At 55.3% G+C, this 57671-nt stretch carries 52 protein-coding genes (2 of these 52 only partly in view); 10 read left to right on the top strand and 42 right to left on the bottom strand.

Annotated features, from left to right (window positions below; translation table 11 throughout):
* Positions 1–148, top strand: partial view of a SulP family inorganic anion transporter gene (locus tag Q354_RS0118435; RefSeq protein WP_027858888.1) — the final stretch only. Its footprint begins 1595 nt before the window's first position; only the last 148 of its 1743 coding nucleotides appear in the window; its start codon lies off the left edge, out of view; the stop codon is at positions 146–148.
* A 3-nt stretch (positions 149–151) separates the two neighbouring features.
* Here Q354_RS0118435 and Q354_RS0118440 read toward each other — a convergent pair whose 3' ends face one another.
* The 8 genes from Q354_RS0118440 to Q354_RS0118475 form a co-directional block, all read right to left on the bottom strand.
* On the bottom strand, positions 152–1957 hold the full coding sequence (locus tag Q354_RS0118440) for an EAL domain-containing protein (RefSeq protein WP_051560317.1): 1806 nt from the start codon (positions 1955–1957) through the stop codon (positions 152–154).
* A gap of 239 nt (positions 1958–2196) precedes the next feature.
* The gene (gene nfo, locus Q354_RS0118445) at positions 2197–3060 is read right to left on the bottom strand and encodes a deoxyribonuclease IV (RefSeq protein ID WP_027858890.1); all 864 of its coding nucleotides are present in this window, start codon (positions 3058–3060) and stop codon (positions 2197–2199) included.
* A complete protein-coding gene (locus Q354_RS0118450) occupies positions 3060–3239 on the bottom strand; it encodes a hypothetical protein (RefSeq protein ID WP_027858891.1) in 180 nt (59 codons plus the stop codon). The genes nfo and Q354_RS0118450 overlap by 1 nt, the downstream gene beginning before the upstream one ends.
* Before the next feature lie 36 nt (positions 3240–3275).
* Entirely contained in the window at positions 3276–5009 is a 1734-nt protein-coding gene (recJ, locus tag Q354_RS0118455) for a single-stranded-DNA-specific exonuclease RecJ (RefSeq protein WP_156948420.1), read from the bottom strand.
* The gene (locus Q354_RS0118460; RefSeq protein ID WP_027858893.1) at positions 5002–5793 is read right to left on the bottom strand and encodes a YdcF family protein; all 792 of its coding nucleotides are present in this window, start codon (positions 5791–5793) and stop codon (positions 5002–5004) included. Before Q354_RS0118460 ends, recJ begins: the two co-directional genes overlap by 8 nt.
* Positions 5794–5880: 87 nt before the next feature.
* Complete coding sequence (gene thrC, locus Q354_RS0118465; protein ID WP_027858894.1) at positions 5881–7272, bottom strand: threonine synthase; 1392 nt, start codon at positions 7270–7272, stop codon at positions 5881–5883.
* 11 nt (positions 7273–7283) lie between these two features.
* Entirely contained in the window at positions 7284–8585 is a 1302-nt protein-coding gene (locus Q354_RS0118470; RefSeq protein ID WP_027858895.1) for a homoserine dehydrogenase, read from the bottom strand.
* A gap of 257 nt (positions 8586–8842) precedes the next feature.
* Positions 8843–9970, bottom strand: a complete 1128-nt coding sequence (locus Q354_RS0118475) for a GGDEF domain-containing protein (RefSeq protein ID WP_027858896.1) — start codon at positions 9968–9970, stop codon at positions 8843–8845.
* A 434-nt stretch (positions 9971–10404) separates the two neighbouring features.
* Here Q354_RS0118475 and Q354_RS0118480 point away from each other — a divergent pair, with 434 nt between their 5' ends.
* A complete protein-coding gene (locus Q354_RS0118480; RefSeq protein ID WP_027858897.1) occupies positions 10405–12153 on the top strand; it encodes a DUF6035 family protein in 1749 nt (582 codons plus the stop codon).
* Between the two features lie 99 nt (positions 12154–12252).
* On the opposite strand, the gene Q354_RS0118485 is transcribed toward Q354_RS0118480, so the two are convergent.
* The 20 genes from Q354_RS0118485 to Q354_RS0118580 form a co-directional block, all read right to left on the bottom strand.
* Positions 12253–12969: a protein kinase domain-containing protein gene (locus Q354_RS0118485; RefSeq protein WP_027858898.1), complete on the bottom strand. Its 717-nt coding sequence runs from the start codon at positions 12967–12969 to the stop codon at positions 12253–12255.
* The gene (gene tssM, locus Q354_RS26450; RefSeq protein WP_051560319.1) at positions 12970–16449 is read right to left on the bottom strand and encodes a type VI secretion system membrane subunit TssM; all 3480 of its coding nucleotides are present in this window, start codon (positions 16447–16449) and stop codon (positions 12970–12972) included.
* Between the two features lie 14 nt (positions 16450–16463).
* Positions 16464–17699 (bottom strand): type IVB secretion system protein IcmH/DotU, encoded by a 1236-nt coding sequence (gene icmH, locus Q354_RS26455; protein WP_084332671.1) that lies wholly within the window; start codon positions 17697–17699, stop codon positions 16464–16466.
* Positions 17700–17705: 6 nt separating this feature from the next.
* Positions 17706–19037, bottom strand: coding sequence for a type VI secretion system baseplate subunit TssK (gene tssK / locus Q354_RS0118500; RefSeq protein ID WP_027858899.1), 1332 nt, complete (start codon positions 19035–19037; stop codon positions 17706–17708).
* A gap of 4 nt (positions 19038–19041) precedes the next feature.
* Positions 19042–19554, bottom strand: coding sequence for a type VI secretion system lipoprotein TssJ (gene tssJ, locus Q354_RS0118505; protein WP_036230630.1), 513 nt, complete (start codon positions 19552–19554; stop codon positions 19042–19044).
* Entirely contained in the window at positions 19551–20468 is a 918-nt protein-coding gene (locus Q354_RS0118510) for an FHA domain-containing protein (protein WP_027858901.1), read from the bottom strand. The genes tssJ and Q354_RS0118510 overlap by 4 nt, the downstream gene beginning before the upstream one ends.
* A 2-nt stretch (positions 20469–20470) precedes the next feature.
* Positions 20471–21190: a substrate-binding periplasmic protein gene (locus Q354_RS0118515; protein ID WP_036230633.1), complete on the bottom strand. Its 720-nt coding sequence runs from the start codon at positions 21188–21190 to the stop codon at positions 20471–20473.
* Positions 21191–21211: 21 nt separating this feature from the next.
* Positions 21212–23818 carry a type VI secretion system ATPase TssH gene (gene tssH / locus Q354_RS0118520; RefSeq protein ID WP_027858903.1) on the bottom strand — a complete coding sequence of 869 codons (2607 nt, stop codon included), beginning with the start codon at positions 23816–23818 and terminating at the stop codon, positions 21212–21214.
* 12 nt (positions 23819–23830) lie between these two features.
* Positions 23831–24787 (bottom strand): type VI secretion system baseplate subunit TssG, encoded by a 957-nt coding sequence (locus Q354_RS0118525; protein WP_027858904.1) that lies wholly within the window; start codon positions 24785–24787, stop codon positions 23831–23833.
* Positions 24778–26547: a type VI secretion system baseplate subunit TssF gene (gene tssF, locus Q354_RS0118530; protein WP_027858905.1), complete on the bottom strand. Its 1770-nt coding sequence runs from the start codon at positions 26545–26547 to the stop codon at positions 24778–24780. The genes Q354_RS0118525 and tssF overlap by 10 nt, the downstream gene beginning before the upstream one ends.
* Positions 26540–26968 (bottom strand): type VI secretion system baseplate subunit TssE, encoded by a 429-nt coding sequence (gene tssE, locus Q354_RS0118535; RefSeq protein WP_027858906.1) that lies wholly within the window; start codon positions 26966–26968, stop codon positions 26540–26542. Before tssE ends, tssF begins: the two co-directional genes overlap by 8 nt.
* Positions 26968–28395 (bottom strand): type VI secretion system contractile sheath domain-containing protein, encoded by a 1428-nt coding sequence (locus tag Q354_RS0118540; RefSeq protein ID WP_245601087.1) that lies wholly within the window; start codon positions 28393–28395, stop codon positions 26968–26970. Before Q354_RS0118540 ends, tssE begins: the two co-directional genes overlap by 1 nt.
* A gap of 34 nt (positions 28396–28429) precedes the next feature.
* Positions 28430–29911, bottom strand: a complete 1482-nt coding sequence (gene tssC / locus Q354_RS0118545) for a type VI secretion system contractile sheath large subunit (RefSeq protein WP_027858908.1) — start codon at positions 29909–29911, stop codon at positions 28430–28432.
* Positions 29908–30414 (bottom strand): type VI secretion system contractile sheath small subunit, encoded by a 507-nt coding sequence (tssB, locus tag Q354_RS0118550; RefSeq protein WP_027858909.1) that lies wholly within the window; start codon positions 30412–30414, stop codon positions 29908–29910. Before tssB ends, tssC begins: the two co-directional genes overlap by 4 nt.
* A gap of 27 nt (positions 30415–30441) precedes the next feature.
* Positions 30442–30969 (bottom strand): type VI secretion system tube protein Hcp, encoded by a 528-nt coding sequence (locus Q354_RS0118555; protein ID WP_027858910.1) that lies wholly within the window; start codon positions 30967–30969, stop codon positions 30442–30444.
* Positions 30970–31026: 57 nt separating this feature from the next.
* Positions 31027–32487, bottom strand: coding sequence for a type VI secretion system protein TssA (locus Q354_RS0118560; protein WP_051560330.1), 1461 nt, complete (start codon positions 32485–32487; stop codon positions 31027–31029).
* A 34-nt stretch (positions 32488–32521) separates the two neighbouring features.
* Complete coding sequence (locus Q354_RS0118565; RefSeq protein WP_156948421.1) at positions 32522–33406, bottom strand: class III extradiol ring-cleavage dioxygenase family protein; 885 nt, start codon at positions 33404–33406, stop codon at positions 32522–32524.
* A gap of 166 nt (positions 33407–33572) precedes the next feature.
* The gene (locus Q354_RS0118570; RefSeq protein ID WP_027858913.1) at positions 33573–33872 is read right to left on the bottom strand and encodes a PAAR domain-containing protein; all 300 of its coding nucleotides are present in this window, start codon (positions 33870–33872) and stop codon (positions 33573–33575) included.
* Positions 33872–34459 (bottom strand): DUF6931 family protein, encoded by a 588-nt coding sequence (locus Q354_RS0118575; RefSeq protein WP_027858914.1) that lies wholly within the window; start codon positions 34457–34459, stop codon positions 33872–33874. The genes Q354_RS0118570 and Q354_RS0118575 overlap by 1 nt, the downstream gene beginning before the upstream one ends.
* Complete coding sequence (locus Q354_RS0118580; RefSeq protein ID WP_027858915.1) at positions 34459–36480, bottom strand: type VI secretion system Vgr family protein; 2022 nt, start codon at positions 36478–36480, stop codon at positions 34459–34461. The genes Q354_RS0118575 and Q354_RS0118580 overlap by 1 nt, the downstream gene beginning before the upstream one ends.
* A gap of 661 nt (positions 36481–37141) precedes the next feature.
* On the opposite strand from Q354_RS0118580, the gene Q354_RS0118590 reads away from it, so the two are divergent.
* The 4 genes from Q354_RS0118590 to Q354_RS0118605 all read left to right on the top strand — a co-directional run bounded on the left by Q354_RS0118590 (position 37142) and on the right by Q354_RS0118605 (position 41764).
* The gene (locus Q354_RS0118590) at positions 37142–37972 is read left to right on the top strand and encodes a hypothetical protein (protein ID WP_027858916.1); all 831 of its coding nucleotides are present in this window, start codon (positions 37142–37144) and stop codon (positions 37970–37972) included.
* Positions 37965–40127, top strand: a complete 2163-nt coding sequence (locus Q354_RS0118595) for an MFS transporter (protein WP_027858917.1) — start codon at positions 37965–37967, stop codon at positions 40125–40127. The genes Q354_RS0118590 and Q354_RS0118595 overlap by 8 nt, the downstream gene beginning before the upstream one ends.
* Positions 40124–41137: an ABC transporter substrate-binding protein gene (locus Q354_RS0118600; protein ID WP_211252290.1), complete on the top strand. Its 1014-nt coding sequence runs from the start codon at positions 40124–40126 to the stop codon at positions 41135–41137. Before Q354_RS0118595 ends, Q354_RS0118600 begins: the two co-directional genes overlap by 4 nt.
* Before the next feature lie 147 nt (positions 41138–41284).
* Complete coding sequence (locus Q354_RS0118605; RefSeq protein ID WP_027858919.1) at positions 41285–41764, top strand: hypothetical protein; 480 nt, start codon at positions 41285–41287, stop codon at positions 41762–41764.
* Positions 41765–42420: 656 nt separating this feature from the next.
* Here Q354_RS0118605 and Q354_RS0118610 read toward each other — a convergent pair.
* The 4 genes from Q354_RS0118610 to xerD form a co-directional block, all read right to left on the bottom strand.
* On the bottom strand, positions 42421–43107 hold the full coding sequence (locus Q354_RS0118610; protein WP_156948423.1) for a hypothetical protein: 687 nt from the start codon (positions 43105–43107) through the stop codon (positions 42421–42423).
* Between the two features lie 139 nt (positions 43108–43246).
* Complete coding sequence (locus tag Q354_RS27600; RefSeq protein WP_051560333.1) at positions 43247–43843, bottom strand: pentapeptide repeat-containing protein; 597 nt, start codon at positions 43841–43843, stop codon at positions 43247–43249.
* Between the two features lie 575 nt (positions 43844–44418).
* Entirely contained in the window at positions 44419–45153 is a 735-nt protein-coding gene (locus Q354_RS0118620; RefSeq protein ID WP_027858921.1) for a thioredoxin fold domain-containing protein, read from the bottom strand.
* 113 nt (positions 45154–45266) lie between these two features.
* The gene (gene xerD / locus Q354_RS0118625) at positions 45267–46181 is read right to left on the bottom strand and encodes a site-specific tyrosine recombinase XerD (RefSeq protein WP_027858922.1); all 915 of its coding nucleotides are present in this window, start codon (positions 46179–46181) and stop codon (positions 45267–45269) included.
* 156 nt (positions 46182–46337) lie between these two features.
* Here xerD and Q354_RS26465 point away from each other — a divergent pair, with 156 nt between their 5' ends.
* Entirely contained in the window at positions 46338–47858 is a 1521-nt protein-coding gene (locus Q354_RS26465; RefSeq protein WP_051560335.1) for an HD domain-containing phosphohydrolase, read from the top strand.
* On the opposite strand, the gene Q354_RS0118635 is transcribed toward Q354_RS26465, so the two are convergent.
* The 6 genes from Q354_RS0118635 to ffh form a co-directional block, all read right to left on the bottom strand.
* The gene (locus tag Q354_RS0118635; protein ID WP_156948424.1) at positions 47833–49299 is read right to left on the bottom strand and encodes a hypothetical protein; all 1467 of its coding nucleotides are present in this window, start codon (positions 49297–49299) and stop codon (positions 47833–47835) included. The two genes, Q354_RS26465 and Q354_RS0118635, sit on opposite strands and share 26 nt — an antisense overlap.
* A gap of 176 nt (positions 49300–49475) precedes the next feature.
* Complete coding sequence (gene rplS / locus Q354_RS0118640) at positions 49476–49832, bottom strand: 50S ribosomal protein L19 (protein ID WP_027858924.1); 357 nt, start codon at positions 49830–49832, stop codon at positions 49476–49478.
* A 17-nt stretch (positions 49833–49849) separates the two neighbouring features.
* Positions 49850–50599, bottom strand: coding sequence for a tRNA (guanosine(37)-N1)-methyltransferase TrmD (gene trmD / locus Q354_RS0118645; protein ID WP_027858925.1), 750 nt, complete (start codon positions 50597–50599; stop codon positions 49850–49852).
* A gap of 3 nt (positions 50600–50602) precedes the next feature.
* Positions 50603–51136, bottom strand: coding sequence for a ribosome maturation factor RimM (rimM, locus tag Q354_RS0118650; protein ID WP_027858926.1), 534 nt, complete (start codon positions 51134–51136; stop codon positions 50603–50605).
* A gap of 27 nt (positions 51137–51163) precedes the next feature.
* A complete protein-coding gene (rpsP, locus tag Q354_RS0118655; RefSeq protein WP_027858927.1) occupies positions 51164–51415 on the bottom strand; it encodes a 30S ribosomal protein S16 in 252 nt (83 codons plus the stop codon).
* Between the two features lie 191 nt (positions 51416–51606).
* On the bottom strand, positions 51607–53034 hold the full coding sequence (gene ffh, locus Q354_RS0118660) for a signal recognition particle protein (protein WP_027858928.1): 1428 nt from the start codon (positions 53032–53034) through the stop codon (positions 51607–51609).
* A 321-nt stretch (positions 53035–53355) separates the two neighbouring features.
* Between ffh and Q354_RS0118665 the strand changes: the two genes are divergently transcribed.
* Both Q354_RS0118665 and Q354_RS0118670 read left to right on the top strand, forming a co-directional pair.
* Positions 53356–54144, top strand: coding sequence for a cytochrome C assembly family protein (locus Q354_RS0118665; protein ID WP_027858929.1), 789 nt, complete (start codon positions 53356–53358; stop codon positions 54142–54144).
* 80 nt (positions 54145–54224) lie between these two features.
* Positions 54225–55502 (top strand): HlyC/CorC family transporter, encoded by a 1278-nt coding sequence (locus tag Q354_RS0118670; RefSeq protein ID WP_027858930.1) that lies wholly within the window; start codon positions 54225–54227, stop codon positions 55500–55502.
* An 80-nt stretch (positions 55503–55582) separates the two neighbouring features.
* Here the strand turns inward: Q354_RS0118670 and Q354_RS0118675 are convergent, their stop codons facing one another.
* From Q354_RS0118675 to Q354_RS0118690, 4 genes are read right to left on the bottom strand one after another with little or no spacing between them, the layout of a single operon-like run.
* On the bottom strand, positions 55583–55888 hold the full coding sequence (locus Q354_RS0118675; RefSeq protein ID WP_027858931.1) for an MTH1187 family thiamine-binding protein: 306 nt from the start codon (positions 55886–55888) through the stop codon (positions 55583–55585).
* 24 nt (positions 55889–55912) lie between these two features.
* Positions 55913–56101 carry a DUF1289 domain-containing protein gene (locus tag Q354_RS0118680; RefSeq protein ID WP_027858932.1) on the bottom strand — a complete coding sequence of 63 codons (189 nt, stop codon included), beginning with the start codon at positions 56099–56101 and terminating at the stop codon, positions 55913–55915.
* Positions 56102–56110: 9 nt separating this feature from the next.
* Positions 56111–56635: a gamma carbonic anhydrase family protein gene (locus Q354_RS0118685; protein ID WP_027858933.1), complete on the bottom strand. Its 525-nt coding sequence runs from the start codon at positions 56633–56635 to the stop codon at positions 56111–56113.
* Positions 56636–56658: 23 nt separating this feature from the next.
* Positions 56659–57249: a CoA pyrophosphatase gene (locus Q354_RS0118690; RefSeq protein WP_027858934.1), complete on the bottom strand. Its 591-nt coding sequence runs from the start codon at positions 57247–57249 to the stop codon at positions 56659–56661.
* 131 nt (positions 57250–57380) lie between these two features.
* Between Q354_RS0118690 and Q354_RS0118695 the strand changes: the two genes are divergently transcribed.
* Positions 57381–57671, top strand: the 5' portion of a protein-coding gene (locus Q354_RS0118695) for an NUDIX hydrolase (RefSeq protein ID WP_027858935.1). The gene runs 246 nt beyond the window's last position; only the first 291 of its 537 coding nucleotides appear in the window; the start codon lies at positions 57381–57383; its stop codon lies off the right edge, out of view.

The raw sequence follows: 57671 nt of genomic DNA on the forward strand, positions 1-57671 counted from the left end.
GCACCTGGCGGAGGTGAAGGGGCCGGTGATGGACCAGCTGAAAAACACCGAACTGCTGCAGGAGCTGGCACCGGGACAGGTGTTTTTCACCACCGATGAGGCGATGCGCAGCCTGGCAGCCAATCCGCCAGCTGCCCATCCGGCCTGAAGCTCAGACGCGGTTATTCTGCTGCAGCAGCGACGCCACAATGCGGCGGCGACGGGAGATGAACAGGCAACTGCTGTGGCTTTTCTTCGCCTCTTTTTTCGCCATCGCCGCCAGTTCCGCCACCTCATGGTAGCTGGTGCATTTGTAGGGATCAGGATGAACCACCCCGACAGCCAGTCCCAGCAGCGGGAAGAAGGTACGCTCTCCCTTACGGTCTGAAGCCCAGATCCCTTCCTGTTCCAGATCCCGCGGGCTGTAGAAGTGACGTGCCTGCTCATCAAATGCCGCAATGATCGCCTCACACTGCTGGTGCCAGTCCCGGCTGCGGAACAGCACCACGAAGTCATCCCCGCCAACATGGCCGACAAAGTTTGTGTCACTGCCCGCCACCTGGCTGAGCAGGTCACCCAGCAGGCGAATCACCTCATCCCCCTTGGAATAGCCATAACAGTCGTTGAAGGGCTTGAACTGGTTGAGATCGAAGTAGGCCACCCGGAAATCCACCGTCTGGCGCAGCAACGCATCGATCTCGCGGTTGATCGGTACGTTCCCCGGCAGTAACGTCAGCGGATTGGAATAGCGTGCATTGCGGATCTTCAGGTCGGTGATCCGCTTCAGCAGGTCACGTACGTTGCCCATCCCCAAGTAACAGCCGTCCTGCACGATCACCATATCCTGCTGCAGGTTGAAGTCCTCCCGCTCGGTCAGCATCTGCGAAACCTTCTCCAGCGACAGATCGCTTTCCACAATCAGCACATCGCGGCTCAGCAGTTTATCGACCGGCTTGAACTCATAGAGGGCGCGGCCAAACTGGGTAGAAAACCGCTCAAACAACTCGGCCCGGCGCACCACGCCGACCGGCTTGCCATCTTTCAGTACCGGGATTGCCGACAATTCCGGGTGTTCATGCAGCAACTCGCTGACATCGGTCACCCGGCTGTCAGGCGCGACCGCCGGTGCCGGACGCAGTAGCGAGTAGGCGGTTTCACTCATGCTGATGCCTGCCGAGGGGGCACGCTCTTTGTATTCGAGGATAACGCGGGACTTATCGTAGGGAGTCTCTGGTTTTGGCTGTGGATAACCCAGATAGAAGCCCTGACCGATAGCGATCCCCAGCTTTTTCAGGGTTTTCAGCTCTTCGGCATGCTCGATCCCTTCGGCGATCACCTGGCATTGCATCGCCTGGCCGATATTACAGATAGAGCGGACAAACTCATGCTTCACCGGATCGCGGTCGATGCCGGAGACAAAGTGACGATCGATCTTAACGTAATCCGGCCGCAGCTCAGACCAGAGTTTCAGTCCCGAATAGCCGGTACCCAGATCATCAATAGCGATCTTGAAGCCCATATCCCGGTAATGCTCGACCGCCTCACGACTGAGACCATGATGATCGAACGGATGCTGCTCGGAGATCTCGATAACGATATTCTCCAGCGGGATCCCCAGCTGTTGCAGCAGCTCAGCGGTAAAACCTTCCTGATGCTCGGGCGTACCCAGCAGTGAAGCGCTGATATTCAGAAACAACTTATGGCCAATTTTCTGCTCGGCAAACTCCTCCAGCGAGCGCTTGCGGCAGAGCAGTTCCAGCGGATTCTGTAAGCCAGCTTCGATCGCCGCATTAAACAATGGCCCCGGCATCTCCAGCGGTGAGCCAACGGGCCCGCGAATCAGCGCTTCGTAGCCGATAATATCGCCACGCCGCAGATCAACGATCGGCTGGAAATGGGGTAGCAACGCCTCTGTTTGCAAGATCTCACGCAACTGCATTTCAAAATTACGCTCGATAGCACTCTGAGCAACAGACATTAGATTTTCTCTTCCAATTCCCTAATCGGATCAGACTAATTTCTGACTGTGACAAACAGGTGAACGATCAGTAATAAAATACGAGCTACGAGCTACGAGCTACGAGCTACGAGCTACGAGCTTAGAGCGGTAAGCGGTAAGCGGTAAGCGGTAAGCGGTAAGCGGTAAGCGGTAAGCGGTAAGCGGAAGGAAATGATCGGGAAAGCATTCAGGGTACCCGCTTGGACACCCTGAACAGGTCAGGCGACTTCGGCGCTGTAAGCGCGCAGCAGCTGGATCTCGTCGGCCCAGATCGATTCGTCGATGGTTTCCAGTACCAGCGGGATGCCGCGGAAGCGGTCGTCCTGCATGATAAAGCGGAATACCTCATAGCCGATCTCGCCTTCGCCAAGGGAGTGGTGGCGGTCCAGCTTGGAGCCGAGGCCGCCCTTGGAGTCGTTGAGGTGCATAGCGCGCAGGTACTGGAAGCCAACGATCTGCTCGAATTGCGCAAACACCTCACGGCAGCTTTCCTGGGTACGGATATCGTAACCGGCAGCGAACATATGGCAGGTATCGATGCAGACGCCAACGCGGGACTTATCGTTCACCTGGTCGATAATCGCTGCCAGCTGCTCGAAGCTGAAGCCGAGGTTGCTACCCTGCCCGGCGGTGTTTTCAATCACCGCACAGACGCCACTGGTCGCTGCCAATGCCAGGTTGATCGATTCGGCGATCTTTGCCAGGCATTCAGCTTCAGGGATCTTGCGCAGGTGGCTGCCGGGATGGAAGTTGAGCAGGCTCAGACCCAGCTGCTCACAACGCTGCATCTCGTCGATAAAGGCGTGACGCGATTTCTCCAGCGGCTCCGCTTCCGGATGACCCAGGTTAATCAGGTAGCTGTCGTGGGGCAGGATCTGCGCCGACTCAAAACCCAGCCGGGCGCAATTTTCCTTGAACGCCTTGATATTGCGGCTGGTCAGCGGCTTGGCTTCCCAGCGGCGCTGGTTCTTGGTGAACAGCGCAAAGGCATTAGCACCCAGGCGTTTCGCATTCAGCGGTGCATTCTCGACACCACCGGCGGCACTGACATGGGCACCGACGTAATAGGGCAGCTGACTCATTACAGCTTGCACGCTCCGCCCAGGCAGTCATCGAAGTCCATGCTTTCCAGCTCCTGACGCTCGGCGTGAGCCGCGGTAATACGCTTGAACAGATCCGCTTCTACCGCATCATCAGCGATCTGCGCACGTTCAAATACGTTTACCAGAGCAGTCAGTTCTTCCAGAGTAAAATCGTTCATGGTTTCTCCACTAAAGGTTCAGACGCCTTGCGGCGGTTAACGGGGCAGCAGCTGTTCGACCAGCAACTGAACGTTGCGCTGCCCGCGAAATTCATTGATATCCAGTCGATAGACGACCCGCACCCGGCTGATGCCTTCGTTCGGCCACAGCTGGGTGTCGCAGTTAAAGTAGATCGCATCCAGTGCCAGACCGGATGTGGGGTCCATCAGCACCATCTTCAAGTGGCGCTGACCGACAATTCTCTGTTGCAGCAGGGCGAACTCACCGTCGAACAGCGGTGCCGGGAACTGCTGTCCCCAGGGGCCGCCCTCGCGCAGCTCTTCCGCCAGACGGATATTGATCTGGTTGGCGTTGAGTTCACCATCCGTCAGAATCTGCTGCTGCAGGTCAGCCTCGCTGAGCTGGCGTTTCACTTCGTTGTCGAACGCCTCGCAGAAGGCCTTAAAGCTCTCCGCCGGAAACGAAAGACCCGCCGCCATGGCATGGCCACCGAACTTACTGATCAGACCGGGATGCTTTGCCGCCACGGCATCGAGGCCATCGCGCACGTGGAAACCGCTGATCGAGCGGGCCGAGCCCTTGATCTCGCCATTCTCACCCGGAGCGAAGGCAATCACTGGACGGTGTACCCGGTCCTTGATGCGCGAAGCGAGGATCCCGATCACCCCCTGGTGCCAGCCCTCGTCGAACAGGCACAGACCCCAGGGCAGCTGCTGTTCATCCAGCTGCAGCTGATCCAGCAACTGCAGCGCCTGCTGCTGCATCTCCTGCTCGATGGAGCGACGCTCCTTGTTCAGCTCATCCAGGGTATTGGCCAGATCGCGGGCGTAGTCGTAGTCCTCGCTCAGCAGGCACTCGATACCGATCGACATATCCTCCAACCGGCCCGCCGCATTGAGCCGGGGCGCCAGGGCAAAACCCAGGTCGGTGGAGACCAGTTTCTCCTTATGCCGCCCCGAGACTTCGATCAGTGCCAGAATGCCGGGCCGGGCCCGACCGGCGCGGATACGTTGCAGTCCCTGATAGACCAGGGTGCGGTTGTTCTGCTCCAGCGGCACCACATCAGCCACGGTGCCCAGTGCCACCAGATCGAGCAATTCAGCCAGATTAGGTACCGCCAGGCCCTGTTTTTCAAACCAGCCACGCTGACCCAGTGCCCGGCGCAGGGCGATCAGCACATAGAAGATCACACCCACGCCACAGGTGGACTTGGCGATAAACTCGCAGCCCGGCTGATTGGGATTGACGATGGCGCAGGCTTCGGGAATCTCCGAGCCCGCCAGGTGATGATCGGTCACGATCACATCCAGTCCCAGCGCATGGGCGCGCTCGACGCCGCTGATACTGGAGATGCCGTTATCCACCGTAATCAGCAGCTGCGGATTCTGGGTTGCCGCCACCTCGACAATCTCGGGACTGAGGCCATAACCGTATTCAAAGCGATTCGGCACCAGATAGTCCACCTGGGCCGCGCCCAGCATCCGCAGCCCCAGCATCGCCACCGCCGTGCTGGTGGCACCGTCACAGTCGAAGTCGCCGACGATCAGGATCGATTCGCGCTTTTCCAGCGCCACAATCAGGCGCTCGACAGCCGCATCCATCCCCTTCAGGCCAGAATCCGGCAGCAACTCTTTCAGGTTACGCCCCAGCTGTTCCAGATCGCTGATGCCGCGACTGGCATAGACCCGCGCCAGTACTTCGGATACCTGACTGAACACCGGCAGGCTGCTATCGGGTTGGGGACGACGATTTATGATCAGGTCAGACATCAGTAGTGTTTTCCACAGCCGGTAAAAGCTGGTTAGTTTTGCCTGTAAAGTAGTAGACCGTCAGTCCGATCCACTCCCTGACGGCGATATTCAGGTCACGGGCATTGCGCCAGTAGATCGGCCGGTAGCCACCCTCTGTGGAGTAATAATCCACAGGGTACGGGATCACCGGCCAGGCCTGTTGACGAAATATCCCCACCGAACGCGGCATATGAAACGCCGAGGTTATCAACAGCCAGGGTTTATCCAGATCCTCTGCCAGTGGCTTACTCAGCACCGCGTTCTCATGGGTATTGCGCGACTGACGCTCCAGCGTCAGCCGCTCGCCCAGCTGCAGCCCTCGCAACCACTGGCCTACACCATCTGCACCTTTAACATCCTGACGCAACACGCGGCCGGAACCACCACTGAAAATCACCTGCGCCTGTGGATACTTCTGCATCAGTTGCGGCAGCACCATCACCCGCTCAGCCGCAGCATTAAACTGAGGTTGTCCCCAGTTCTGACTCAGCTCCGGATTTTCTCCACCGCCCAGGACAATAATGCCGCCGATCTCGGTGGGTAACTCTGGCTGTGGAAAACGCTGTTCCAGTGGCCGCAGCAGATAATTACCCACAGGCAGCGCCGCAATCAGCAACTGGCAGCAGAGGCTAAACCCCAGCAACCAGCGTCCGATCACTGAGCCCCGCCAGAGCAGGCCAATCAACAACAGCAAAATCAGGAAATGCTCCGGGGCGATAAGGGCCCAGAACAATTTGGAGGCGATAAAGAACAGATCGGCCATGATACGGTCTCGGCTCGCGGCAAGGTTTCAAGGTTCTGATACAAAAAAGGCCCGAAGATTCGGGCCTTTTCGAGTTATGCGTCCTGCTTACTTATGCACGTGGCCGGCGATATAACTCTGCACGGTTGGCAGGTCGTTGGCCAGAACCTCGAGGCGCTCTTCGCGCTCAAACAGGTCGGTCATATGGCTTGGCAGCTGTGGGCTTTCCAGTCCGGCCTGAACCACCGGCTCAGGGAACTTCACCGGATGCGCAGTCGCCAGGGTGATCATCGGTACAGACGGGTCACGGTTACATTCGCGGCCAGCCTTAACACCAATCGCGGTATGTGGATCCAGCAGGTAACCGGTTTCGGCTTCAACCTGCTTGATCACGGCAACCGTCGTTTCATCGTCAACCGCCAGGCTGTCGAACAGCTCACGGACTTTCTCCCAACGCGGGCCATCCAGCTGTACGGACTCAGACTTGAAGCGATCCATCAGATCGGAGATCTCAGCACCGTTACGGCCGTAAACATCAAACAACAGACGCTCGAAGTTGGAGGAAACCATGATGTCCATGGATGGAGACAGCGTGTGCTCCAAAGTGCCCTTGGACATATCGTTGCCGCTGATCACCCGGTGCAGGATATCGTTGCGGTTCGTGGCAACCACCAGCTGTTTGATCGGCAGCCCCATCTGCTTGGCCAGGTAACCGGCGAAGATGTCGCCGAAGTTACCGGTCGGTACGGAGAAGCTCACTTCACGGTGCGGACCACCCAGCGCCAGGGACGCAGAGAAGTAGTAAACGATCTGGGACATGATACGTGCCCAGTTGATGCTGTTTACCGCACCCAGCTTCATGCCATTGAGGAATTCCTGGTTGGCGAAGCTGTCTTTAACCATCTGCTGGCAATCATCGAAGTTGCCTTCCAGCGCGATGTTGAAAACGTTGTCTTCCAGGATGGTCGTCATCTGGCGACGCTGAACTTCAGACACGCGGTTGTACGGATGCAGGATAAAGATATCCAGGTGATCGCTGTGACGGCAGCCTTCGATCGCGGCAGAACCGGTATCGCCGGAAGTCGCACCCATGATCACCAGACGCTCGTTGCGCTTGGCCAGGGCGTAGTCCATCAGGCGGCCCAGCAGCTGCAGGGCGAAATCCTTGAATGCCAGGGTCGGGCCGTGGAACAGCTCCAGTACCCACTCGTTGGTGCCCAGCTCTTTCAGCGGGGCAACCGCAGTGTGGTTAAAACCGGCATAGGTCTCGTCGATCATCTTCTTCAGATCATCGGCATCGACACAGTCAGATACGAACGGAGCGATGATCTTGTAAGCCAGCTCGTTGTATTCCAGGCCGGCCCAGGATGCGATCTCGTCCTTACTGAAAGTCGGCAGCTCTTCAGGAACATAGAGACCACCATCGCTGGCCAGACCGGCCAGCAGCACTTCTTCAAAATTCAGAACCGGGGCTTCGCCCCGGGTAGAAATATATTTCACGTCAGGACTCCTTAGCCGTCCAGGTGCTCAACACGGATACGGGTCACGCTGCCGGAGATGCCTTCAAAGGCTTCGATCTCGGCAATCGCTTCATTCATCTTCTGCTCCTGAACAGTCTGGGTCAGGATGATGACAGGAACCTGCTCTTCGCTGGTCTCTTTCTGGATGATCGCTTCGATGTTGATACCCTTCTCACCCAGGATGCTGGTGATCTTGGCCAGTACACCCGGCTGCTCCAGCGCCTGCATACGCAGGTAGTAAGCGGTTTCAGTCTGTTCAACCGGCAGTACCGGGTGATCGGACAGGCTGCCCGGCTGGAAGGCCAGGTGCGGTACACGGTTATCACGGTCAGCGGTCATCGTGCGCACCACGTCAACGATATCAGCCACCACGGCAGAAGCGGTCGGCTCAGCGCCAGCGCCGGCACCGTAGTACAGGGTCTGGCCAACAGCATCGCCATCAACCACAACGGCATTCATAACGCCGTTTACGTTCGCCAGCAGCGCCTTTTCAGGGATCAGGGTCGGGTGAACACGCAGCTCTACGCCCTGCTCTGTGCGACGGCTTACGCCCAGGTGCTTGATGCGGTAGCCCAGCTCTTCGGCGTACTGCACATCTTCAGTGGTGATCTTGCTGATCCCTTCGGTGTACGCCTTGTTGAACTGCAGCGGGATACCAAAAGCGATAGAAGACAGGATGGTCAGCTTGTGCGCCGCATCGATACCTTCAACATCGAAAGTCGGATCGGCTTCGGCGTAACCCAGTTCCTGGGCTTCTTTCAGCACATCATCGAAGTCACGGCCTTTCTCTTTCATCTCAGTCAGGATGAAGTTACCGGTACCATTAATGATGCCCGCCAGCCAGTTGATCTTGTTGGCAGACAGACCTTCACGGATCGCCTTGATGATAGGGATACCACCAGCCACACCCGCTTCGAACGCAACCATCACGTTCTTCTTCTGAGCCGCTTCAAAGATCTCGTTACCGTGCTCGGCGATCAGCGCCTTGTTGGCGGTAACCACGTGCTTGCCGTTCTCGATTGCAGTCAGAACCAGATCGCGTGCCACGTCGTAGCCACCGATCAGCTCGACAACAATGTCGATCTCAGGATTGGTTGCGACGGCAAAAATGTCGCGGGTAATCTGGGTGCCTTTTGTATCAATCGCCGGATTGTCACGGCGCGCACCGATCTCTTCCACAATAATATGGCGACCTGCGCGGCGGGTGATCTCATCCGCATTGCGTTTCAGGACATTAAAAGTACCGCCACCGACAGTACCGAGGCCACAGATACCAACTTTTACCGGTTTCAAACCAATACCTCGCTTGATAGTCAATCTCACAGACCAGCCCCCGAAACAGTCCCAGACCCTTTTCGATGGCCTGTAAACCCTACGCCCGGCGGGCTCAAATAAAATAGTCGGCCATTATAGCCCCAAGCCGCGGAAAGCCGCTATCTCTTTGGCGGTTTTCTGTGCAGCAGCAGTTGGCAAGGGTTGAGAGGGGGTAAAGGCAACAGCGACTGCATTAGCAACACGCTTCCGTTGATCAGGTGTATGTTCTCAGTTTCCTAATAATCAACAACCCGGTTCCGACCACTGTTTTTTGCGGTGTACAGACGCTGATCGACCCGTTTCATCAATTCACTGATATCCTGATGATTGGCCGGTTCTACAATCAGCTCACCGACAGATACCGTCATAAAGTCTGAAACGACGCTGTCCCTGTTCGGGACCTTCAGGCTCTCGATCTGCTGGCGGACCTGCTCACCCGAGATCAGTTCGGCTTTGCCCGGGGTAGCAACGGAAATCACCGCAAACTCCTCACCGCCAAGGCGAAAGGCATAATCACCTTCGTTGTGGCAGATAGCATTGAGCAACTGGCCTACCTTCTGCAGCGCATCATCGCCACAAGAGTGGCCATAGCAATCATTGAGCTTCTTAAAGAAATCGATATCGAACAGAATCAGATTGAGCGAGCTCTGGTAGATACAGATCTGTTTTAACTCATCACTGATCACGCTATCAAAATAGCGACGGTTATAGATCCCTGTCAGCTGATCGGTAATGGTGAGCTTTTCGAGGCTTCTATTCACCTCTCTCAACTGCGCTTCTACACGCTGGCGGGCATGTCTCTCGCGCATCAGACTTAAGGTACGAGAGGAGAGCCGATCATACATCATCATGATGGTGTCTATTAAAACCCGGACAGAATCGTTCATCTCCCCATTGGCGATAGCCTTTGCTTCCTCCAGACTACTACCAGAGGCCATCGCATCGATCGCAACGGCAAGGCGCTTATCATCATCGATAATATGAAACGCCAACCAGCGGATCAGAAACTTCAGGATATCTTCGACAACAACGTGAAACGGCTTGTGCTTGTCTTTCTTCTGCAGTTCCAGCACTTGCGGCAGGAAAGAGGAGTGGGCTGACTGATGGGAGACAAACCAGGGATCATCCTTAAAGCTCTCAGACCAGATCGCTTCCTCTGATGCAAAATGATAGTCCGCATATTGTGCCAGCTCTTCAAAGGCCTGATTAATTCCGCCTGGTTCCTCCTGGGTTAAGACATTTGCCAGATTATTCAGCAAATCGACCAGTTTTTTATGCTGCTCATCGATCTCGCGAACACCGGTTTCAAAGTTCTCACTCCAGGGGAAAACTTCAAAATCATCAAGGAAAGACTGACCTGACATAACGACCTTACAGTAGACAACCAAGACTAAAGGTCACGAATTGTACTACACACCACCAACACCAGAAAGGAAATAGTTAAGGCCCGCTCAACAACATTCCCCTTTGGTAATAGACTAAAGTCTTCTCGAGTAGTGAACTTGGTTTAAACCTTCACTCAAATATCCTGTTGGGATTCGTTCCTCATCCCAACCTGCACGCTAAAGGAAGTCCCATTACTTTTCACTGATGTCGTTTGACGATGAAAATCGTCGACTTTTTCGACGTGTATTTTCTATTCGTGTTTGAATTAGTTTCTCGTCACAAGCTAAGCTTTCAGTTGAGTTTTGTGTAGCGTCATGTAATGGAGCTTAGGACTTGCTTTCTACAGTTTCAGTGATATCGTGTATCGCCTAGAGCTGTTCGGATATAAACTGTAGATCACGGAAGATAAAACATGCTAATCCAAGCTATTGAGATATTCAACAATGGTATCTATCAACAGGATAGCGCGGAAATTTTTTTTGAAAGTCATTCTCAAAAAGAAATTCAACGTCTCCGGATGAAAATAACATCCTTACGTGAAGCTGGTGAACCAGCACTACTTAGATGCTCTCTTTGCAAAGGCTCTTTATACATAAAAGCAAAATCTCTTGAAAAAGAGAAAACCTACTTCCTTAGCCATTATAAAACCAACTCACATGAATCAGAAAGTTGTCCCCAGCGAAGTGGTTTAGGAATTCCGATAGAAGCACTAAGGGCACTTATATACAGAGGGGCACTTGAGAGCAAGAAACACTCAGAGCTAAAAAACCTTATTGCCAAACTTCTTAGAATTGACCTAAGCATACCTAGTGAAAGTATAAAAATAGAATCCCGTTTAAAAAATCACAATGAATGGCGGCAACCTGATGTCCAAGCCGAAGTAGGTGGATTTATAACTGCATTCGAGGTGCAAGTATCGACTGAAATGGCCTCTATGATTGCTGCAAGACAATATTTCTATGAACGTTTCGGCAGGATTCTTTGGATACTACCCTCTTTTGATCCCACCACTATAAAGCAAAGCCATATTGACATAGCTGTAACAAACCATGATCACCTCTTTGTTCTCAATGAGGAAATGGAAAACCTAAGTCGAGAAAAAGGCGAGATACATTTAATAGTCTGGATAAACTACCCTTTCATCGAAAACAACAGAATAAAGTATAGCTGGGTCAGTCAGGTTTCTACACTTTCAGATATAAAGTATCGAAATGGTCATGCTTTTGTCGTTGATTTAGAGAGAGAAGAAGAAAACCTTTCAAAAAACATAATAAAAAACACTCCGATAGTTTCACACATTAAAGAGCCTGACTCAGACAAAACCAGTTTAATGTCAAGGGAAGACTATCTTTGGAATCGTTGGAATCGCATCTGTGATTTTATTATTAAACCCGATGTAATACCAGTATTAGCTGAAAAGCTTGTTGATGAATACGGAGCAGGTCCCCAAACGTCCAAACTATCAGGGATCTTACTCAGAATGCACATGATCAACTGGCATTCCGAATTCGGAAACGACACTATTGTTAAACTTTTGCATAGCGCATACTCAGGGAAGTTATATTGGAAAACCCAAAACTGGAAATGGGCTTCCAACCTTCTATGTACGGAGTTTCCTAATTGGATAGGCCCATATCAATTACTGTTAAAAAAATCTGAAATTTGGAGTGAGGTTAAAAATTTAAAATCTATTAGACAAGCTGTAACACAAGCAAAATCCTCACCTTACTTTTTATCACAAAAAGAAAGAACTCTATTATCCATAATAGCACCAAATATCAGAAACAATTTAAGTAACGTTATTAGCCACTACTCACTAATTGACTACAAGTCTATGGGGTTCTGCTATGGTGTAGAGTTTGAAAATGGACCAAACAAACACTTACTTAGAGTTTCCTGCCCTGAGTTTCTAGGTTATGTTACATCCTGTCTTCGTGAAGAAGCTTCTGCCGAAAAGCTTTTTTATGATATTACAAGCAGTCTTAACAGATCTATTCACTCCGGAATTTGGTTATCAATGCCTAATTTACCAATCCTAGAGCCAATTTCTAAAAACACTATAAAAATCGACAGAAGCCTGCACAATAAATTTATTGATAAGCTTGAGATACAGATCACAAAACTTGAAAGCCAAATAACTGAGATTAAGAGTATTTTATAATAAATACGATCAGCCTCCCCTTAATAGGTGGTACAGTTAGCTCTCATGTTCAGAAGTATCATTACTCTATACCAAATTCACTCGATGCAAATGCTTTGTCTAATATAGACGCATCAACCACGCCTTATCACCAGTATCCAGCTTCGCACGCTCAATCCAGGGCATAAATACCCGCTCAATCCCCTGTCCTGAGTATTCCGCCACTCGCTGGCAGCCGCCGCCCATCAGGATGCGCAGGATAACCAGTAGGCTGAAACGGTCGAGGTCCGGGCTATAGTGGCCGCTGCCCTGTTGTAGGTCGGGGTGTGAATAACTGGGGCTGTAGCCACGGTAGGGGCGTTCAGCGATGGCGCTGCCGTTGCTGGCGGCGTTGGCGAGGTCGATCAGCCAGGGGCGGCCGTTGTGGATAATCAGGTTATTGGGTTTCAGGTCGGCGTGTATAACACCCTGCTGGTGCAGTTGCTGTATTAAGGCGATTAACTGGGCCATCAGTTGTGGATAGTTTGCAAAGGGCTGGGGGTTGTGCCGGATCAGCCTGGACAGGGTTTCCCCTGGCAGGGCGCGGTAGATCAGCAGGGCCTGCTGATCCTGCTGCTGATAGTCGATCAGCTCAGGCAGGGGCAGGCCCTCTAAGCGCTGTAGCCAGTGCGCTTCGTTGCTCAGGAAAAAACAGCTTTTGCCATCGGCAGCGGTTTTAGCGATATGGCTTTCGCCGCTGCGATGTTGCAGGCGCCAGATACCCGGCTGTAGCAGCAGCGGTTCAGTCGGGTACTCCGACTGTAGCCGCTGCCACAACAGCGGGTGTCCGGCGGACAATCAGATCTGCTCCGGCAACTGTAGCTGGGCGAAGTAGCCGCTGATAAACGGGTTGCTGTCGCCGTCGACCCGCAGCAGCAGGCGCGCCGACTCACCATCGCGGCTGGCTTCCAATGAGCTGGTAGTGGATTCCTGCAGACCGCTGCCATTGAGGGCTTCGGCCAGGCGGAACCAGTTCCAGATCCCCGGGAAGTCCTGGTGGATAAGTACCCGGTCGCTGCCTTTCACCTGCATCTCCAGTGCCTTGCTGTGCACTTCGGTATCAGGCCAGCTGAGGGTTTTCCACAGCGACGGGCCGTTACGGTAGCGGTAAAGCGGCATATCGTTGCGCAGCGCAAATTCTGTCAGGCCACTGCTGAGCGACTGGGCACGGATGGCAAACTTCAGCCCCAGCTTCTCGGCGGTGAAGAAGGTGGACTGGATCGACGAGGTCTGGGTCAGGCCACTCCAGAAGCGCTCATCCAGTGCCAGGAACTGGCCCGGCAGGAAGCTGTTCAGTACCGGGTCGCTGTTATCGCGGGCATTGAAGTAGACGATAAACTTATCCACAAAGGTGTTCATCCGCCCCTTAGGCCCGAAGAAGCCCTTAAAGGCCTTGAGGCTAACATCCTGATCGGAACTTGCCGTGAAGGGATAGAAGGCACCCAGCTGGTTGTCGTAGTAGCTGATCACATCCTCATGCCAGTGTTTATTCAGCAGCTCACGCACATCGGCCAACGCCAGCTGGTTGAGGTGCTCGGCGCTACCGCGCAGGAAGCTCTGCAGCAGGTGATCGTCATAGCTGTCCGCCAGGGTCGACAACTGGGCCAGCGGGTTTACCAGCTCCACTTCAGCCAGCTGGTCGAGGAAGAACTGCTCGCGGGACTTACCGCCATTGGCCAGTTTCAGCCAGGCCAGGGTCTGGGAAACCTGACGGGTCACCAGGTCCAACTGGCTCTGGCCGGTATCGTCCGGCTTCACCAGTTTGTGGTAGTTGCTGAACGGCAGTGCGATCGCATCGACCATCTTCTGCCGCGACTGCAGCTGTTCCAGCTTCTTGTGCTCTTCGCGTTCCGCCTGCTCGGCCTGCAACTGGCCCTGGGCCTTGGCGCCAACTTTGCCTTTCACCTTAGGCTGCTTCTTAGCTTTCTCCGGCTCGTCGACCGCGGTCAAAAGTTCAGCCAGCTCTGTGTGATAGCCGATCTGGCTATAGAGACGCTTCAGCGGCGAGAAGATCGGGTCCGCCACCAGCGCCAGCTGCTGGCCGGAATCGGCCCAGCCAGTTAACGTTACCCACTCAGTGTTGGCGGCGAAGCGTTGCCAGTAGCCGATATACTCCTCGGTATAGCGCTGGCGCAGCTTTCGGTTGATACGGTTCAGCTCCGCCTCGCCGCTGATGCGGTCGATCACGCCCTGGTAATCACGGATCGCGGTGCTGGCCAGGTCAAAACCAGTGTCGTTAAGCAGCTGCTGGAAACCCTCGCGGGTAAAGGCGTAAGGCACCAGATAGCCACCGAAACCGGGGCTGAAATCGAACAGCTGGCGGTAGCTCTGTCCCAGGCTGCCGCGCATATCTACCCGGCGGGCATACTGCGGCTGCTGCATGATGTGTTTGTAGAGCAGGTCACTGATGTCCTCTGCCGACAGTGAGGCCTTCACCAGCTGGATCAAGGCCTGGTCATCCTGCGGCGGCACGGCGCCGCTGCGGAACAGGTCAGTCAGCAGCAGGCGGAAGCGCTGCAACATCGCCACATCCCCCTCGCCCTCCGCCTTCAGCGACTCAACATAGTAGTCGGTCAGCGGTTGTGGATCCTTGCGTTTGCTGCTGTAGAGCAACTGCTGCAGGTTATACAGCTCCAGGGTTTTTACCTTGTCGTCCAGCTTGTTGTAGACGTAGAGATCCTTATAGAGGTAATCGCGCATGGTGATCAGCAGCAGATCCTGCAGCTCGCGCTGGTAAGCCACACGCGCCGCCTTGCCAACACCTGGGTCCGGTAGCCAGGACACCACGTACCAGGGGGTCTCTGCCTGGTAGATCAGGCTGATATCACGTAACTCGGACAGGCTGAAGATCGGGGCCGCCAGTTCATCCGGATTGGGACGGCTGGCCAGCAGGTTCTCCTTATAGCGATCCAGCATCTGCACAGCGCGGTTATCCAGTGCCTGATAGTAGTCGAAGTTGGCCTTCAGCAACCAGACAAAGAGCACAAAGCAGACCGCCAGACCACCGCTGAACAGCATCCGCAGGGCGGTATAGCTGCGTTCGCGACGTTTATTCACCCCCACTAGCCCGGATTCAGCGAGGATATCCCGGCGCAGCAGCTTTTTCACAAACAGGCTGCGACCCATCCCGGCAGGTTCACTGACCGGAGCGCTGGCATAACCCAGCTCCGATGCCAGTAGTAAGCTGAGGCGATCGACCGGGGCGCTGTCCGGCGCAGCATTGACGAAGAAGTAGCCACGGAAGTTAAAACGCTGGTCATCAAACTGGTTATCGTCGAACAGGCTGTGGAAGTAGCTTTCCAGCTCTGTCTGCAGCAGGCCGAACTGATAGGGTCCGAGCAGGATCGAATCACGGTAATCAGCATTGAGCTGAGCCTTGAGAGCCGGTGTCAGTTGGGCTGCCAGTCGCGCCTGCAACTGGGAAAAGGACTGGCTGAACCATTCCGGGTCGAAGCCCGGCTGTGGCTTCACCGGCATCATCGCCCCGAACGGCTCCTCCAGACGGTGCTCATCCATAGTAGAAAAACTCTGGCAGAAGTCCCGTAACTCGGCCATCTCGGTCACCACCGAGTAAACCGGCAGGTTCAGTCCCAGGCCCTTACTGATCTCGCGCAACAGCTGGCGCTGGCGGCGCGCGCCCTTGGCCAGCTGATCCTGTTCGGCATTCAGTAGCCGGGAGACCGGCACCAGCGCCAGTATGCCATTGGCCGCCTGTCGCGGACGGCGGGCAAGCAGCCGTTGCAGCAGGGTTGCCAGTGCACTGCTGAAACGTTCACCCTGCACGCTGGCGTCTATGGTCACCAACACGGCCCGGTCGCTGTTCCAGAAACGGATCGGCTCTGCCCGGTTGCTGTCACTTTCGTTGTCATCAAGGGTCACCGCTTCAAAGCCCATCTGCTGCAACAGCAGGCCCTCTGCAGCACGACCATTGCCCAGCATCAGGTACCAGGGGGTGTCATAGGGGCCGCGATCAGTGCGCGCGCGGCTCTGCCAGAGTCGGTCGAAGGTACGTATCAGCTTCTGCTTCTGCAGCGCGGCCAGACGCCGCGCCGCCAGTTCCTCCTCGGAGGGCTGGTTGAGCTTCCGATGGCGGTAATAGAACCAGAACGGCAGTACCAGCAAGGCACCAAACAGCAGCGACAGCAAGACCGCCAGCACCGGCTGCCAGGCCGGGGTCAGCGCCCACCAACCCGCTTCGAAACTGAAAAAACCAGACAGCGCAGCCAATAGCAGCGCGCACAGAATAAAAGGCCAGACCCGCAATTTAGGTGCCTCCATGCAAGATCCCCGTATTACTCTTTCGGCAGCACGAAGGCATCACTGATCCCCTCGGCCCGCACCTGTTTTGATATTGCCACCGCCTCTGAACGCTCAGCCGAGCGTGTCAGAATACGGTACTTATCCCGCCAGGGTTCGATCTCTGCCTCGAAGCGATCAAGCCGGTGCAGGGCAATAAAATCGCTCGCCAGCTGCGCTCGACTGAAAGTCCCCAATTGTACCCGCCAGGGGCGGGCCGGATCAGCAGCCACTGCTGCAGGTTGTTCAACCACAGTCGCCACTGGTTTGATCGGCGCTGGCTTCGTCGCCGCCCTGACAACCGCAGGCGCCGCCTGCTGGCGACCGTAGGCTTGGGCAGCCAGGCGCATCTCCTCATCGGTACTGAGATAGACCGCCTCTTTAACATCGGTCACCCCAAGGTAGGTCTGACTGAACTCCGGCAGGCGGACAAAATCACGCGAGCGCTGGTCGAAGGTGTTCTGATACCAGTAGCTGGTGCCGCCCCAGACCAGGCCGACTGCCAGCACAAACAGCAGTGACTGACGCACAAAGCGGGCCGGACGCGCAGGCTTTGCCGCGACGGGCACTTCGATACGCTCGGTGGCCTGAAACGGCACCGGTGGCCGGGCGCGAAAGATGATGGTTTCGATCTGCTGTTGCAGCTGCTCTAGCCGCTCGCGGCTACCCTGGCGATACTGGCCCCGGAAACCGATGCGCATAAACAGGTAGATCAGCTCCAGCAGGTCGAGCAGCAGGTTGGGCTGGGCCAGGGCTTTGTTGGCAACCTGATAGAACTGTTCGCCACCGTCACGCATTCCGAACAATTCAGCCACCAGGGTCTGGTTCTCCCAGCCACTGTCCTCGCCCCAGTCGCAGTGAAGGATAAACTCATCCAGCACGATACAGAACAGGAAGCAGCTCTTGTCGGCAACCGAAGGGGGATAATCGAGCCGGGCCACCTGCTGCTTCAGCTGGGTAATATTGCCTTTCAGCTGCTGACGGAAGCGCAGCAGGTCATCCGGCCTTGGCAGTCGCGACAAAGTGGCGCAAAGTACCAGCAGCTCACTGCCGGCGTTGATCAGCGGATTCTCATGACTGCTGAACTGCTGCAACAGCTCCAGGTCACGGCTACGGTTTTTCAGTGCCGCAGCGCCTTCCAGCCAGAGCCTGCGACCGCTGTCGGCAGCCCCGGCAGAAACGCCCGGCTGGGCTACCTCAATGGTAGCCTCGTCGAGATAATCCATTGTCATCAACACTTATCCCAGGGCATAGAGCTTCAGTTTAAGGTCGGGGATGCGTCCATCCACATGCAGCGCCAGTGCTTCCCGTTTTTCCAGCAGCTCCTGCCAGTAACTGTGGCGGGTATCGATCTCGATATAGCAGACATCGGCACGGGGTTTCAGCTCGGTCGGTGCCACCGGCAGGGCGCTGAGGGTGATACCGGACATACCGTTGCGTACCACTTCAGCGATCTGGCTCAGGCCGCAGAGTTTGGCCGCAGCCGGGAACAGTTGCGCCAGGGCGGCCGCACCGATGGAGGACTCGATACAGAGTACAAAACGGTGATTCTCCAGCAGGTGGAGATCCGCCACCGCGGCACGCAGCAGGCGGCGCTTTTCAAACAGGCTGCTGTCCCACTCATACTCCAGCACGCTGTCGCTCTGCACCAGTGACAACTGGTCGCGCAGGCGGGTGAATAATGGCGCGAAAGCAGCCTGCATATCATGGCTGTGCAGCGGGGGCAGCTCGGCCGCAACCGCCGGTTCAAAGCTGCACAACTCGGCAGAGAGGGTTGCCAGACGCTGGTAAACCTCATCGCAGGCAGTCGCGGGGTTCTCCAGCGTAGTGCTGAGCCAGGGGATCCAGCGATTGAGCGTCTGTAACCAGAGATACTCGCGCATCATGGTCTGTTCGCTCTTTCGTTCCTGACCGGCACTGATCCGCTGCACCACCATGCTGGCACGGGCGCTCACCAACACCTGCAGTTCCTTAAGGCGCTCGCTGAGCAGGGTTGAGGCGCCATAGTGAATACAGGCGGGGATAAAGCCCTGATCCAGTACCAGTGCCCCGCTCTCGCGACGCTCCAGTATCCGCGCCAGCGGAATCAGCGTCAGGCCGGTAATATCCTCGCCTTCCAGCATCAGCCGGGCGTTGACCTGTGCCACTTCGGTATCCACACCGTTGTTACCCGCCTGGCTGGCATCAAACAGGGTGACGCTCTCCCGGTAGTAACGGCGGTTTTCCGCCCGTTCACCGATATCGGTCTCCCCCTCTACTGCCATCGGCAGGGCGAGGAAGATACGCTTGTTCAGGGTGCCTTCCGGGATATCCAGCAGCAGTTCCTGGTTGCTCTCGAAGAAGCTGCCGTCCGGAAAGATGCCGCGACAGGCGGTCACGGCGATCTTACCGATTTTCAACCGTTCGCTGTCGATCTGTAAACCACTGAGGCCATAGCGCTGGCCACTACCCATGGTGGCCGCGTACTGCTCCACATAGTGGTGAAAGTGACGATCCTGTTGCTGGAAGTGCTGCGGGGCGATAAACATCCCCTCGTTCCAAACTACTTTACGATGCCGTCTCACTGCCATTCCCTCAGAAAATTTGCCACCAGGCGCGCTTAGGTGGTTCCACAATCGACACCAGCAACCCACTTACCCGAATCGAGATATCCTGCTTGGCAGGCTGGTCGCTGAGTTTAATCACTGCCTTGCTACTGGCATTGCTGTAGTCGGCAAACTCGGCCATCACGCCTAGAAAGCGTGCTTCACGCTGTAGCTCCACCGCCACTTGCTGCTGAGTATCCGGTGTTAATGGGCCGATACTCAGCACATCCACCAGCGAGTCGCTCAGTACCTTGCGGTCACCGTTATAGAGGTCGAGGAATTCTGCGTTCTGGAAGCCACCCAGCTCGGTCAACTGGTAGAGGCGCAGCACCAGCGGATGGGCGCTGCCATCGCCATAGGGATTGATATCCCCGGCCAGCTCGACGCCGATTTTGACGCTGTACGGCACGCTGACCGGGCTCTGGTTGGAGGAGGAGCAGCCCACCGCCAACAGCAACAGGCCCGCCAGCAGCCAGCGCGGTAAGAATCGTCCGGCCGTCATTTCTTACCCCGCAACTCTTCCACAAACAGTGCCGAAAACTGGCGGTGAAACTCCCGTCGCTCCAGCTTGCGGCTGAACTGCTTGCGGTAGAGCTTCCAGTATTTCTTATCGCGGCTGCCCCAGCCGGAGATGTAGTCATCAAAACTCTCCTCCAGCTGGCCGGGATCAAGCTCATCCAGAAAGCGATCCAGGGTGCGCTGCAGGCAGTCCATCAGTTGTTCATGGCCATAGGGTTCGGCCTGCAGGCGGCGCTGCTGTTCTATCAGCAGGTTAAGCTGTTTCAGGCCTTCATTCAGTTGCAGCTGGGCATCGCCGGACACTGGCTGATCCAGGGTGACCATATCGTTGCGCATCACCGGCCCCTCGTCGCGCATCTCCAACTCATCTTCAAACGGGTCGTAGCCGAAGCGGTCATCCGCCAGCACATTTTCGCGCGAGAATTGCGGTTCTGGCGTCAGGTCAGCTGCCGCAGCCGCTACCTCCTCCAGCGGCCAGCCGGACTCCTGAGCCTGGAGGTTTTCGGTATCAAACTGGGGTTCGCTCGCCATTGCCGGTTGATCTTCGGCAAAGGGGTCATCTGTCTCGCTGAACAGGCTATTCATATCGCTCACCAGCAGCAGGTAGCTCCCCAGTTTCAGGGTATCTCCATCGTGCAGGCGCTGGTGCTGCCCTCGCCCCAACAGCTTGCCGTTGTGATGGACACCGTTGGTACTGCGATCCGTCACCTGATAACCACCGCCCTGCGCGGGCGCGATCTCAGCATGAACCCGTGACAACTGGCGGTTAAAATCCGCCAGCTGCAGGGTACAGTCATAGGCCCGGCCGATGGTGCCGCCACTTTCCGGCAGAGCCACCTGGCGGTTGATCACCTGCTCGTCCGGAGGGACTTCAACCAGCTGTAAGCTTATGGACATAGTTAACTCTTCTTGCAGCGTTCCAGCGCCCGGTTAAAGGTGCTGAGGAAATTAGGGTTCTGGGTCAGGAATGTCTTGCCGAAATGGACGCTGAGGTCCTGACGGCGAAACGGTACCCTGCGGAAGTAGTCAGTCGGGATCCCCAGTGTATGCATTGAGTGCTCAAGCACCAGTTCATACTCCAGGGCCACATCCACATCCCCCTGCCACAACATCTGCAGCAGTGCATCGGCATCACGCGGTTTCTTCACCACGTTGTAACCGTTTTTCTTCAGGTAGAGCCATTTACTGGTATTGAACTTGGCACCGTAACGGGCCTGGTAGCGGGCCGACTCATCATCCATATCCAGCTTGACGCCGGGTGCCACAAACCAGGATAGCGCTTCGCTGATCACCGGCACCGAGGCCTGGGCGTAACGGCCGCGGGCAGCATTACTGGAACCAGAGAAGAAACCATCCATCTCGCCGGTCTCCACCAGCAGCTGCGCCTTGTCCCAGCGCATCATATGCAGCTCGTAGGGCTGGCCCATGCGACGCAGGGAGCACTGCACCCGCTCCAGCGCCACACCGGACATCTTGCCCTCTTCCAGGGTCTGGTAGGGCGGCCAGTGCTGGGTCGCCAGCTTAAGCCGCTCCAGCGCCTGGGCCGGGAAACTGAGCATCAGCAGGAGGCCACTCAGGGCTGCCAGCGGCAGCCCCTGTCTACGGCGGAGTCTGATCATGGTCACCTTATCAACAGGTCCTTATGTGATAGCGAGGCTGATCTCGCCCGCCTCAATCCCGACTTCAACCGCGCTGATCGCCAGTCCTTCGCTGAGGCGGCCGATACACTCTTCTGCCAGGCGCGGCATCAGTGAGCGGTTGATAATCTGTTCGATGGCACGACCGCCTGTGGTCGGGTCGGTATTACGCGCCACCACGAAGTCTACCAATTGCTGGTTCCATGTGAAGCTGGCTTTGTACTGCTCCTGCAATTTGCGGCGGATGCGGTTAAGGCTGATCTCGGTGATCTGCGCCAGCTCCTCATCATTGAGCGGGTAATAAGGCACCACAGTAGCACGGCCGAGGAAGGCGGGCTTGAAGAAGCGCTGCAGCTCGGGACGGATCTGTTCCACCAGCTCGGCATTGTCCGGGCGCTGTTCACTCTGGTCACAGACATCACAGATCGCTTGGTCAGCGGCGTTGGAGGTCATGATGATAATGGTATTGCGGAAGTCGACGGTACGACCTTCGCTGTCCTTGATATGGCCCTTATCGAAGATCTGGTAGAACAGGTCATGCACACCGGGATGGGCCTTCTCCATCTCATCCAGCAACAATACCGAGTAAGGATTACGGCGGATCGCCTCGGTCAGCACGCCGCCCTCGCCAAAGCCGACATAACCGGCCGGGGAACCAAGCAGCATGGAGATCTTATGCTCCTCCTTGAACTCGGTCATATTGATCACGGTCAGGTTGTCACCGCCGCCAAACACCTCATCGGCCAGCGCCATGGCGGTCTCGGTCTTACCGACACCACTGGGGCCACACATCAGGAAGACTCCCACCGGCTTACGACTGTCGGTCAGCCCGGCACGGGAGATACGGATACTCTTGGCCAGCTCGCTGATACCCGCCTGCTGGCCGATCACGCGACGGTGCAGGGCATCTTCCAGCGTCAGCAGCTTGGCGACCTCGTCGCGTACCATGCTACCCGCCGGAATCCCGGTCCAGTTGGAGATCACCGTGGCGATCGCCTGCTGGTCGACCATCGCATGAACCAGCGGCTGCTCCTGCTGCACGCCATCAAGCTGCTCCAGCAGCAGTTGCAACTCAGCCTGCTTCGCCTGATCGACGCTGCCCTGCTGGTGCTGTTCCTGCAATTCCGCTTTCAGGTTGCGCACCTGATCTACCAGCCCCTGCTCCTGTTCCCAGCGGCTGCTGGCGACGGCCAGTTCTTCGCCACGCAGTGCCAGCTGTTCCTGCAGCAGGCCAATCTGTTCTGCACCACCGGTAAAGACCGCTTCCTCCGCCTGCAGCGCTTCCAGCTCGCTGTTCATATAGCGGATCTGTTGCTCCAGCTGTTCGATCGCCTCCGGTTTGGCCCCCTGGGTCAGGGCGATACGGGCACAGGCAGTATCCAGCAGGCTGATCGCCTTGTCCGGCAGCTGGCGCGCCGGCAGGTATCGGATCGACAGGTTCACCGCCGCATCGATCGCATCTTCACGGATAAATACACCGTGGTGCAGGCTGAGGGACTGGGCCACGCCGCGCAGCATCTGGATCGCATCCTCGGCATTCGGCTCTTCGACCTTCACCACCTGGAAGCGGCGGGTCAGGGCCGGGTCTTTCTCAAAGTATTTCTTGTACTCGGCCCAGGTAGTCGCGGCGATCGACTTGAATTCGCCCCGTGCCAGGGCCGGTTTCAGCAGGTTGGCGGCATCGTTCTGTCCCGCGGTACCGCCAGCTCCGATCAGGGTGTGGGCTTCATCGATAAACACCACGATCGGTGTCTCGGAGCCTTTCACCTCATTGATGACATCCTTGAGGCGGTTTTCAAACTCACCCTTGATGCTGGCACCGGCCTGCAGCAGGCCCAGGTCGAGGGAGTGGATCTCAACGCCCTGCAGCGCCGCCGGAACTTCACCGGCGACCACGCGCAGCGCCAGTCCTTCCACCACGGCCGTTTTACCGACACCGGGTTCACCCACCAGAATCGGGTTGTTCTGGCGCTTACGGCAGAGGATATCGATCGCCTTGCGCACTTCTGCATTGCGGCCTGAGATCGGATCGATGCCGCCGTCGCGGGCCTGCTGGGTCAGGTTAACGGTGTACTTATCCAGTGCACCGCCCTCAACCGGTCCGGTAGCGGCGGCAGGTGCACCGGCCACCGGGGCGGCTGCCGAGCCCGTCTTGACCTTACTGATCTGGGCCTGCAGCGCTTCCAGCGACAGGCCACTGAGGGATTCCAGAGAGAGCTTTTTCAGGCCGAAGGCATCCGGCTGCTGTAGTGCCAGTAGCAGGTGCAGGCTGGTCACCTGCTGCTGGCCAAAGTTAACCGAGGCCAGCATCCAGGCTGCCTCCATCAGGTCACTCAACTGTTTACTCAGCGTCGGCTGGCCTTCGCTGCCCTGGGGCAGTCGGCCCAGCCGCGCGGTCAGCTCTGCCAGCAGGGTGCTACTGTCAATATTCTGCTGTTGCAGACACTGTCCTAAGTGGCTTTCCTTGGCGTTCAGTAGCTGCACCAGCCAGTGCTCTACCTCGATCGCCGCCACCTTCTGGTTCATCGCGGCACCGGCTGCCTGCTCCAGCGCGCCTTTCAGATCCGCTTCCAGCTTCGCAACCAGATTTCCCAGTTTTACCTGTGACATATTGAATTTCCCTTACTGAAGTAGAATTTTCCGATACTCCTCAGGCCTGAGATGAGGAGCGAGACAGTTGGCTTCACCCAGCCACACCCCGGCCCGTGGCCGGGAGGAAAGCAGAGGCTGTGCGATGAAGGCGCGTTTTACGTACAAATAGAGTTTCAGCTCACTACGCTCACGCAGGTAAGCTTCGGAGACCTGACGCAGCCGGGCAGCAAACTGCAGGTCCGACTGCAGGCTGAGATACTGGGCCTGATCGGCCGGTTCCACCAGAATTTCCAGGCGATGAAAGTTCATCTCACCGCTGCGGCCCAGCAACAGTCCCTGGCCAAGACGGTTATTCTGCGCACCGCCCCCCCTACCAATGCGGCTCAGGGTTGAGGCAGGCAGGCGGTACCGGGTCACGGGCGTTGCCTGCACATGGATCCGCAGTTCAAAGTAGTCACACAACAGCTGGCGCAGGCCATCGAGGCTGCGCAGGTTCATTCCCAGCAGCAAGCTGTAACCGATCAGCCCGGTCTCTGCATCCGGCAGCTGCGGCAGGGCCGACAACTGGGTCAGGCACTGGCGCTGTGCGGTACGGGTCACCAGGGCGCTGTCGCATTGCTCCTGCTCATCACGCAGCAGCAAGTTGCCCTTCTCGGTGACACCCTGCAGCAGCTGATAGTAGCGATGGTTAAACAGGTCGAGGAAATCGTTCAACGCCTGCTCTTCATCGTGCAGGCTGGAGAGCAATTCCTCGTACAGGTAATCGGGCAAGACACCGCGGGCCCCGGACAGTGCCTCCAGTCCCAGCTTGAGGCAGGTTTCGCTGCCCAGCCGTTCGACGGCCAGCACTTCGGCCGGATCGCCCTCGGGCATCGGTTCGGCTGTCAGGCGCAATTCACCACTGTCACCCATCTGGCGCAGCAGGCGGATCGCCTGGATAAAGTCGAGCTGGCGCTGCTTGGGCGCCTGCAGCAGCCCTAGAGACATAGCTGACTCCCATGCACCCGCGGATAGCTACGGCCACTGCGGTCACTGCCAAAATGGCGCAGCTGCAGCTGGATAAAGCGGTCGTAACTGCAGAACTGACGGTAAAAGCCGTTCAGGACCTCGCCCAGCAGGGCCGCCTGATCGCCCAGGGCAACCGCATCCAGGGTCACCGTTACTTCGGTGCCGGTGGCAAAGATATTGTGTCCGGCCACCTGCATCGGCGCTACCTGCTGGCGATAACTGACATCAGTGATCGTCTCCGCCTGACGGCAGCTGTTCCCCGGTGCGCAGAGCGATAGCAGGTCGCGCAATGCCTCGGCGGGTTGATCGGTCTGCAACAGGGTCGCAAAGTTGGCGTTCAGCAGGGCGATAAAGCGCCAGTGCAGGTCATTATCCAGCGCCGGATAGTGTGGCGCGCTGGGTGAATTCAGTAACTTCAGCTCGCCTGGCAGATCAATCGCCGCCAGGCTTTCGGCCACCGTACCCGCTGCGATCCGGCAGGGCGCACGGCCGTTACAGCAGTGCAGGTCAAGCGCCAGTACCATGCCGGTGCTGGGCTGTTCACTGCTCAGTGCCAATTCAACATGACGCTGGCCCGTTTCGTCATAACGCTGTCGGCTCTGCCAGCGGGCAGCGCTGCGATCCTGGCGGTAACGCACCTGGTAGAGCGGCCGCAGCTCGCGTTCACCGTCCGGCAGTACTTCACGCACCCGGTCGAGCGAAACCACTTCGATATCTGAATCGGCCCAGGCATCGGCCAGCACCGGCATCGACAGGCGGGAGAAATCATAGTTCAGAGGCTCGCCCGGGCGACGGAACAGGTTCAGTGCCGGTACTGTATTGAGGCAGAACACTGAGGCATCGAACAGGCGCAGGAATTCAGCGGGCAGGCCACGGACAAAGAAATTCAGCGTCACCGTTGCAGCGTCGATCCGGCTCAACTGCTCACCCAGTGCCGCAATACGGAAATAGGCGCCTTTATCCGGGTAGGCAAAGTAGTCCCGCAGCAGGTCAAAACCTGCGAATTGGTTGCCATGACGCGGCAACCACTGGAACCCGGGATCAGCCACCCGGCTTTGCAGTCGTTCGCCTGGCAGGGTCTGGTGCTGAGCACCATCAGGTGAAGAAACCGAGATCAGCTCGGTCTGCTGCAACAGGATCTCGATCAGGCTGGCGGCGCTGTTCTCAAAGCCCCTGACATAGAAGTCTAAATCGCCAACCTGTAGCTGGCTGAAGCGGCTGTCCGGATCACAGCAACTGAGCTGGATACGGATTACCGAATCGGCATGGCATAACTCCCCCGGCCCGGTAAAGGAGAAGGGCGCCGCTTCGGCATCAACCCGGTCGATCTGGAACGGGTAGACCTGCAGGTCGGCACAGGTCGTAAAGGTGCAGTCGCCCTGGGGCTGCGTCACAACCACTTCAGAGCCCTTTGGCAGCAGTACGTTTTCGTTCAGTTGCTCGGGATCGGTTTCCAGTGTCAGCGCAGTATAGCCCGGGATTAACTGCAGGTAGCCGGGATAGAGCAGGGAAAAAAGGTCCTGCAGCAGTTCCGGCAACTGCTCGTCAAGACGCTGCTCGGTCTTGGCGGTCAGCAGGGCCATGCCATCGATCAGGCGGCTGATATTAGGATCTTCGACACCACTCTGGTTCAGCTGCAGCTGGGCGGCCTGCTCCGGGTGGCGCTGGGCGAAAGATGCCAGCGACTTACGTACCGAGGCCAATTCACGCTCGTAATAGCGCATCAACTGATCAGACAATCTCCTGCCCCTCCATCTCCACCTTCTGTCCTGCCAGGCTGATACTGGAATCAAATACCAGGGCGTGACTGCCACGTTCGGTTTTCAGCCTCGCCAATAGCGAGAAGCTAACCCTGTTTTTATGCTCTTCACGGGCATGGACCTCGACCTGGACAGCAGCCAGTCGCGGTTCAAACGCCTTGACCCAGTCTTCCAGCTGACGGGCAAACTGTTCGTTATTCATCTGACTGCTGATGGTCTGCAGACTATCGAGGCCAAAGCGCAGGTTGGAGCCTTCCACCTGCTGCAGCTGCGGTGGCAGTTTCATCAGTGGCGCTTCAGAGTTCAGCAAACGGGTCAGCTGATACTGTACCGAAGCCACCAGTGCATCCTGCGGATCGCCATAGTGTTTTTCGGCAAGAAAGGCCTGCCAGAACACCATCAGGAGCGCCTCCCTGACTGATCGCCAGCCTGGCCCAGGTCGGTGGATAACACTACTTCACCGCAGAAATGATCGAACTGGTATTGCGGCTGCACCATCACCTCACAGCTGTAACGGCCATTGCTGCCCGGCACTTCCTGCACCCTGACCCGCCCTTTGCCGAAGGGATACTTCGCCAGCGTTGACTCATCGGCATCGATCAGGTTACTGCAGTAGTTGTCCATCCAGCGGCTGAGGTAGAGCTCACATTCAGCTGCATTCTGGAAGTTACCGATCATGCTGCGGATCTGCACCTTCAGATAATGTGCGATACGGCAGATCATCAGGGTGGTCTGCAACTGTCCCATCACCTGACCTGCATCGGATGCATCCGATTGCCACAGGGAGTTGTTGCCATAGAAGAAAAACTTGTCGGTCATACGGCTATGGCTAAGCGGCAGAAATCCCTGAGTGGAGTAAAACGCCGCCAAGTTGCCAAACAGGCGCACGTCGGTCTGGGGCTGTTTCAGTACCGACTGACTGGCCGCATTCGGTGGCAGGTTGATCACAGCCCCCTGGTATTGCTCCTGCCAGCGCGATTTCATGAAGCCGAACCAGCTGATGCGGTTAAACTCCCGCAACGCCACGCTGGCGAAAGCAAAAGCGGCGCTGCCCCAGAGACCGTTATGCCGACTACCGTCTTCGTTGTAGATAAAGCCGCAGCGGTGCCGGTGATAGGCCTTTCGCAAACGGATCTTTGGCATCGCCAGGCCGATATAGCGGCTGCTGGGCAGCTGTCTCAGGCGCTGCCAGCCGGTGTAGTCGGGCCCTTCCAGTATCTTTTCTATGCGGCGAATATCGGATAGCCAGTCGGCCCCATTTTCGCCAAAGAATTCATCGGCCGGTGACAGGATAAAGGGGCAGAGCACCTGCTCGCCCAGCTGTCCCAGCAGTTCGACGGTGTAGAGGTTGTCCCACTCGTCGTCATAATCCATCTCCATCGACAGGCCGTGATCGATCACCACCATGCCGAAGGGGTGTCCTCCCAGCGTATTCAGTTCGCGGTTTCCCATCAGGTTGTACAGCGTACTGCTACGCAGGGTGTTGGCACTGTTGATATCCTGGGACAGCTGCTGCCAGCTGGCATCAAGCAACTTCACCTCGATACGCTGGTAGTTGACCGGCAGGGTCACCAGGCTATGCAGGCTGCGCCAGCGCGCCTCCAGTGCCATAAATTCAGGGTGCTGCATCACCGCTGACAACTGCTGCGAAAGTTGTTGATCAAGGGCAGCAATCATCCGGTTCAGCGCAGCTTTCAGCCGCTCGGGACTGTGCAATATCTCGCTGTCCCACTGACTCAGGAGCACCAGAGAGCTCAGCAGGTAATCCTCCTGCTGTGGGTCCAGAGCGTTTAAGTCGTGCTGAAAGTCTTTAGAAAACATAGGCATAAGCAGGGCCCGTCAGGGTGACGGGCCCAATCCGTCAACCGCCCGGAATCTTGGTAACCATACGTACCGAGGTAGTCAGCTCTTCAAGCTGCAACCAGGGACGCAGGTGAGCAACCGCCGAGTAGGCACCCGGACGGCCTGGCTGCTCCACCACCTTGATGGCAGACTCCGCCAGCGGGGTCTTGGAGCGTTCTTCGTTACCCATTGCACCGGAGTTGGTGTACTGGTCGATCCAGGACTGCAGATTGCTCTGGATATCTGTCGCTTCCAGGTTGGACCCCAGCATGTCGCGACCCATCACCTTGAGGAAGTGAGCGATACGGCTGCTGGCCATGATGTATGGCAGACGCGCGGAGATCGCCGCATTAGCAGTCGCGTCAGGGTCGGTGTAGGTCTTGGGTTTCTGCGCGGTCTGGCTACCGATGAAAACACCGTAGTTGGTGTTCTTGTAGTGCACCAGCGGCAGGAAGCCCAGATCACTCAGCTCCTTCTCACGCTCGTCGGTCAGGTTGACCTCGATCGGACACTGCTGCTGCAGGTCGCCGGCGTCGGACTGGTAAGTCAGGTTCGGCAGATTCTCAACCTTACCGCCATTGTCCATACCACGAATCGCGGTGCACCAGCCGTAGGCAGTGTGTGCCTGGGTCATTTTCAGGCCCAGCTCGTAAGCGGCATTAGACCAGACCAGCTGGCTGTTATCGGTCGGACGCGGGTTACCCACTGCATCGGTCGCCAGCTCTTCGTAATCGAAGGCCTTTGTACCCAGGCCGTTAGCACCATAAGGCATGCGCGCCAGGGTCTGTGGCAGGGTCAGGGTCACATAGCGGGCATCGTCGCTTTCACGGAAAGCGTTCCAGGCAGCGTAGGACGGAGAGTCGAATCCTGCTGCAACCGGCTTGCCTTCGTTGAAGGTTTCGAAGCTGTCGAATTCAAACATTTCCGGATTCGCCGCTGCGATAAAGGGCGCATGGCTGGCAGCCGCGGTTTCACCCATGTAGCGCATCAGGGCCACATCTTCATCCTTGTGGGAGAAGGTGTAGTCGCCAATCAGCAGGCCATAAGGTTCACCACCGGCAGTGCCAAACTCTTTCTGGTACAGGGCTTCGAACAGCGGACTGCGATCAACCGCAGGCGCATCTTCAAACTGATCCAGCAGCTCTTCTTTCTGGAAATCCACCAGGCGGATCTTCAGGCTGGTACCCAGCTCACTCTCTTTCACCAGTTTGTTCAGACCCCGCCATGAACCTTCCAGGCGCTGGAAGTCATCCTGCTGCATCACTTCAGACAGCTGTCGGGACATCTGTTTGTCGATCTCAGCGATGGCGTTCTCAATGGTCTTGGTAACATTCTTGTCCCAGACCACGGTGCCACCCAGGGCCTGTTCTGCCAACACGGAGAACAGCTCTTTAGTGGTATCTTCCGGGGTCTGGGTGGTTGCTGCGATCGCGCGATCCAGGAAGCTGACCGCTTCCGCTTCGGCGGCGCCTGCTTCGCCTACCAGTTCTTCAGTGCTCATTCCTCGCCTCCCTTAGGATCGATACTCAGTTCGCTGGACAGCGCATTGATGGTGTCGGCGCTCTGCAGCACCTCTTTCAGCAGTTTCTCCAGATCGCGGGAACGATCGGCTTTCGCCAGCAGGGTTTTCAGCTGGGAGCGGGTATCCGCCAGCTTCTGCAGTGCGTCTACCTGGCCGATGATGGCATCCGGCTCGAAGTCCTTCATGGAGTTGAACTGCAGCGCGGCCTCAAACTGGCTGCCATCGTCAGACAGAGTGTTGTCGACTTTCAGTTTCAGTTCCGGGCCCACCCGCTTCATGACCGTGTCGAAGTTGTCTTTATCGACCTGGTAGAAGGAGCGATCCTCGAAGTCTTCGCGGTCTTCTTTGTGGGCAGAGAAATCACCCAGTACACCGACGACAAATGGAAGTTCTTTGGTTTCAACAGCACCGTTGGTTTCAACATCGTAAGTGATGCTGACACGGTTCTTGCTGACCCGCTTATGTTGTGAATTCAAGGCCACGTGCAACCTCCTGGTTTAGTTCTGGCGTTAGATAGCCGCTTTGGACTCAAGCTGGGCAGTAGTGGTATCGAATTTCACGGTATCGCCCTTCTCGATGGTACCGCCCTCGGTTTCCTGGTAGTAAACCTTGGAGATGGTGGTATAGGTCAGGTCATACTCTTCGGTTGGCAGCTCGCCATCGCGACATTCGATGTTGTAGTGAGACATGCGGGATTTCTCCAGCGTGATCACCAGGTATGGGTCCATACCTGCACCCGTACGGTTTGGCTTGGTCATCACGATCTCGATGGTCTTACCTTCAGCGCCCGGGGAGAACAGGAAGCTGGTCAGGTAAGGGGAGGCACCATCAGACTGACGACGCACCTTAACCTGGCCCAGCGCCGCCATACCCTTATCGGCGTTGTTGGCATTACCGATATTGATACCTACACCACGGTTACCTTCCCAGCTGACGTGGTCCAGGGCAAAGAAGCCTTTCTTGTTGCCGATTTCTGTAACGGTAGCTGCACCTTTAATAGTGTTAATGCCGTCAATTCGCATGAATATTGAAGCCATTTGTCTCTCCTTGCTGTTTAAAGAGCCGCCTTTGCGACCGTTCTATTCTGTTAGCTATTACCACTCAAAACTGGATATCTGCTGACCAGCCGCGTTGTCTGGGTCGGTGCCGCTGGTCTGGTTGTTGTTACCGGCAGCCGGCTCATCCGGCAAGCCGATCACCGCAGCCGGGGCGGGCGCAGCAGGCTGGCTAACGACTACCGGCTGCTCGGGCACCGTCATCGCGGGTGCTATGACCGGTGCAGCGACCGGAGCAACCATTGCGGCTGTGACCTGAGCCTGTGGCTGGGTCAGCAGGCCCGGATCGATCCGGGCTTCGGGAATATCTGTTTTCTCGATGCTTTCCAGCCCGGCCAGCTGGGTGATGCGCCCCATCACGCCGCCATTTTCGCCCACCATCTCGTTCAGCAGCTCCGGCAGCGACATATAGCCCCAGCGGATCGCCCGTTCCAGCAGCATATAGACCGGGCTGTGCGGTTCGGTGCGCTGAAAGTAGTCGGCGATACGGCGCAGCTCCTGAAAGGCCTGGTCACGGCAGTAGATCTCACCGCCCGGCGTCAGGCTGACTGTCGTGCCCGCAGCCTGAAGCGCACTAACCGCAGTATCAGCCTGTGCTTCGGTCGCGGCTGTGGTGTCTTCTGCTGATACGCTTTCTTGCTGGTTACTGCCGGCAGCTTCTGCTGCGTCAGGCGTGACCTCAACGTCTTCTACCTTGTCCAGCGGCCAGGGTTGCAACTGGTCGCCCAGGAGATAACGCAGGGCATTGATCAGCCGTTCGATGCTTTCACGGACAAAACGGAAGCTCATCCCCTCGGCGCCGTCGTTGCGACAATGTTCCGCGATGCGGCTTTCCAACAACTGCAGCGCTTCCAGCGCACGTCCCAGGGCAATAATAGTTTCGGTGACAACGGCTCGTTCAGCAGCCAGGGCGGCCTCGGCTTCAGCCTTCAGCTGTGCCAGCTCGCCCTTACGCTCGGCCGAGAAGTAACGGGCGTAGTCGATCTCGCCAATCAGCGGGATCATCTGCAGCGGCATATAGAGCAACCCGCTGTCCTGGGTATCACCCACCAGCTGCAGCAGGGGTTTGATGCGATGTTCCGCCCATTCGCGCTGACGATCGCTATCATCCTCAGCCTTGAGCTTATTTTCCGGTGGCTTGGGGTTAAGGTCCGGCCAGAATCGCTCCACTGCTTCGGCGAAGGTTTCCAATACATCGGCCAACCCCGCCAGAGGCTCGCGGCCAAACAGCTGGGCGGTGGCCAGCCAGCAAAAGACTTCGACATCCTTGGAGGTATCGGTCAGGGTCTCTTCGCACTGCTGTGCCAGCGACTGCCAGTTATCCTGGTTGGCCTGCAGCAGTTCATCATCAGCGGTGGCATCCGGCGATTCGATCAGCTGTCGGAAGGAGGACTGCGCCATATTGAAGCTGTTACGCAGTCCCCGATAGAGGCTACGGTTGCCTTTCAGGTATTCGCCGCAAGGGGCATCGTCATTGATCGGGTTAAGCAGATGTTCCATAGCAACCACTCTGTCTGATTTCCGTTATCTGCACTTACCACCAGTCGTGGATATTGTTTGCCGTACGGTATCTATATTGACGCGAATAGGCGTTGTAATAGGAGTAAGCCGCACAGCTCACTTCACTCAGTGCCAATCCCATCTCGACATCAGCCGGGGTCGTAAACGTCAGGCGTACCGAGCCAACCCTTGGCTCGTAGCGGTCTACGACACGGTTGCGGTTGCGGTTGTCATCAAACATCGGGCGGCCATCGGCATAGCGAGCATAGACGGGACGGAAGAATTTACGCTTCACCATACTTTTAACGATGCGCGCCTTTTCAGGCTCGACACTGCGGTGGATACATTCATGACAGGCGTGTAGTAGCTTCGAACCGATCTTCTGCGCAACATCCGATGGGATCAGGATATCGGAGTTGGGCAGGCGCGGATCCCAGCCAGTGCCACCGAGACGGACTACATCATAGAAAGGATGTCCCACATCCTTCGCCATCAGGGCACCGACCAGGTTAAGCTGTAACTCGACTATATGGCGGCGACCACCATCGAGCTTCATCAGCAGGAAAAATTTAATATCCTGGTAACCCTGGTCCGTTGGCCCAAGGCCGCCAGCCCGTACCGGGGTATAACGGTCTTTAAGTGCCGTGTGGTCCAGATCCTTAAATGACCGCTTAGTCTTGATAAATTCGCGCGCGGCCAATAGTGCTTCCAAGGTATCGAACTCAATGGTCGCACGGGCAATATCTTTAAGATCCTCGACATCCTTGCTGCGGTGACCACCACGAAACAACTTCTTCTTGGCATCGGAGCGCCTTTTCAGTGGCGCTTGCCGAATACCAGCAACAACCCCCGGAAACTCCCTTGCCACGTGGTTGATAAAGCGCCCCCAACTCGCGATCAGCCGCCACGGCATCAGCATAGAGTTCATCCAGCTGGCGCTCAATAACGAAATCCTCCCGCTGCTCAGCTGCTTCACCAGGGTCCAGCGAAACCGCCAGATGGTTGGTATCGTACATGTGTGCGGGTCGGATGGGTTGTCGTAGTGGCATCGTTCAAATCCTTTCCTGAGCTTCTTATTACTGGTTCTAACCGCCAATCATTACCGTCGGGCAGCCAATGCTGATAGTGCCGCCGTGGGCCGTGGTATCGCCCATTCGCGCGGCGGGCTTCTTGCCGATCAGCACCGTGGCGCTGCCTTTGACAATGCTGTCCGGCGGACCGACACAGGTACAGAGTTCTCCCATACAGGCCGCGGGCAGTTTGCCGATCAGCACCTGGGGGTTACCGGGGCCTGAAATGGGACCACCCACGTGAGGAATAGGCGGTGTTCCCGGCGTCTGCATCGGACAGACATGCATATCGGTTGAACGGGCTGCACAAGGCATCAGACGGCTAGCCTCTGTTGCAGATTGTCTCCGCGACCACCGGCGGCAATATCCAGCGCCATGGCGATCACCTGCTCATTAAATTTCTTGTGGCCATGCCATTCCGGCAAGGCGGCAGCGACGTTAATCGCGCCGGCGGCGGCCTTGGCATAGAGAAACTCTGGCGGCAATACTACGGGTTGCCCCGGCTCCCCCAGACTGCCACTGCCATTCCAGAACACTGCCTGGGCCAGCCAGCCCGGGGCCCGCTCGGTGCCGAGCCGCAGTACCTGCTGCTCCGCCAGTCGGCGCTTGGCCTCGTCCGGCTCCTGCACCCAACGACGGCCGTTTTCCAACACCGCCTGCTCCTGCTGTGACCAGACATCACTGCGCAGCCCCAGGGCCAAACAAACCCACCAGATCACTTCGCGCATCGGCAGCGCATGACAGAGAAAATTCACCGCGTCGATATACAGCTCCTGCTGCTGCAGGCTCTGCAGCAGCTCGACAGGTGCCATCTCGCCATTTACTACGCCAGCCGCCTCTTCCGAGAGTTCGAAGCGCTCCAGCACCGGCTGGCTTTGCTGATAGGGGATCTTCTTCAACATCAGTTCACCATCACCACGCCGCCTTTAACGGTGGTGCAGCCGCTGGCCGATATCTCAGCCGTGGCACTGCCCTTCACCGTCGCCGCAACACTGGCTTTGAGTTCGGCATTAAGACCCGAGGCCGCCAGGTTCGTACCCGCTTTGAGGGTCAGACCGGTCCCCGCTTTAACTTCGACGCTGGTATCTCCGGCCACCTTGACCTGACCGGCGCTCTGTTCAATTTTGGAGCTGCCATCCAGGCTGATGGTGCCGCTACTGATCTCGATCTTGGAGCTGGTCATCTTGATCTTGCTACTGCCGACCTTAAGCTCGATGCTATCGTCGGCCTCAAGGGTGATCGTTTTGCCCTCACCACTGATCGCCTTCGTCGCCGTCAGGCTGTAGTTGGTATCGGTCTTGAGCTTGATATCTTTCTTAGTGGCGAGGCTGTAGTTCTGATCCGAGGTGACCGTAATATCTTTCTTCACCGCCACCCGCTTCTCAGCCGTGACCTTCTCGTCGGTGTCATTTTCCACCTCTACCAACATGTCTTTGGCGGCATGCAGGTAGAGCTGCTCACTGTCCTTTTTATCGTCAAAACGCAGTTCGTTAGACTGCCCCTTCAACTGGGTCTTGATGCCTGACTGGGTGGTATCGGTGGTCGGATAGGGTGGCTTGTGCTTGCTGTTGTAGAGGCAACCGGTGACCAGCGGCTGATCGGGATCTCCATTGAGGAAGCTGACCAGCACCTCCTGCCCGGCGCGGGGGATAAACTGCAGGCCATAGCCATTGCCCGCCATAGACTGGGCGACCCGAACCCAGCAGCTGGTCTTATCACCACTGGCTTCACTGTCCCAGTGAAACTGAATCCGCACCCGGCCCTGATCATCTGAGGCCGGTTCAGCATCGGTCTTACCCGCTACGACGGCACTCTGCATACCAAATACCCGGGGCTTAGCCAGCTCAGGCGGGTAGTAAGGATGGCTATCCGGTACACAGCTGAAACGGCAACGCTGGGAAAAAGCGTTGTAATCATCGACGACGAACTCCTGCTCTACAGCAACCACCAGATAGTCCCCGGTCTGGCCACTGTCACTGTGGCTGGCGAGGTTAAGGTAATACCCCACGGCCAGCGAGGCGCTGTCGGTTTCACCGTCGACCAGGTGATATTCGGAGTCCAGCTGGGCACGCTTGGTTTCAGCCAGCGGCTTCGCCAGGTCATCCAGGGCGCCACTGATGGTCGGATTGGGATAGCGGTAGTCGGTCAGCTTAGTGTTGGCGGAAATCTTGTACTTTGAGCTTTTCGCCTTGCTGCTGAGCAGCTTGGTCTGGCTATAGTCATACCCCGCCAGTTCGATGGATGCACCATGAAAGCGATGGCGTGGTGACCAGTTACGGACGATCTCATTACTGCCTCCCGGGGCGCTGATATCGTCCAGTGAGACTTTGTCCGAGGATGAGAAGGGCTTGGAAGCGTCATGCAGAATCAGGGTGTCGGCATCGGTATCGACACCGTAGTGGAAATGCACACCTTCCTCTGCTAGCAGGCGGCGCACGAATGCCTGATCCGTTTCATCAAACTGCAGGCAATACTCGCGTTTGGTCGTCGGCATATCGTCGACTTTATAGCGCCCCTTAAACCCCAGTTCATCGAATACGGAGGTGACTATATCCTGTGTGCTTTGTTGCTGAAACACACGGTAATTGCGGCTGTATGAGAGCAGCGAAAACCAGGACTGGATACGCAAACGGTGGGTGGAAAAACGTTCAAATGAGTTGGTTGAGATCTGCTGGACGGACGTCACAATTCCGGTAAATGACCGGATAGCCTTGCGGCTGCTCCCCGGAGCATCAAAAACATCACAGGTTAATTCTTCGCCCAGCCACTCGTGTGGCGATATATCCTGACATTGCAGGTCGACATCCAGATCAGGCACTTCTGACAGGGCATCGCGATAAACCATGCGGTTAACAACAAAGGCATTACCTTTACTATCAGTCGCAATGAGGTTACTGCTCTGGGAGTCTACAAACCCATCCATTTATAACGCCCTTAAGGATCATCCTACAGGTTATCTATTCACCCTACCGACTTATCAGTCTGTCTTGAGCACAGACCCCTTATACAGATATCCGGCAAGTATATAAACGACCGTTCCATTAAATCCAGTCTAAATTCCTACCCGTGCTGACAGCACAGCGCCACAAGCACCCCTATCTGACAGATTTCAGGATTATCCCTTTGTTATCTTAAAGTTATCTTAAAAATCACTGAGCAGATGCGGCCTGACAACCACTGATACAGCCTCTCCGGCCAGCCGCCAGATCATCCTTTTGCCTGAGCAAGGATAGCAGAAAAAAAACGGGATCAGAGCATTATTTTTCAGCTCCACATTATCTTCACATTTCAATTTGACAATCTTACTTTATAGGTAAATTCAGCTAGTATTTACGACAGTTTTACGAGTAATCTGATTGGCATTACACAGGATTTCGACACAGATTATTACCAATAGCATGACGCAATATTGCTTTCACTCTGGCGTTGACCGTCTGATTACACGAAGCAAACAACACGAAAAGCGGCAATTAAGAAAATCCTAATGAAGTTCTTGATCGTTCGTTATTTTATGTTTTAGTCATTAGATGTATTCACAATGACACCATGCCAAAATCATTGAGAAATAACCGCAGGAAAGGTTAGTGAAAGCTTTTATCGAAGTGCATTTAAAGCTGGTAATTACCATCTGGATCATATTGGTCAGCGTTTTAGGATTGCTCTACCTGATGAACCATATGAAGTTTAACAGCCTGATGTCCGACGTGGTTTCCTCACGCCTGCAGGTCATGTCTGGCTCGCTGGAAAGGTCAATTATTAAGGCCGATCAGCTTGGGCTGCAACTACGCTCGATGGACAACCTGCCTGAACTACTGCAACGGGCTCAGGGGCGTGACAATCAGGTACGCGCTATCCATGTTATCGATCACCGCGGCGAAGTGATCTTTTCCACCGATAACAACCAGCTAGGCAAGAAGCTCAGTAGTGAACTGCTTCGACGAGCACTGAAAGGCAATGAGGCCTCATGGTCGCTGGATAGAGAAGACACTCTATATAGCGGGCTGCAGCTGTTTGACGGCGTCCATCAGCTGATGGGCAGCATCGTTATCGCCTACAACAAATCCTCCTACGGCAGTCTTCTGGCACAGGTTAAGCTGCACCTGCTGGAGATGACCCTGATGATCTTCGGTGGCTTTGCTCTGCTGATCTTCATCGCCGTACGACTCGGCTTCGGTGATGTTAATAATGTTTTTAAACTGATCACCGGGCAACTGGCCGAAGATAACCGCCGCAACCCTGAAGCGATCAAACCGGGCACAGTTGCCCATCAATTTGCGGAACAGATTGAGCGCAGTAACGAAATGAAGACCCACGTCACCGACGAACTGGAAGCGATCAGCCAGGATGCCCGGCACACCAAGCCCACCCGTACAGCCAGAAAACACACAGAAAAAACGGGGCTGATCCATGACTAACCATACCGATGGCCTGACCGGATTTATTAACCGTCGCCTGTTTCTGGTCACCCTGCTCAGCACCCTGCTGGCTTCGCTGATCAGTTCGATCTACACCCTGACCGAATTCAATATTGCCCTGAAACCACAGCTGCTGAAAAAAGCAGAAGCGGTAGCCCTGGTGATCAGTGAAGACCTGAAACTGGCCATCGATGTCGGTGTACCGCTGGATCAGATCCGGGGCATGGATCAGTACCTTGAGGAAACCGCCGCAAAATATCCTGAACTGACCTATCTGGTCGTCACCTCAGCGCGCGACAAGATCCTCTATCAGGGGGGCGTCACCGAAGGCGTGACTCTGGGTGAGCACAATAGCCAGAGCTTCTCCACCAATGCAGACAGCGCCCTTCAGGCCAGTTTTGTCAGCCGGTTGCAGCAAGGCTGGAGCGAGCTGACCAGCCTGCTGCCCGGCAGCGCTATGCAAGCCCAGAACCTTTTCCTGCCACTGGAGCAGCAGGGACAACGGGTCGGCGCGGTTCAGCTGGGCCTCGACACCGGCTTCATCCGTACCCAGCTCACCGACGTGTTCTTCGATATCGCCATCGTACTGATCGCCGTGCTGCTGGTTTCGTTTGAGGTGGTGATGGTGGTGGTGATGTTTTATGTCTCAGGCCCGCTGCAACAATCGGAAAATATCCTCAAGCGCCAGGCCAGCGGTGATTTTTCAGTTAACCAGAACTACTCCGGCAAAGGCTCTATCGGCAACTATATCAGCCGCCTGAATCAGGACTCCCGCCAGCTGCAGCAACGCTTCCGCCAGACTCTCGACCAGGTCACCGACGGCCGGGGCGATATTATCGAGCATCCGGAGCAACTGCAGTCACTGCGTAACGACGGTATCTCTGGCCGGCTGCAAAAGCTGGCGAGCAACTTTAATCTGCTGAAAGTATTCCGCGAACGCCAGGGCAATATAATGGATGCCCGTATCCCGCTGTTCGTTTTCGCCTTTGCCGAAGAGCTGCAAAAATCCTTTATGCCGCTGTTTGTTGCCGAGTTCTACGAGCCTAACCCCTGGTTCAGCAAGGACATCATGATGGGCCTGCCGATCTCGGTGTTTATGTTCGTGATCGCAGCGGCAACCCCCTTCGCCGGCAGCTGGGTTGACCGCTGGGGCCATAAACGGCTGTTTTTCTGGGGGCTGCTGCCGGCACTGGCAGGCTATATCGGCTGTGCACTGGCCAGCAGTATCTACGAGATTATCTTCTGGCGCGGCACCACCGCCATCGGTTACGCCATTATCACCATCAGCTGCCAGGGCTACATCGCCGCCATCGTCTCATCAGAAAACCGCGCCCGCGGCATGGCGATCTTTGTCGGCGTACTGATGACCGCTACCATGTGCGGTACCGCGCTGGGCGGTATCATTGCCGATCGCATCGGCTACCAGCCGGTCTTTATGATCTCCGCTGCCCTGGCTGCGTTTGCCGGGCTACTGGCGTGGCAGATGCTGTCTTCCGAAGTCGATACTGAACGTAATACCGGCGGCGCCAAGCCCGGCGGGAAAGGCAGCCTGCTGGCACTGGCTTCCAATGCCCAGTTTGTCTTTATCGTGCTGTTCTGTGCCATCCCGGCCAAGATCATCCTGACCGGCTTCCTTTACTACCTGGTCCCGCTTTATCTGGTATCGCTGGATGCCAGCCAGTCGGAGATAGGCCGTATCATGATGGTGTACTCACTGGTGATTATTCCGCTCAGCCCGCTGGCTTCCAGCCTGGCAGACCACAGCGGCAAGACCAAAGAACTGGTGGTGTTAGGCACCCTGCTCTCCGGCGGCATCCTGATATCGCTCTACGGTGAAGCTTCGATGCTCAGCATCCTGCTGGCGGTAACCCTGATGGGCGCGGCCCACTCGATCCTCAAAGCCCCGCTGATTGCCTCCGCGATGGAAGCCGCCGAAGCCACCCCGAATGTCGGCCGTACTGCAGCCCTTGGCATCCTACGTACTTCTGAACGCATCGGCAGCGTGCTCGGGCCAATCCTTGTCGCAGCACTGCTGACCTTCTATGACTACGGCGAAGCAATGACTATCGTCGGCAGCGGCATTGTAATTACCGGCCTGATTATGGCGATCTATATGAAAATGGCAGCGAAGCCTGAGGAAGCCAGCGCATCATGAAACTGAACACACTCATTCCGGCCCTGTTGCTGCTACTCAGCACTCCGTTATTTGCCACCAGTTTCACGACGGATAAGCCGGCCACCATCTATATGGTGGTCTGGCGTGGCTGTGAAGATGCCTGTCAGGGCTTCAGGCAATACATCGAAGATAAACAGCTGCCGGTCAGAATCGAGCTACGCGATGTTGCCAGGGACAAAGGCAAGCTGCCGCAGCTGTTGCAGGAAGCCCGCGCTATGAAACCCGACCTGGTGGTAACCTGGGGCACTTCGGTGACCAAAGCGATTATCGGCACTCAAGCCAGCCATAATCGACAATACCTTGGCGATATCCCTGCCATGTTTATGATTGTTGCCGACCCGATCGGCGCGGGCATTATCGACTCCTATGAACGCAGTGGCCGTAACAATGTCACCGGCATCCGCAACCGGGTACCGGAGGACGTACAGATCCGCGCGATCAAGGACTATATCGACCTGAAAAAGATCGGGGTGATCTATAACCCTTCCGCCCTTAACGCGGCGCTGAACACCCAGAAGCTGGCCAAACTGGCGGATAAGATGGACTTCGAGCTGGTGACCCGCACCTATCAACTGGATAGCCAGGGCAACCCGCTACCGGGGCAGATCCCAACACTGATGCAGCAACTGGCCGACGAAGAAGTGGATATGGTCTACGTCGGCTCCAGCTCCTATAACCGGGAGAAGCGCGATGAGTTCACCGCCGAAGCAGTAAAGAACAAGCTACCGGTAGCCAGCGCCTACGATGTGATGGTCACCAAATCTAACGGCCTGCTCGCCGTCGCCAACCGCTATTACAACGTCGGCCGCCTGGCTGGCAACCAGGCGGAGAAAGTACTGTTTGGCGACAAGGCACCGGGCGAGCTACCGATCCCATCCCTCAGCCGCTACTCGATGTTTATCAATATGGACGTCGCCCGTCAGCTGGAACTGTATCCACCGATTCAGCTGCTGCGATTGGCAGAACTGGTGAATGCGAAGCCTGAGTAAGGACTCTATACCAGTACTAATAGGGTAATACTCTCACAAAGCAGTAAGCTACCTTGCTGTACTGCTCTTGTGTGTTAGGCATCTCTTTTTAGGATTGATGCCTACAAGATTTATTGTAAAGAGCTGCGACCAAAGCGGGTAGTAACTATGAAGAAAGAATCAAAAGCAGACCCCACCCCAAAAGGCCTACCTAGAGTTTGTTTTTCCTTTACTGTCATATTGTTACTGATTGGATGTCAACAACAAAACGAGCCGTCTACGGTGCCCTTATACGCGGGTTGCGAAGAGTATTCACAGAAGTTAAAAGCCAAGGTTAGTGCAGACTATGATGTCGATATAGAAATCTTTAAATTCGACTCAAGTTTGGTGAATATTGATAGAGTCTATGGGTATATGAAAGTGGCAGGCAGAGATAAAGGCATTGTGATTAATAGCCTCAAGTATCTTTGCTATCCGAAGAACCGGTATAAAACAGAATTGGATATGTTAGGGGTATCCCAAGTCAAGAGTATTGCAAGCGATATCAATTCTAGAGGCAGTGTCTATTTTGTAGACTTTTCAGGCCCTGACATCTCCATAAATTATAATGGAATCTCTGAATCTGATAAGCAGGACGTATTAAGATAGATTCATTAGCTATTACTGGCGCTGACAGATAAACTAGAGCACTATCAATAGTTCGCGAGCGAAGTATAAGATTGTAGCCTAATGGTCATTATTTGGCACTTCAAATAGCTAAACTTTGTGAAAAATATGGTTAGAATTTACATCTAGATCCACGCAAATAATAAGATTAGGTTATAGTAAATTCAACACCCTCTATTAGCTTCTTTATTGAACTTTCATCACCGCCATATTTCTTAACCATGGTATTAACATCGAATATAACTGCAGAGCATTCGGTAGTGTTCAAAATTCTGTGTCACCTCTATAGTTTGCCCCCTACAGGGAGTGACACACCATGTCTGACAAATACCCAGTTATCTACACCTTTAATTTCACCGAGATACCACCGATTCTTAAAATATACATCATCAACCATACGATAGTATTTCACTATACCTCCTCGTATACTTCCATTAAGCTACACTGCAAACTACATAGCGACCAATTACAAAGGACAGATAGCTGTTACAAGGATTAAGTTAAATTCTTCGTAATCCATCACTTGTAGCGCCACTGAAAAACCACCACCTGCATATCAAACACATGAAACTATAAATAGTGTTCTCAGCGGCTTCACTCGGGAATTAAGCCAAAGCCAAAATAGACTAGACAAAGCACTAATAGCTTTCTGTGAGAAGAGACCTAATATATTTGTCCACTGCGTCATACTCTGTCTCTGACAACACTTCAGAGCTATAGCGAATTAGTACACCATCTAGCAGTAACGACACATGCTCAATCTTCCCATCCAAAATCGATACTATTTCATCAGGAGATATTGAGAACTCCAAATTACATAAACTACGACTAAAGTAAGTGACTGGGTTTATATAAAACACTCCATCCCGCCCATTAAGATCTTTGCCAAACTCTCTATTCACCCTCTTTAACTCCCGCCAATGAGGTAAAAAAGCATCTTCATCATATATGGCAGCACGATAGCACTCAAACGACCTCACTAACTCAGGAAAAACGTCATTAACAAGAGCTTTATAATCCACCTTTTCAGGATTAAACTCATATATAAGTCTATCATCACGGCTAGAGTTATTTATTAGGTAATGATCCTTACGCAAACAATAAGACACCTCTCCTGAAATCCCTTTCCCAAGGAATTTCCTCAGCTTGGTAATTGATATAAGCTCCCCCTTACCTATATCAGATACAGAGACGCTGTTTTCTGTAGGCAGCCGCCAAGGCTCTGAAATATCTGCTTGCTTATTCAAAAATCGCCGATGCCTTTCCAGAATTCCATCAGAAATTATAGGAATATGTTGAAATATCATTACATACTTTTTACTCATCTTTTGGTTACTCACGCAAAAATACAATCGAAGCTTTATTAGTAAACCCTGAACAGAAAGTCACTTCCTGTATCAAAAATCAATATATCAGCTTAGAAAATAGACATGCTAATTAATTACCCAACATGTCAGCCAAGAATCAAAAATTCAACACAAAAAAATCATATGCACATATAGTTTTTTTAAAAACCTCCATATCTCCGCCATACTCTTTCAAAAGCGCATCTACATTATAAATTATCGCAGAGCATTCCGGAGTCTCGGACAATACAACTTTTTTAATTATCCGAAGTTCATCTGGCCAATCCATACTACTAATAGTGCTAGAATTGCCTATTGGATCGATAATACAAATCGTTGAACACTTAGGAAGTTTTATCCCTTCCATGTCCACATTTATGAAACGACACTGGTCTAGCGTAGCATCAGAAAAATCACACTCTTTCATCCTACCATATTCATTCCAGCAATCCCAGTAGCCAAAATCGCACCCTTTATAAGATCCAAAAAATTTTACGTTTTCAAATTTTCCACCAAGAAATTTAACATTAGACAATTTCCTTTTCGCGTGAAACTCTCCACCTAAAAACCTAGCCCCTGATATAGATAGGCTTCTACTACCCACTCTGGACTCGATCTTGCAATTCACTAAAAAAGCCTCTGTCCCTAAATAGGCATTCTCACCTTGATTCAGCCTTATCAGCTCGTTACGAAAGTGCTTTCTTTCAAAACGCATGTTTCCTCCTTGAATTTATCACTCTGAATAATTTAGATTATATTCTCCTAGCGATAACTGCTAAGAGGGTTGTTCAAACCTGCCTCTATCCAAACATTATATAAAGGCACATTTACACCGGGCTAATAAACGCTATCCAGCTCCGTTTGCTCAATCCAGGGCTGAGTTTCCGAGCAACCCCATACTTTGAATAAAAAACAACCGACCGACAACCACCAGTCATCAGGATACGTAGGATAAGCAACAGGCTCAAGCGGTACAGATTCGGGGGAGTAATAAACTTGCTGCTGACCTTGGCACAATTAGCTTGGACTGTCGCGTGATAAGAGCACTTGACGATGGCGATAATGCTGGAGGCGGCGTTGACGAGATTGAGCAGCCAGGATCTGGCCACCAATTATAAATAATCAGGTGATTGTGGTTTAAGGTGGCTCCAATAACTACGTGACATCGCAATTAGCAGAGCCGGTAATTCGGAATCGAAATAACAATAGCTTAAAATAAAAAAGCCCGGCAGGTACTATTTATAGATTCCTGAGCGGGCTTTAAAAGCTTAAACCTTAAGGCTTTCCGCCTTAATTAATATCCAGCATCTTCACCAGACGCTCGGCTGGCATATAGCCCGGTACCAGAGAGCCGTCTTCCAATACCATCGCAGGGGTGCCGGTGACGCCAACCTGCTGGCCGAGGGCGTACTGGGCCATTACCGGGGAATCACAGCTGGCGTTGTCGATATCTTTGCCGTCTTTGACCTTATCCATCAACGCGACACGTTCGCCCGGCTTACCGCACCAGATCGCATTCATCTTATGATAGGCCTTGGAACCATAGCCCTGACGCGGGAAGGCCAGGTAGTTCACCTGAATGCCCATCTCGTTGAGCTTAGGGACTTCATCGTGCAGCTTGCGGCAATAGGGGCAATCGACATCGGTGAAAACGTTAACCACGGCTTTAACTTCGCCTTTTGGCGGGTAGCTGACCAGGTCTTCCTGTTTCAGCTGGCTCATCTTCACTTTGCGGTTTTCGTTGAACTTCTGCTCGGTGACATTCACCAGTCCCTTATCATCCTGATAACGCAGCAGCGGGCCGGTAAAGAAGTACTCACCGCTGGCCGTAGCATAAACCACGTCGCCGTTGTTCAGCTCGACTTCGTAGAGGCCGGCAACAGGTGCTTCCTGTATGCTGGTCGCAGTCAGGCGGGCATTAACATTCTTCAGACTCGCATTGATCGCCTGCTCGACGTCACCGGCCGCAAATACTCCGGTACTCATTCCCAGCAGTACTGCGCCTGCCGCCATTAGTTTACGCATAATCATCCTCAATAAATCCGTTGTCCGGGCCTGTGACAAGTGTTGCTATGTAGATGCCCGGGACTGCATAAAGTTCAGTTATTAAAACATAACAGCGGGTTGTGACGCATTGCTCATCCACGCGGGTGGTGCTGGCGGTGCAGGCTCTGCAGGCGATGCTGAGCAACATGGGTATAGATCTGGGTGGTCGACAGGTCACTGTGCCCCAGCAGCATCTGCACCACCCTCAGGTCAGCACCGTGGTTGAGCAGGTGGGTGGCGAAGGCATGACGCAGAACGTGCGGAGATAACTCCTTATCGATGCCAGCATTCAGTGCGTGGCGTTTAATGCGGTACCAGAAGGTCTGGCGGGTCATCATCTGACCACGCTTACTGGGAAACACCGTTTCATCATCCGCGGGCAGACCAAACTGTGGTCGCACGTCACGCAGGTATTGCTGCAACCAATGAATCGCCTCATCGCCCAACGGCACCAGCCGCTCTTTGCTGCCCTTGCCCAATACCCGGATCACGCCATGGTTCAGATTGATCTGCCCCAGCTGTAGCTCGACTAACTCAGTGACACGCAGTCCTGAGGCATAGAGCACCTCCAGCATCACCCGGTCGCGGTGGTCAATCGGATCAGCCAGGTCCGGCGCCTGGAGCAGGTTAACCACATCCTGTTCGGTGAGGGTCTTGGGCAGTGGCCGAGCCCGCCTGGGGCTGTCCACCCGCAGGGTCGGATCTTCACTGATGATCTGTTCACGTAGCAGGTAGCGATAGAAGCCACGCAGGCAGGAGAGCATCCGCGAGGTGGAGCTGGCCTTCATTCGCTGTTGCACCCGCCAGCTCAGGTGCTGTTGCAGCGCCAGACGGCCGCCATCCAACAGCCACTCTCCGCGCCCATTGAGCCAGCAGGCGTAGTGATTGAGATCCCGCCGGTAGGAGGCCAGGGTATTATCACTTAATCCCTTTTCCATCCAGATGGCGTCCAGAAACTGATCGATCAGCTGTTGATCCCTCTGTGAGGGTAGTGCTGCTTTTGCCACAAACGCGCCTGTTAAAATCCAATTCTGTGGAACCTTACCCTCTACCACCAGTCAATAGCCAGACTCATGCGCCGTTGTTGCTGTGGAAAACGGCTGACAGTGATTCGAATAGCAGTTTATGATTGTTTATTCTTGTAAGGAAACAGGGTAACTCCGATGTCCAGACCGCTCATCTCCACGCAGCGCCGCACCACCGCGCACTACCTGATCGCACTGCTGCTGTTCGCCCTTTATGGCACCCAGGTCTGCCCCTTTCTGGACAGCCTGACCACCGTCCAGCTTCTGGTACCGATACTGCTGACGTTTACCGGGCAGTGGCTGCTGAGGCTGAAACTGGAGCAACGTCTGCAGGCCCTGCCGCTGCAGAAGCAGGCGGCGAGTCAGTTTCGCTACGATTTAGGGCTTTTTATCAGCGGAGGGTTGTTGCTCGCCCTGTATAACCTGGCGGTGTGGCAGTTCCCGCTGGAGAGCAGCGGCAAGATCATCGTCGGTATGCTGGTATTGGGATACCTGATCGCCTGCGAACTGGCTCTGCACCGGGAACGCCAGATCGCCCTGCAGGCAGAGCAGAGCCCGCTGCAGCTGAACCCGGATGACACCCCCTACCCTCTGACCCGGAAATTCACCTGGTTTGCCAGCCTCTGCGCCATCAGCGTGATCGGCGTAATCTTTTTGATCATTAATAAGGATCTGGAGTGGCTGCAACATGCCGGGGCGGAGATTCCGCTGGCGACGGCACAACGCTATATCCTTGCCGAACTGGCCTTTACCATTGGTGCGGTCATGAGCTATGTGCTGGCGATCATCTTCGCCTACGCCGGCAACCTGAAGCTGTTTCTGCAGCGCGAGCAACAGGCCCTTCAGGCGGTTACCTCAGGCGATATGAGCATCCGGGTACCGGTGGGTTCCAACGACGAGTTCGGCCTGATTGCCCACAATACCAATAGCACCATCGACAGCCTGGAGCAGCGCACCCGGGAGCTGAATCTGACCCGCGACGTCAGCATCCTGGCCCTGGCTTCACTGGCGGAAACCAGAGACAACGAAACCGGCGCCCATATCATCCGTACCCAGTACTACGTCAAGGCGCTGGCAGAAGACCTGAAGGATCATCCCGATTTCTGCCAGTATCTCTGCCACGAGACCATCCAGCTGCTGTTTAAATCAGCGCCACTGCACGATGTAGGCAAAGTCGGGATACCCGATGCCATCCTGCTTAAGCCCGGCAAACTGACCGATGAAGAGTTTGATGTAATGAAGCGCCACCCCCGCATCGGCGCGGACGCCCTGAAAGAAGCGGAAGGCCGCATGGGCAGCAATTCCTTTCTGCGTCTGGCGCGTGAGATCAGCCTGACCCATCATGAAAAGTGGAATGGCAGTGGTTATCCGGCGGGGCTCAGTGGCGACCAGATCCCGGTTTCAGGCCGCCTGATGGCGCTGGCTGATGTCTATGATGCACTGATTTCGAAACGGGTCTATAAACCCGCGTTCTCCCACGAGAAAGCACGCGGTATTATTCTTGAGGGCAGCGGCAGCCACTTTGACCCCCGCGTCGTGGAAGCATTCCTACGCTGTGAGGATCAGTTTACGGCCATTGCCGTCAGGCATAGCGACGAAGCCGCTACCGCAGACGTTGCCACCAATGAACGCCTCAGTGATACACCTCTGCCAGCGTGATATTACTGAGGGATAGTGGATACACTGCCTTGCCGTGGGACTGACGCTCTTCGATACGCAGTTTCTGGCTATCAGCAGAGACCAGCTTGCCCTCGATGGTACGGCCAAACACAGTGCGCAGGCGTATCCGCTTCTGCTTATAACGCAGCAATGCCCTGACCGGCACCTCTTTAAAGCCCGGCGGTTGCTCGGCCAGCGGCTTTTTCTTCAGCGTAACAGTTGGCGTCAGCGCCGCCACTTGCTCAGCCCCGGCAGGCTGAGCGGCTTCAGTCTGTGCCACCGGCGGCTGAACGATGGCCGGCTCTGCCCCCATTGAAAAGCCATCACTGTCCGGGCGGGACGCATCGGGTTCTGCTAATGGAGCGGCCCCCACAGAGCTTTCTGCCGCCACGACCTGGGCGTTGTAATCCGGCTGAGCCGCTGCGCCGCCCTGCAGACGTCCTAAGGCTACCGCCAGCGGCTGCAGATTAAGGCGCTTGCCATTCACCTCCAGGGTTGGCTGCAACATCGCCAGCGCCTCGCTCGGCGGCACCATCATCAGTGCCATCGGATTAGCCGTCGGACGCAGCTCAATATAGCTCTGGGCACCCGGTTTCTGTAAACCAACCAATGCCTTGATAAAGGTTTCGGGCAGCTCGAAACGCTGCGCAGCCAGTTGCTGCCGCAGGGTCTGTTCAAAGTTACTGACTAACTGCTCAGGCTCAATCCCCTCACGGGATGCGCAGAACCGGTTGCGTTTGTTGTTATACCCCCGGTCCTGAACTGCCACCGACAGCACTTCAATACCGGCGGCCCCCTGCATCAGGGCGGCACTGTTGATCTGCCCCTGGGCCAGTGGAATTTCCAGGTGGGTGTTGATATCCATCACGCCCTGCATCGACCACCTGAGATCGGTCGTTGCCAGCTGGTTGCCCCGGCTCAGGTAGTAGCTCAGCTCGATATCATTGCGGATATCACCATAGCCCATCAGCGTCATCTGACGCAGCGGGTCATTGGAGTAACAGGGAGATAAGGCACGGATTAAAGCGGTATCGTTGTCCAACGCCATCGGCAGACTGGCAGGCATTGCCGCATTGATCGCCGCGACATTGAGGTTCAGGCCTTCTATACGGGTATTAAACACCTCCGGCCAGCGCCCGGCGGCCAGCATCTGTTCAGCGGCCAGCCAGAACTGTCGATCCGGCGTGGTGAAGTGTACTGCCTGGATACGGAAGGTTTCATTGACTCCCAGCGGCTGGATGCTGATACCGCGCAAGCCGACCTGGTTTTCGATCGGATCGAAGTAGAGCTCTTCAAACTTCAGATCCACCATCGGTTTCAGACCGGCAGTGAACTCTTCTGCCGCCTGCTGCATCGACCACCAGACATAGCCATAGCCCAGTACCACCGACACGACTGGCAGCATCAATGCAACCAGCCAGATTCCTATTCTTTTCAACATCCTGTAGCCCCAAGCGCCAACTTCACAATGAGCTTCCGTTCGAATATACAGAGCTCCCTCTGCGGAAATCTAAGCATAGCGCCAAAGCACATCGCCTGTCTGCCACTGGCGATCAAATTACAGCCACAAAAAAAGCGACCCGTAGGTCGCTTTTTTGATGATCAATGAGGCCGCTCTTAGTTGAGCTTCTCTTTGATACGTGCAGATTTACCAGAACGCTCACGCAGGTAGTACAGTTTCGCCTGACGAACGTCACCACGACGCTTAACAGTGATGCTGTCTACTGTGTTACTGAAAGTCTGGAAAGTACGCTCTACACCCACACCGTGGGAGATTTTACGTACAGTGAAAGCAGAGTTCAGGCCGCGGTTACGCTTGCCCAGAACAACACCTTCAAACGCCTGCAGACGGGTACGGTTACCCTCTACTACCTTAACCTGAACAATTACAGTGTCACCCGGGCCAAATGCCGGCACTTCTTTGTTCATCTGTTCAGCTTCAATCTGCTGAATAATCAGGTTCTTGCTGCTCATCGCTCGCTCCTAAATATTCAACCGTCGGACCCTTGGGTCTCTCGGATGTAATCTGTTAACAACGCCTGCTGTTCTTTATTCAACTCGAGGTTTTCCAGCATATCCGGACGCCTTTCCCAGGTTCTGCCCAGTTGCTGTTTCAGACGCCAGCGTCTGATCTCCTCGTGGTTGCCGCCCAGCAGCACTTCAGGTACCTGCATCTCGTCGAACTGTTCCGGCCTGGTATAGTGCGGACAATCCAACAGCCCATCGCAAAAAGAGTCTTCGGTAGCAGAGTTCTGATGCCCTAATACACCCGGCACCAGACGAGAGACTGCGTCAATCATCGTCATCGCTGGCAGTTCCCCACCACTGAGGACAAAGTCCCCAAGCGACCACTCTTCATCAATTTCAGTCTCTATCAGGCGTTCGTCGATACCTTCGTAACGCCCTGCCACCAGAATAAGCTTCTTCCGACCAGCCAATTCCTGTGCGCCTTTATGGTCGAGCCGACGTCCCTGCGGAGAGAGGTAAATAACCGTTGCATCCTCACCCGCCGCTGCTTTCGCAGCATGGATCGCGTCCCGCAATGGCTGAACTTTCATCAGCATTCCGGGACCACCGCCGTACGGCCGATCATCTACAGTGCGATGTTTATCGAGGGTAAAATCCCTCGGATTCCAGCACGCTATATCGATCAGACCATTTCGCACCGCCCGACCAGAAACTCCGTAAGCCTTTATCGCTTCGAACATTTCCGGAAACAGCGTTACTACGCCAAACCACACAGTCTAAAACTCCGGATCCCAGTCGACCCGCATGGTACCTGTTTCCAGGTTGATATCTTTTATAACCTGATCAGGCAGGTAGGGCAGCAGTCGCTCGTTGCGATCTATGCTTTCCGCTGTGCCTTTGACCACCAGTACATCGTTTGAACCGGTTTCGATCAGGTGGCTCACCTTACCCAGCAACACGCCGGCTTCGGTGTATACCAAAAGGTTTTCCAGCTGACTCCAGTAGAACTCACCGTCTTCCAGTTCAGGAATCTGATCCGCCGCTACAGCGATCTCACATCCGTTATAGAGACGTGCGATCTCGCGATCATCTACTCCAGCCAGCTTTGCAATCAGGCCCTTGCCATGTTTTTTGAAGCTTTCAACCTGATAGGTCTTCCACTGTCCCTGGTACTTAACCAGCCATGGCGAGTAGGTCTGGATGTTCTCCATTGGGTCGGTATGGGAAATAATCTTTACCCAACCTTTAACCCCATAGACAGAGGAAACACGCCCCAGAACTACTGGCTCTTGAGAAGCTTGTTCACTCATCTAATTAACCCAGCCTGATTCCAATAATTACTCAGCAGCTTTTTTAGCTTCTTTAACCAGCTGAGCGACGCGATCAGATACCTGAGCGCCTTTTTCCTGCCAGTAAGCTACACGCTCCAGGTTCAGGCGCAGACGCTCTTCCTGACCACGCGCAGTCGGGTTAAAGAAACCGAGACGCTCAATAAAGCGACCATCACGTGGGTTACGTGAGTCGGCTACAGTGATCTGATAGAAAGGACGCTTTTTAGCGCCGCCGCGAGACAAACGAATTGTTACCATGCGAATGGTCCCTTTATTTGCGGGAGAGGTTTCAGTGTCACCTCTCCGTTTTCGAATGCAGCCATTCTCTGGTTATAAAACCACCGGACGACCACCATAAAAACAGGGCCGAGATTCTACGTTAAATCCCGACCCGTTTAAAGCACTTTCTGCCTACAATTTAAGCAGAAAATCACAATATTATCCGGTGCTTACTTTTTCGGGAAACCGCCACCGCCGAAGGGGTTGCCGCCGCCCATACCACCCATTCCGCCCATGCCACCCCCCATACCAGGAGGCATCATGCCTTTCATGCCACGCATCATCTTCGCCATGCCGCCCTTATTGCTGAATTTCTTCATCATTTTGGACATCTGCTTATGCTGTTTCAGCAGGCGATTGACGTCCTGCACCTGAGTGCCGGAGCCGTTAGCGATACGTTTCTTGCGTGAGCCACTGATCACATCAGGATGACGACGTTCGTGCGGCGTCATGGAGTTGATGATTGCTTCCATCTGCCCCATACCTTTCTCGGCATCGGCTGATTGCGCCGCCTGGGCCAGGTTACCCATACCCGGCAGCTTATCGAGCATGCCCATCATGCCGCCCATGTTTTTCATCTGCTGCAGCTGCTCAAGAAAGTCTTCCAGGTCGAAGCCTTTGCCTTTCTTGATCTTGGCAGCAAACTTCTCCGCCTTGTCCTTATCGATCTTGCGCTCGGCTTCTTCGATCAGGGAAAGCACGTCCCCCATCCCGAGAATCCGGGAGGCAACACGATCCGGATGGAACGGCTCCAGCGCATCGACTTTCTCACCGACACCAAGGAACTTGATCGGCTTACCGGTAATGTGGCGCACCGAAAGCGCAGCACCGCCGCGGGCATCACCATCGGTCTTGGTCAGTACCACACCGGTCAACGGCAGCTCTTCATTGAAGGCGCGGGCGGTGTTCGCGGCATCCTGACCGGTCATGGCATCGACCACAAACAGGGTTTCAACCGGATTGATCGCCGCGTGCAGGCGTTTGATCTCCTGCATCATGTCGCTGTCAACGTGCAGACGGCCGGCGGTATCGACAATCACCACATCATGGTGCTGGATACGGGCATGGGCGATCGCTGCATTAGCGATATCGACCGGATCCTGCTGAGCAGTAGAGGGGAAGAAATCCACACTGACTTCTGTCGCCAGGGTTTCCAGCTGCTTGATCGCCGCCGGACGGTAGACGTCGGCAGACACTACCAGCACTTTTTTCTTCTCGCGCTCTCGCAGGTAGCGGGACAGCTTGGCGACAGAGGTGGTTTTACCCGCACCCTGCAGGCCCGCCATCATAACCACTGCCGGCGGCTGGGCGGCCAGGTTGAGGTCTTCATTCGCCTCACCCATCACCCGGACTAACTCTTCGTTAACGATCTTTACGAAGACCTGGCCCGGCTTCAGGCTATTGCTGACTTCCTGACCGACGGCACGCTCTTTAACGCTGTTAACAAACTCTTTTACAACCGGCAGCGCAACATCGGCTTCCAGCAACGCCATACGCACTTCGCGCAGGGTGCCCTTGATATTGTCTTCTGTCAGTTTCGCCTGTCCTGTGACAGTACGTAGCGTTTTCGTAAGTCGTTCTGAAAGATTCTCGAACATGCATTGCCTCGGCGTTCAGTCCCTGAGCGGCCTCACTGTGAATGTACTGAGATGGTGTGGCGCGCGGGCGGGATACAACAAAATTGAGTAATTGGCGAGCATTATACAGACAGGGCTGAGGCAAGTCGTTAGCTTTCTCGGCATTCCATACGCAGGCAATGTCGTTAAGACCGCCTGACCGGTCAGTTTTCGCGACAGGTTGTGTTATTTCATCCACCCGGCAATTGTGACACACTATCGCGCTGACCCTGCTATTTCAGGGACTGTACACTGACTGATATATAGCTGCCTGGGCCGGTTTGTCCGGACGGGAGGAGATGGATGCTGATAATCCCGACAATTATTGCACTGGTTCTGTATTCCGCTGCGTCATTACTGCAATGGCAATCCCTTAAAGGGGCCGGCAAGGCGTCAAGGGGGCAGATTCGCCTGCTGGGAGCCGCCGGACTGGCTGCCCACACACTGGCGGTATACCTGGTACTGCATCCCGAAAGCGGCATCCACCTCGGCTTTTTCAGTGTCGGCTCCCTGATCACCTGGCTGGTTGCCGGACTGGTGCTGCTGAGCAGCCTGCGCCAGCAGATCGATAATCTGTTTATCGGCGTTTTCCCGATGGCTGCACTGGCAGCTGCGCTGGCGGCGCTGTTCCCCGATATCGGAATGGCCAAGCATTATGCCTCCGGGGTGATTATCCATATCCTGCTGTCGATTCTGGCCTACAGTATCTTTACCGTGGCGATCTTCCAGACCTTGTTACTGCATCAGCAGGAACGGGCCCTGAAACATCACCATACCCGGGGACTGGTCTCTTCCCTGCCTCCGCTGCAGACGATGGAACGGCTGTTATTCGAGATGCTGGGCACAGGCCTTGCGCTGTTAACCGCCTCGCTGGTGACCGGTTTTATCTTTGTTGATGACCTGTTTGCCCAGCAACTGGCACACAAAACCGTGTTGTCGCTTCTGGCCTGGGTCCTGTACGCCGTCCTGCTGGCGGGCCGGATCTTTTTTGGCTGGAGAAGCCGCTCAGCCATGCGCTGGACCATCGGCGGTTTCGCCACACTGGCACTGGCCTTTTTCGGCAGTAAGCTGGTACTGGAAATGCTGGTCTGATTCAGACCTTTCTCTTCTTGACAGGGTCAGGGACTGCACTGAAAATGTCGTTCCAACCCTGAACCACAAGGTGTGCTGTCTTGGAAGACGCATCGATTAGTTTTCTCTCTGGAATCCTTGCGTTCCTGATTCTCTGTTCCGCATTTTTCTCCAGCTCCGAAACGGGCATGATGTCACTCAACCGCTACCGGCTGAAACATCTGGTTAAGAAGAAGCATGCCGGAGCCCGCAAAGCCAGCAAGCTGCTAGCCCGTCCAGACCGCCTGATCGGCGTTATTCTGATTGGTAACAACTTCGTTAACATTCTCGCCTCGGCTATCGCAACTGTGATTGCGGTGCGGCTTTGGGGCGACGCGGGCATCGCGATCGCCACGGCAGGCCTGACACTGATCATTCTGATTTTTGCCGAAGTGTCCCCCAAGACCGTTGCCGCCCTGCATCCGGAGAAGATCGCCTTTCCGGCCTCTTATCTGCTGACACCGCTGCTGAAGCTGACCTACCCGCTGGTATGGGCTGTCAATGGCATTACCAATGGCTTCCTGCGCCTGTTTGGTATCAATGTCACTGAGGGCAATAACCATCACCTCAGCACTGAAGAGCTACGCACCCTGGTAAATGAAGCCGGTGCTCTGCTGCCACAGCGCAACCAGTCGATGCTGCTGGGCGTACTGGAATTAGGCGATGTGACGGTCAGCGATATCATGATTCCACGCAACGAGGTGGTAGGAATCGATCTGGATGAGGACCTTGAAACCATCATCCAGCAGCTCAGCACCAGCGGCCATACCCGGATGCCGGTTTACCGCGGCGAAGTGAATAAAGTGGTTGGCATCCTGCATATGCGCAACCTGGCACAGATCCTTCACCAGGGCCAGGTCTCCAAAGCCGCTATCCTGCAGGTGATTCAGGAGCCGTACTTCGTCCCTGAGAGCACCCCGCTGCAAACCCAGCTGTTGCACTTCCAGAAACAGAGCCGGCGTATCGGCCTGGTGGTGGATGAGTATGGCGATATTCAGGGCATCGTGACGCTGGAAGATATCCTTGAAGAGATCGTCGGCGAGATGTCAGGCGATGGCAATGAAGACAATCAGGATATCCATCGCCAGGATGATGGCAGTTACTTTATCGAAGGCGCCGCTTATATCCGCGAGATCAATAAAGCCCAGGACTGGGATCTGCCAACCGACGGGCCCAAAACCCTCAATGGCCTGATTACCGAGAGACTGGAGGTGATTCCGGAGGCCAATGTCTGCCTGCAGATCGGCCGCTACCGTCTGGAAACCCTGCAGATCACCGGCAATCTGATCAAAACCGTCCGTATCGTGGCTAAGAAGCGCAAGGCGGAAGAGGAAGAGTAAGCCACGCCCGCGCAGCGCATTGACAATAAAGGCGATCCCACGGGATCGCCTTTATTTTATGAAATCGGGTCTGTCTGCACTCAGTCCTGTTGCAGCTTCTCCTCGACACTGCGGATTTTGTCATCCATGGTCTGCTCGCGGTCGGTGCGGGTGCCGACCCGCATCGAGCTGCTGATCCGCGCCGCGCCCATCTCATGCACCACTTCATGACAGCGTTTAACCGCGGCAAAGACCGCATCCCAGTCGCCCTCGACATTAGTGCCATAGGAGTGCATCTGGTAGCTGAGTCCGGAATCCTCAAATACCCGCTGGCAGGCGGCGACATGGTCGGAGACAGAGACACCAACACCGATAGGCACGACGCAGATATCGATCATCACTTTCATAGCAGTACTCCTGAGCTGGATTGATTAACAGATTTCGCCCTGTTCACGACGGGCGATCCTCTGCCAGACTTCGCGCTTTTCATCGTCACTCATCACGCCCCATTCAGCGATCTCCATACCGCTGCGGTGGCAGGCGATACAGATATCGTGATCACCCAGGGCACAGACGCCGATGCAAGGGCTGGGAATTGTTTTTTTCTTTTCGGCACTCATGTGGATGCTCTACTTCTGCTTTTCAAAACTACGGTTAAAGCGGCGCATATTCTCAACATAGTGACGGGCGTTCTCCAGTAATCCCGCGACTTGCTCCTCGCTCAGAGTGCGCTTGACCCTGGCCGGGGAGCCCACCACCAGCGAGTAATCCGGAATTTCCATATTCTCCGGTACCAGGGCGTTGGCTCCGATCAGGCAGCCCTTGCCGATCTTAGCGCCATTGAGCACCACGGCACCGATACCGATCAGAGAGCCGTCGCCCACACTGCAGCCATGCAGCATCGCCTGGTGCCCGACGGTCACATCGCGCCCGATACTGAGGGTGTAACCGGGATCGGTATGCAATACCGCACCGTCCTGGATATTCGAGCCCTCACCGATAATGATCGGGTCGTTATCGCCGCGAATCACTACGTTAAACCAGATACTGCTGCGATCGTGCAGCTGGACATTGCCGATCACCGTGGCATTGTGGGCGACAAAATGTTCAAGGCCGATCAGTTGCACAGCCTGTCCTTCAACGGAATAAAGCATACTCTGCTCCTTGTCCGGCAAGATCAGGAACGATGTTCCGGCCGGGTTTTTATCGGAATCCCGGCATCAAAAACCAGATTCATCAGATCCACCAGCACATAAGCCGTCAGTCCCCAGATCAGAAACCCCTCGTAGCGCCAGGCGGGTACATCCATCTGGCGTCCATAGGCGTGAATACGATGGGTCTGCAGGGAGTCGGTTTCGAGAAAATACCGTAAAGGCACACGAAACACTGCGTCCAGCTCATCCGGATTGACGGTCAGAGGCACATCCACCGGTACCAGCCCGACCCAGGGCGTCACCTGCAGACGATTCTTGGACAGCACCTGACCTAGCTGGCCCAGCACCTCAACTTCATCCGGCACCAATCCCACCTCCTCCTGCGCTTCCCGCAGGGCCGTAAACAGCAGGTCAGGATCGGTATCGTCATGCTTACCGCCGGGAAAAGCCACTTCGCCGCTATGCGTCGACAGATGGGCTGCACGGCGGGTCAGAATGACTTCCGGATTTTCATGGCAATCAGTGATCGCCACCAATACGCCCGCCTTGCCACCCTCCTCGCGGATACGCAACGGTCTGTGATGGGCAAGGCGTTGTCTCAACTGATTAATCATCGCAGGCTTCGAATCTATATACTCAGTGATCAGGCTCCTGCGGCATAAAAAACCGCCGCAGGGCTTTTCTATTTGTTCTGAACATCATACCTTGTGACTGACAGCATGCCAGCACCGGCTAAGGATCATTGATGAACTATTGCAGCCACTGCGGTTCCAGCGTTCGGCTGGCGGTTCCCGAAGGGGATAACCGACCACGCCATATCTGCGATAACTGCCACACCATCCACTACCTGAACCCGAAGGTTGTCGCGGGCTGCCTGCCCGTCTATGGCGACAAGGTTCTGCTCTGCCGTCGCGCTATCGAACCCCGCAAGGGTCTCTGGACCCTGCCAGCCGGCTTTATGGAGAATGGCGAATCGACTGAACAGGGCGCTTTACGCGAAACCCGCGAAGAAGCCCTGGCCGAAGTGGAACTGATC

Source organism: Marinobacterium jannaschii DSM 6295 (genome assembly GCF_000620085.1).
Taxonomy (GTDB): Bacteria; Pseudomonadota; Gammaproteobacteria; order Pseudomonadales; family Balneatricaceae; genus Pontibacterium; species Pontibacterium jannaschii.

What these genes read in the sequence shown, in the direction of transcription:
- Q354_RS0118440 (WP_051560317.1), bottom strand. Translation starts at nt 1,957, where the DNA reads ATGTCTGTTGCTCAGAGTGCTATCGAGCGTAATTTTGAAATGCAGTTG.
- nfo (WP_027858890.1), bottom strand. Translation starts at nt 3,060, where the DNA reads ATGAGTCAGCTGCCCTATTACGTCGGTGCCCATGTCAGTGCCGCCGGT.
- Q354_RS0118450 (WP_027858891.1), bottom strand. Translation starts at nt 3,239, where the DNA reads ATGAACGATTTTACTCTGGAAGAACTGACTGCTCTGGTAAACGTATTT.
- recJ (WP_156948420.1), bottom strand. Translation starts at nt 5,009, where the DNA reads ATGTCTGACCTGATCATAAATCGTCGTCCCCAACCCGATAGCAGCCTG.
- Q354_RS0118460 (WP_027858893.1), bottom strand. Translation starts at nt 5,793, where the DNA reads ATGGCCGATCTGTTCTTTATCGCCTCCAAATTGTTCTGGGCCCTTATC.
- Q354_RS0118475 (WP_027858896.1), bottom strand. Translation starts at nt 9,970, where the DNA reads ATGTCAGGTCAGTCTTTCCTTGATGATTTTGAAGTTTTCCCCTGGAGT.
- Q354_RS0118480 (WP_027858897.1), top strand. Translation starts at nt 10,405, where the DNA reads ATGCTAATCCAAGCTATTGAGATATTCAACAATGGTATCTATCAACAG.
- tssM (WP_051560319.1), bottom strand. Translation starts at nt 16,449, where the DNA reads ATGGAGGCACCTAAATTGCGGGTCTGGCCTTTTATTCTGTGCGCGCTG.
- icmH (WP_084332671.1), bottom strand. Translation starts at nt 17,699, where the DNA reads ATGACAATGGATTATCTCGACGAGGCTACCATTGAGGTAGCCCAGCCG.
- tssK (WP_027858899.1), bottom strand. Translation starts at nt 19,037, where the DNA reads ATGGCAGTGAGACGGCATCGTAAAGTAGTTTGGAACGAGGGGATGTTT.
- tssJ (WP_036230630.1), bottom strand. Translation starts at nt 19,554, where the DNA reads ATGACGGCCGGACGATTCTTACCGCGCTGGCTGCTGGCGGGCCTGTTG.
- Q354_RS0118510 (WP_027858901.1), bottom strand. Translation starts at nt 20,468, where the DNA reads ATGTCCATAAGCTTACAGCTGGTTGAAGTCCCTCCGGACGAGCAGGTG.
- Q354_RS0118515 (WP_036230633.1), bottom strand. Translation starts at nt 21,190, where the DNA reads ATGATCAGACTCCGCCGTAGACAGGGGCTGCCGCTGGCAGCCCTGAGT.
- tssH (WP_027858903.1), bottom strand. Translation starts at nt 23,818, where the DNA reads ATGTCACAGGTAAAACTGGGAAATCTGGTTGCGAAGCTGGAAGCGGAT.
- Q354_RS0118525 (WP_027858904.1), bottom strand. Translation starts at nt 24,787, where the DNA reads ATGTCTCTAGGGCTGCTGCAGGCGCCCAAGCAGCGCCAGCTCGACTTT.
- tssE (WP_027858906.1), bottom strand. Translation starts at nt 26,968, where the DNA reads ATGGTGTTCTGGCAGGCCTTTCTTGCCGAAAAACACTATGGCGATCCG.
- Q354_RS0118540 (WP_245601087.1), bottom strand. Translation starts at nt 28,395, where the DNA reads ATGCCTATGTTTTCTAAAGACTTTCAGCACGACTTAAACGCTCTGGAC.
- tssC (WP_027858908.1), bottom strand. Translation starts at nt 29,911, where the DNA reads ATGAGCACTGAAGAACTGGTAGGCGAAGCAGGCGCCGCCGAAGCGGAA.
- Q354_RS0118555 (WP_027858910.1), bottom strand. Translation starts at nt 30,969, where the DNA reads ATGGCTTCAATATTCATGCGAATTGACGGCATTAACACTATTAAAGGT.
- Q354_RS0118560 (WP_051560330.1), bottom strand. Translation starts at nt 32,487, where the DNA reads ATGGAACATCTGCTTAACCCGATCAATGACGATGCCCCTTGCGGCGAA.
- Q354_RS0118565 (WP_156948421.1), bottom strand. Translation starts at nt 33,406, where the DNA reads ATGCTGATGCCGTGGCGGCTGATCGCGAGTTGGGGGCGCTTTATCAAC.
- Q354_RS0118570 (WP_027858913.1), bottom strand. Translation starts at nt 33,872, where the DNA reads ATGCCTTGTGCAGCCCGTTCAACCGATATGCATGTCTGTCCGATGCAG.
- Q354_RS0118575 (WP_027858914.1), bottom strand. Translation starts at nt 34,459, where the DNA reads ATGTTGAAGAAGATCCCCTATCAGCAAAGCCAGCCGGTGCTGGAGCGC.
- Q354_RS0118580 (WP_027858915.1), bottom strand. Translation starts at nt 36,480, where the DNA reads ATGGATGGGTTTGTAGACTCCCAGAGCAGTAACCTCATTGCGACTGAT.
- Q354_RS0118595 (WP_027858917.1), top strand. Translation starts at nt 37,965, where the DNA reads ATGACTAACCATACCGATGGCCTGACCGGATTTATTAACCGTCGCCTG.
- Q354_RS0118600 (WP_211252290.1), top strand. Translation starts at nt 40,124, where the DNA reads ATGAAACTGAACACACTCATTCCGGCCCTGTTGCTGCTACTCAGCACT.
- Q354_RS0118605 (WP_027858919.1), top strand. Translation starts at nt 41,285, where the DNA reads ATGAAGAAAGAATCAAAAGCAGACCCCACCCCAAAAGGCCTACCTAGA.
- Q354_RS0118610 (WP_156948423.1), bottom strand. Translation starts at nt 43,107, where the DNA reads ATGAGTAAAAAGTATGTAATGATATTTCAACATATTCCTATAATTTCT.
- Q354_RS27600 (WP_051560333.1), bottom strand. Translation starts at nt 43,843, where the DNA reads ATGCGTTTTGAAAGAAAGCACTTTCGTAACGAGCTGATAAGGCTGAAT.
- Q354_RS0118620 (WP_027858921.1), bottom strand. Translation starts at nt 45,153, where the DNA reads ATGCGTAAACTAATGGCGGCAGGCGCAGTACTGCTGGGAATGAGTACC.
- Q354_RS26465 (WP_051560335.1), top strand. Translation starts at nt 46,338, where the DNA reads ATGTCCAGACCGCTCATCTCCACGCAGCGCCGCACCACCGCGCACTAC.
- Q354_RS0118635 (WP_156948424.1), bottom strand. Translation starts at nt 49,299, where the DNA reads ATGTTGAAAAGAATAGGAATCTGGCTGGTTGCATTGATGCTGCCAGTC.
- rplS (WP_027858924.1), bottom strand. Translation starts at nt 49,832, where the DNA reads ATGAGCAGCAAGAACCTGATTATTCAGCAGATTGAAGCTGAACAGATG.
- rimM (WP_027858926.1), bottom strand. Translation starts at nt 51,136, where the DNA reads ATGAGTGAACAAGCTTCTCAAGAGCCAGTAGTTCTGGGGCGTGTTTCC.
- rpsP (WP_027858927.1), bottom strand. Translation starts at nt 51,415, where the DNA reads ATGGTAACAATTCGTTTGTCTCGCGGCGGCGCTAAAAAGCGTCCTTTC.
- ffh (WP_027858928.1), bottom strand. Translation starts at nt 53,034, where the DNA reads ATGTTCGAGAATCTTTCAGAACGACTTACGAAAACGCTACGTACTGTC.
- Q354_RS0118665 (WP_027858929.1), top strand. Translation starts at nt 53,356, where the DNA reads ATGCTGATAATCCCGACAATTATTGCACTGGTTCTGTATTCCGCTGCG.
- Q354_RS0118675 (WP_027858931.1), bottom strand. Translation starts at nt 55,888, where the DNA reads ATGAAAGTGATGATCGATATCTGCGTCGTGCCTATCGGTGTTGGTGTC.
- Q354_RS0118680 (WP_027858932.1), bottom strand. Translation starts at nt 56,101, where the DNA reads ATGAGTGCCGAAAAGAAAAAAACAATTCCCAGCCCTTGCATCGGCGTC.
- Q354_RS0118685 (WP_027858933.1), bottom strand. Translation starts at nt 56,635, where the DNA reads ATGCTTTATTCCGTTGAAGGACAGGCTGTGCAACTGATCGGCCTTGAA.
- Q354_RS0118690 (WP_027858934.1), bottom strand. Translation starts at nt 57,249, where the DNA reads ATGATTAATCAGTTGAGACAACGCCTTGCCCATCACAGACCGTTGCGT.